Here is a 56,155-nt window from a genome sequence, read left to right on the forward strand (position 1 = left end):
TCACGGACGCGTTGTCGTGTTCAGCAATAACCAGGATCGCCATCTTCAGATCACCTTCGCTTCGTTCTTCAGTTTCTCGACGAGCTGCGCGACGTCCGCAACACGCACGCCGGCGCTGCGCTTCGGCGGCTCGGCGACCGAGAGGGTCGCCAGACGCGGCGCGACATCGACGCCGAGGTCCGCGGGCTTCACCGTATCCAGCGGCTTCTTCTTCGCCTTCATGATGTTGGGCAGCGTCGCGTAGCGCGGCTCATTGAGGCGCAGGTCGGTGGTGACCACGGCCGGCAGCTTCATCTCGAGGGTTTCGAGACCGCCGTCGATCTCGCGCATCACGGTCGCGATGCCATTGCCGAGGGTGACCTTCGACGCGAAGGTCGCCTGCGGCCAGCCCATCAGCGCCGCGAGCATCTGGCCGGTCTGGTTGGCGTCGTCGTCGATCGCCTGCTTGCCGCAGATCACGAGCTGGGGTTGCTCCTTCTCGCACAGCACCCTGAGGAGCTTCGCCACTGCCAGCGGCTGGAGCTCTACATCGGTTTCAACGAGGATGCCGCGGTCGGCACCGATCGCCATCGCCGCGCGCAGCGTCTCTTGGCAGGCGCCGACGCCGCATGAAACGGCCACGACTTCAGTCGCGACACCGGCTTCCTTCAGCCGCACCGCTTCTTCCACTGCAATCTCGTCGAACGGGTTCATCGACATCTTTACGTTCGCGATATCGACGCCGGTGCCGTCAGCCTTCACTCGCACCTTGACGTTGTAATCGACCACGCGCTTGACGGGTACCAAAATCTTCAAAGCCGCACTCCTTCTGTCTGATTGCCTTTTCGGCGGTTGCTCTTCGAGTGGGCATTATGTCATCGCAAAAGATGAATCGCACCTTGACCGCCGGACCAAAAAGTCGTTCCATACGCATCGGTATGGTGTGCATACGGTAGCGTATGGCCCACTAATAGTCAATACTATGCCGTATGGAGAATAACTTGACGAAAACACGGGTCCAGTTGGATCGCAACGCCTGGGTCCAGGCGGCCACCGAGGTCCTCGCGGAGGAAGGGATTTCGGGCCTTCGCGTGGAGGTGCTCGCGAAGCGCCTGAAGGTGACGAAGGGAAGCTTCTACTGGCATTTCCAGGACAGGCGCGACCTCCTGATCGCGGTTCTCCAAGTGTGGAAGGAAGGCCGGATCCGCGACATCGTCAAGCAGACCCGGGCCGAGCCGGGACGTGAGCTGCAGCAGATCTATCATGTGATCGACGTCTACAGTACCAGCCGCAGCCGCCGCGGCGCGATGATCGAACTCGCCGTCCGCGACTGGGCCCGGCGTGATTCGGACGCCGCTGCGATCGTCGCCGAGGTGGACGACTGGCGCCTGCGCTGCGCACGTGAACTGTTCCTCGCCTGCGGCGTGCCGATGGAAGAGGCATCGAGCCGTTGCATGTTGCTCTACGCCTATGTGTTCGGGATCTCGCTGATGATCTATGACAAGTTCGATAGCGACGTGGCGCGAGTCAAGCGCGATATTGCCGACCTCATCGCGCAGTCGGCCAGCATGAAGGTCACAAGCTAGTTTTTTTGCCGAAGACCTCTCCCGCGTTGCGCGTGGTCGCCGCAGCGACCTCGTCGAAAGGAATACCGCGAAGTCCGGCGAGGACTTCGCAGAAACGGGCGAGATTCGCAGGTTCGTTGCGTGCCCCCTGCCCCCACGCGGGGGGGATGTCTGGCGCGTCGGTCTCGAGCACGATCGCATCGAGCGGTAGCGTCGCCGCAAGCTCCCGGATGCGACGTGAGCCGTCGAAGGTCATTGCGCCGCCGAATCCCAGTTTGAATCCCATCGAGAGAAAGACGTCCGCCTGCTGACGACTGCCGTTGAAGGCGTGGGCGATGCCGCCCGCCACCTCGATGCGGCGGAGATGCTTGAGGATGTGATCGACCGCCCGGCGCAAGTGCAGGATGACCGGCAGGTCGAAGCGCCGTGCGAGCTTCAGTTGCGCAACGAAGAAGGCTTCCTGACGCGGAAGGTCGGGTTCGGGGATGAAGAGATCGAGACCGATCTCTCCGACCGCGATCGCGCCTCCTCGCTCAAGCCGCTGCTCGACGACGTCGATATCCTCATCGCGCGCCTTGCCAACATAGAGAGGATGGATCCCATATCCATGGCTTACGCCTGGATGCGTAGCCGTGAGCGCGGCGACGGCGTCGAAGTTCGCGACTTCGACGCCGGGGATGACGAACCGACCGACGCCTGAGGCACGGGCAGCGGCCAGGACGGCGTCGCGGTCGGCGTCGAATTCTGCAGCGTCGAGATGGATATGCGTATCGACGAGCATCTCGTTTCGCCGACAGCGATCAGCGGCTGCTCGTCAGCGGCCGCGCCACTCCGGCTTCCGCTTCGCGATGAAGGCGTCGATGCCCTCGGCGGCATCCTCGGACATCATGTTGCACGCCATCGTTTCGGCCGCCATCTGGTAGGCGGCTTCCATCCCCATTTCGAGCTGCCGGTAGAACATCTGCTTGCCCATCTGGACGGCGAGCGGCGATTTCGCACAGATCGATGCGGTGAGCTTTGCGATTTCGTCGTCGAGCTGGTCGAGTGGCACGACCCGGTTCACGAGTCCGCGACGCTGGGCCTCGGCGGCGTCGATGAAGTCGCCCGTGACGAGCATTTCGAAGGCTTCCTTGCGACCCATGTTGCGCGACAGGCCGACGCTAGGAGTGGCGCAGAAGAGGCCGACGTTGATGCCCGATACCGCGAAGCGTGCGACGTCGGCCGCGACGGCAAGGTCGCACATCGACACGAGCTGGCAGCCGGCGGCGGTCGCGATGCCGTGGACACGGGCAATCACGGGTTGTGGCAACTCCGTGAGCTTGACCATGAACTTGCCGCACAGGCGGAAGAGATCCTGCTGGAATTGCAGCGTGTGGTTGCCGCGCATCTCCTTGAGGTCATGGCCCGCGCAGAAGGCCTTGCCCTCCCCTGTCAGCACGACGACGCGAACGCTCGTATCCTTGGCGATCGCATCGACCTCGGCGATGAGCGCTTCCAGCATTTCGCGGGACAGCGAGTTGAATTGCGAGGGGCGATTGAGGGTCAGGTAGGCGACTCCGCCTTCGTCTTGGCGCAGCAGGATCGGTGCGTCGCTGGAGTGGGCCAGTGTGCTCATGCGGTAAGGTCTCCTAGTGTTGGTGGCCGATGGTCAATGACGCTTGATTGTGCCTCAAGCCGCGCATGGATATGAAGACCGTTGTCGTATGTGGCCCTATCTCGCGCAGGCGCGCTGAATCGCACCCCCGCCGTCCGGCGCTGAAGAGATCCCGGCCAGCCAACGTGTGAGTTCTTCGGCCAGCCGCCGGCTGGCTGCGCGATGCGCGATGACGCCGCCGCTCGCATCCGGGGTCGGAGCTGCTTCGGCGATCCGTAAGTCGCGGCGCGCAAGAACCGTGTCGCTGCGCGGTGCGAGCAGTTCGGCGCGGGCTGCGACGAGCGCCTGGCTGCTGTCGTGCGTCGCGTATACCTGCGTGAATTCGTCGAGATCGATGCGCAAGCGGCAGGCGGACCGTCCGTCCGGCGGGAGCATGCGTCTCAGCCCGACTTCCAGCAGTTCCGCGGGCGGCGAGGCCCAACGGCTTTCGGCGTAGGCCTGTCGCTGGGAGGGTTGGGCGTACTCCAGGCGGTATTGCATTGCGTTGCCTGCGAGCCAGGACGGTGCCCGGACCTCGATCGACGCCGGAACCGGTGTGCCCTGTAGGCTTACCGCATCGGGCAGGCCGAGGTCGTAGATTCCGGCCGCGGGCGAACGATGGCTGTTGAGGCTTCCGCAGGCGGCGAGACCAAGTGAAAGAGCAAGGCAGGTAAGGCAGCGGCGTGCCATGGAGTTCATCGTGCGATCGCGTTCCATCCGGTGACGATTCATTGGCTAGTGTTGTTATTCTGCGGCGGTGTGGCAAACCCCTTTTCACCCGGGCCGGGCGCTCTTGGCCCACGACCCAGCAGCAGCATCTGCGGCGTTCCTTCCACCTCCTGCACAAGGTGGCCGATTCGCTGCGAGGTCACCGCCAGATCCTTGAGCAAACTGTTGAGGCGCGGAACGGTGTCGTCGAGCACGCGGGTTTCGGCGGCGTCCGCCGTCTGGTCGAGGTGCTCTGCGATGCCTTGGAGGCGCACGAGCAGGCTGCGAAGCTCCCCGAGCGCGGGGGCCGCGCCGGCGCTCGCATGCTCCAGATTGTCGAGCGTCGCAGACAGTCGCCGGATGTTGTCGGGGCTCAACGCGGTGCGCACGGAAGCGAGCGCTTCCGGAGCCTGGGCAAAGGTGCGATCGACCCCGGCCGCCGCGGATTGCAGACGCTGGATGGTGTCCGTCAGGCGCCCGATGTTTTCGTCGTTGAACACCTGATTGATGCGGTCAGCGATGGTTTTCAAGCGGCGCATGGTATCCAGCGTGGAATCGGACAACTGGTCCATCAGTCCCGGTTCGAGCGGCAGGCGAGGTATTTCGTCACCCACGGCCGCAAGCGGCTCGGGATTTTCACCGCGGTCCTGCAACTGGACGTACGCCAAGCCCGTGACGCCCTGGTAGGCCAGGTTCGCCCGCGTGCCGCGGGTGAGCGGGATGTCGCTACGCATGCGGATTGTGACCAGGATCTTGCGCGGATCCTGGGGGTCGATCCGGATCTGCGACACCTTGCCGGCAGAGATCCCGCGGTAGCGGACCTGCGCTTCGATGTTGAGGCCCGTGACGTTGCCCGTGCTTTCAAGGATGTAGACGCGCTGTTGCGATTCGCGTCCGTCGGAAAACCACCACAGCGCGCCGAGCACGGCGGCGCCCAGGATCAGGACGAAAAGCCCGGCGGCGAGCGCGTGGGCACGATTTTCCATCAGGGATTGCCTCCGATGCCCGCGAGCGCCCGGCGGCCGTATGCGCCGCGGAAAAAACGCTCGATGAAGGGGTGATCGACTTTCACGGTTTCCTCGAGTGATGCGTAGCTGATGATGCGGCGGTCGGCGAGCACCGCGATCCGCGTTGCCAGCGCCGCGAGCGTGTCGAGGTCGTGCGTGACGAGCACGACGGTGAGCCCGAGCTGATTCTGCAACGAGCGGATCAGTTCGACAAAACTCGCGCTCAAATCGGGGTCGAGGCCGGCGGTCGGTTCGTCGAGCAGCAGCAGTTCCGGTTCGAGCGCAAGGGCCCGCGCGAGCGCCACGCGCTTGACCATGCCGCCGGACAACTCGGCCGGCATGCGACGCGCGGTGTCCGGCTCCAGTTCCACCATCGCGAGCTTGAGCGCGATGAGGTTATCGATTTCGGCACGGTTCGCAACCCGTAGTTCCTTGAGCGGGAAACCGATGTTTTCGGCGACTGTCATGGCCGAGAAGAGCGCGCCGTGCTGGAAGAGCACGCCGAAGCGTCGCCGGCGGGCCCGCTGTTCCTTCACGGTCCCCGAAAACAAGGGGGCACCGAAAACGGAGACGTCGCCCGCGGCCGGCCGCGTGAGCCCGATGACGTGACGCATCAGCGTCGTCTTGCCGGTTCCGGATCCGCCGACGAGTGCGACGACTTCGCCGCGCTGTATCGTGAGGTCGATGCCGTCATGAACGAGGTTCGGGCCGAAACGGGTGACGATCCCGCGCAACTCGATCACGGGGCGATCGCTCATCGCGGGACTCCGATGGTGCGGGTCGCGATCGCGAACAAGGCGTCGACGAGGATGACGATGGTGATCGACGAGACGACCGACGCGGTCGTGTTGGCGGAAAGGCTCTCCGTATTCGGACGAACGTGCAGCCCAAAGTGGCAGGCGACGAGCGCAATCAGCAGTCCGAACGCAGCGCCCTTGGCGAGTCCGATGTACAGGTTCGCGATTGGAACGACGGCCGGCAGGCGGTCGATGAAGAAATTGATGTCGAGGTCGAGCTGGAACCAGGCGGAAACCATGCCTCCGAGCAGCGCGACGGAGCTGGTCCATAAAACCAGCAAGGGCATCGCGAGGGTCAGCGCGACGACCTTGGGCAGCACGAGGCGCAGCGTGCGCGAAATCCCCATCGCGGTGAGCGCATCGACCTCCTCGGTGACGCGCATGACCCCGAGCTGCGCCGTCATCGCCGAACCGGAGCGCCCGGCGACCAGAATGGACACCAGCACCGGACCCAGTTCGCGCACGATGCCGAGGCCGAGGATGTTGACGATGTAGATGTCGGCGCCGAAGGCCCGCAGCTGCAAGGCCGAGAGGTAGGACAGCACGATGCCGATGAGGAAGCCGACCAGCGCCGTGACCGGTGTCGCTTTCAGGCCGACCTTGAAGATGTTCGCCGAAATCTCCAGCAGCGGCCACTCGCGCGGGTGACGCATCAGGTATCCGAGATCGAGGCAAAGCTGGCCGAGCAGGCGGATGAAGTTGAGGACGTGGTGTCCGAAGCCGAACAGGGTGAAACCGATGATGGCCACCGCGTCGCTGAGCGTAAAACCCGGTGGTCGGGGCAGTGGCTGGTCGGCGCTGTCAGCGACTCGCGCAATGACCGCCCTCAGTTCCTCAGCGATTTGAATCTGCGCGGGCCATCGCTTTCCCCAAGCACGCCATAGCAGCGCGGCGCCGAAGCTGTCCAGGCGTGTGATGTCGCCGAGGCACCACTCCGTGCCCTCCCCGGCTCCCGCCAAGCTTCGCCTGATCGCCGCGAGATGAGGACTCAGCGCGCGCAGCGTCCAGTCGCCCGAAAGCGACAATTCACGCGTGCCCGACGCGAGCGTATCAGCCTTGATCACCGGCCTGCGCATGGGCGGGGCTCAGGCGACGAGGATGCGGCCGGGTTCGCTGCGCAGCACCAGGCTGCGGCCGACCGAATGCCAATGTCGTTGCTCTTCCTCCAGTGCGGCGGCCGTGAGGGGAAGTTGCCTCAGCCAGCTGTCCTGTGCGGCTACGATGAAATTTCGACCGTCACGCAGGAGCTGGAGCGGCGGGATGCCACGTCCGTCGCGCGCTCGATGGACAATGACGGCGAGACGCAGGCATGCGATGAGCAGCCAGTCGGCACTTTCCGGGTCGAGAGCGGAAACCCGTTCCAGCTTGCCGCGATGCGCGAGGACGACGCGTGCCAACCGGCCCTGGTCCATGCGCGAGAAGCCGGGCATGTCTGCGTTGGCGAGAATGTAGGCGCTATGCTTGTGATAGCTCGAATGCGCGACCGAAATACCAATTTCGTGGAGCGTCGCCGCCCAGCGCAGGAACCGCAGGTCCTGATACGCAACGCTTTCCTCGTTTGCACTCTCCGGAACCAGCGACGTGAATAGATGGGCGGCGGTGTCGGCGACCTTCACCGCATGGCGTCGGTCGGCGCCATAACGCACGACGAACGCGGAGACCGTGGCGTCTCGCAGGTCATGGTGGTGATAGCGACCAAGCAGATCGTAGAGGACGCCGAGCCTCAACGCCCCTTCCGAAAAAACCATCCGCTCCAGCCCGAACTCGTCGAAGACTGCCGACATGATCGCGAAGCCGCCGAGCAGCACCGGTAAGCGGTCGCCGCGGAGTCCGGCGAGCGAGACGCGATCCAGGCTCCCTGCCCGCAGCAGAATGGTCCGCAGCCGCTCCAGTCCGCCGCGCGTGATGCCCTGCTCCGCCAGGCCGTTCTGCTCGAGGATCTCGACCAGCGCCTTCGCGGATCCGCTTGATCCGACCGCGACTTCCCAGCCGACTTCACGATAGGCATGCGAAATTGCCTGGATCTCCCGGCTTGCGGCCATCTCGGCCTCCTTCATCGAGCGCTTGTCGATGCGGCCGTTCGGGAAATACTGGAGGCTGTAGCTGACGCAGCCCATGTACAACGATTCCAGCACGATGGGCTCGAAGCTGCGGCCGATGATGAACTCGGTCGAACCGCCGCCGATGTCCACGACGAGTTGCTGGAGGTGGGGGTCGGGCAGCGTGTGGGCGACGCCGACATAGATCAGGCGAGCCTCTTCACGACCGGCGATGACTTCGATCGGGACGCCGAGAGCGGCTTCGGCCTGCACGAGGAACTTCGGCGCGTTCTTCGCGACACGGAGCGTGTTGGTCGCAACCGCGCGCACGGATTCGGGGCTGAATCCTCGCAGGCGTTCGTTGAAGCGCATCAACGCAGTCAGGGCCCGTTGCTGGGCAGCGGCGTCGAGGAATTTGTCGGGCGATAGCCCCGCCGCAAGGCGTACGGCTTCCTTGATTCCGTCGAGCGGATAGATCTGGTCATTGACGATCCGGCCCACTTGGAGGCGGAAGCTGTTGGAACCGAGGTCGATCGCTGCGATCAGCTCTTGCGTCATGGCGTGGAAACCGCAGTCGCGGAGATCAGGGTGGTGTGCATTCTAACATTCGCGACCTCCGGGGCGGGCGCCGGCGCGAAGATGGCGTCAAATGCCCGGTGCACAATGGAACGATTGCGCGTCCTTTCATCTAAGCGAAACACAAATGTCACATAATTAGGGCACAGGCCTGCACCGACCACGATCCGAACAATGCCAAGAATCAACCGTCAGCAACACTACCCCGCCGACCATTTCATCAATCGCGAGTTGTCCCTGCTGCAGTTCCAGCGTCGCGTCCTGGCTCAAGCGGCCGACCGCAGCGTGCCCTTGCTCGAACGGCTTCGCTTTCTGTGCATCGTGTCGAGCAACCTGGACGAATTCTTCGAAATCCGCGTATCGGGTATCAAGGAGCAGATCCGCCTCGGGAGCCGCATCGTCGGCATCGACGGTCTGACGCCCACGCAATTGCTCGACCGCGTCAGCAAGGAAGTGCATAACCTGATCGCGGAGCAGTACGAACTGCTCAATGATGACATCCTGCCGGCGCTCCAAGCCGAAGGAATCGTCTTCCTGCGCCGCAGCGTCTGGAACGAGCCGCAGCGCGCCTGGGTCAGGGATTACTTCCTGCGCGAGGTGATGCCGGTGCTGACGCCGATCGGGCTCGATCCGGCGCATCCCTTCCCGCGCGTCCTCAACAAGAGCCTGAACTTCGCCGTCGAGCTCGAGGGGCGCGACGCCTTCGGGCGCGACTCGGGCGCGGCGATCGTCCAGGCGCCCCGCGCACTGCCCCGTGTGATCCGGCTTCCCGCAGAGATCTGCGAACACGAGTACTCCTTCGTATTCCTGTCGTCGATCCTGCACTGCCACGTGGGCGAATTGTTCTCCGGCATGGAGGTGCTCGGCTGCTACCAGTTCCGGGTGACGCGAAACTCCGACTTATTCGTCGATGAGGAAGAGGTCAAGGACCTGCGCGTTTCGCTCAAGGGCGAATTGCAGCAGCGCCACTTCGGCGACGGCGTGCGGCTCGAAGTGGCGGACAACTGCTCCGACACGATGGCGAACTTCCTGCTGCAACACTTCCGCCTCACGGCAAAGGACCTTTACCGGATGCCGGGGATCGTCAATCTGGTACGCCTGAACCAGGTGCCGGACTGGGTGGCCCGACCCGACCTGAAGTACCTGCCGTTCGCCCCTCGCGTCCCCAAGTCGCTCGAAAAGCGGGTCGACATCTTCGACGCGATCCGCCGTCAGGACATCCTGCTGCACCATCCATTCCAGAGCTTCAGCCCGGTGATCGACATGCTGCGCGCCGCGGCCGACGATCCGGCGGTTCTGGCAGTGAAGATGACGGTCTATCGGACCGGCACCGACTCGGTGCTGATGGAACACCTCGTCCGTGCTGCCCAGAAAGGCAAGGAAGTGACGGTCGTACTCGAACTGATGGCGCGTTTCGACGAGGAAGCGAACATCACCTGGGCAAACCGCCTCGAAGAGGTGGGCGCACACGTCGTGTATGGCGTGTTCGGGTACAAGACGCACGCGAAGCTGCTGATGCTTGTTCGTCGCGAGGAGGATGGGTTGCGCCGTTACGTCCACCTCGGTACCGGCAACTACCATCCAGGAACTACGCGCTTCTACACCGACTTCGGCCTCCTGACCTGCAATGAGGAAATCGGCCAGGACATCGCGGAGGTGTTCAAGCAGCTGACGGGACTCGGCCAGGCGGGATCGCTGCGCCACCTGTGGCAGGCGCCATTTTCGCTGCAGCCCAATGTCGTCAATGCGATCAACGCGGAGGCGGAAATCGCGCGTGCAGGCGGGCGCGGCCAGATCATCGCGAAGATGAACGCCCTGCTCGAGCCCGAAACGATCGAGGCGCTATACACGGCCTCCCAGGCGGGCGTCGAGATTGAGCTGATCGTTCGCGGCCCGTGCGCGCTGCGACCGGGCGTGCCCGGCTTGTCGGAGAACATTCGGGTCAGGTCGATCGTCGGACGCTTCCTCGAACATCATCGGATCTTTTTCTTCCGCGCGAACGGGGAGGACCGGGTGTATCTCTCCAGCGCGGACTGGATGGATCGCAACTTCTTCGGCCGTATCGAAATTGCCTTCCCGGTGCTCGACCCGCGCCTAAAGCGCCGGGTGATCAAGGAAGGCCTGCGCGCGTATCTCGGCGACAACTGCCAGGCTTGGGAGATGCTCGAGGACGGGCGCTATCGCCGCAAGACGCCGCGCGGTGTGCATCGGGCGGCCCAAGCCATCCTCCTTTCGGATCTGGCCGGCGCCCACTAGAGGGACCATTCGCCGGGCGCCAGCGTGGCGTCCGGGCGCAGCGCTTATTTGCGCTGAACGTCGAAGATCCCCGGGACTTCCCGGATCAGGGTCATCGCCCGCTGCAACTGGGCGACACCGCCGACCTCCATCGTGAAGCGCATGAAGGCCGTGCCGCGCTTCGTCAGCGTATTCACTGCGATCACATTGAGCTTTTCGCGCGACAGCACTTCCGAAATGTCGCGCAGCAGCCCCTGGCGGTCGCTGGCCTGAACGGAGACGTCGACGGGGAAGACCGATTCGCGGCTATTCAGCGCCTTGTCGCCCCAATCGGCCTGGATCACCCGCTCCGGATGCTTTTGCACGAGGCGTTGGAAGTCGGGGCAGTCGACACGGTGAATCGACACGCCGCGCCCACGGGTGACGAAGCCTTCGATCGCATCGGGCGGCGCCGGCTTGCAGCAGCGGCCGAGCGAGGTCATCAGCTTGCCGACGCCGACGATCAGGACCTTGTCGTTCGAGTCCCCGGCGTGGCTGCGCCCAATGACGATTTCCGGTTCGGCCGCAGGCGCTTCGGCCGTTTCGGCGTCGCGCGACTCCCGTAGCGCATGCTGCACCGAGCGAGGTCCCACCTCGCCACGGCCTGCGGCCAGGAACATCGATTCGGCGTTCTTGAAGCCAAGCTTACCGGCCAGTTCATCGATGTTGGTCGCACGGGTCACGCGTTCGCGCTGCAGTTCGCGGTTGACGAAGCTGCGTCCCCGCGCCAGCAGTTCCTCTTCCTCGCGCTGCGAGAAATACTGCCGGATTTTGTTCCGCGCACGCGTCGTCGCGACGTAGGACTGCGCCACGTTGAGCCAGTCGCGCGACGGACCGCCCTCCTTCGCCACGTTGATCTCGACGGTCTGGCCGTTCTCGAGCACGGTGTTGAGTGGCACGAGATGCCCGTCGACCTTCGCACCCCGACAGCGATGGCCGAGATCGGTGTGCAGGCGATAGGCGAAGTCGACCGGCGTCGCGCCGCGCGGCAAGTCGACGACTTTTCCTTGCGGCGTGAGCACGTAGAGCGTGTCGTCGAGCGAAGCGCGTTTGAACTTTTCGACCCAGTCCGCGGAGTCCGTGACTTCGTCACGCCACGACAGCAGGTTGCGCAGCAGCGCGATCTTCTCGTCGTACTCGCTGCCGCCGTGACCCTTGCCTTCCTTGTAGCGCCAATGCGCGGCAACGCCCAACTCAGCGTGGCGGTGCATGTCGTAGGTGCGGATCTGCACTTCGAGCGCGCGTCCGTCTCCCGCGAGCACGGCGGTGTGCAGGGATTGGTAGTTGTTGCCTTTCGGATTGCTGATGTAGTCGTCGAATTCCTGCGCGATCGGCTGCCAGATCTGGTTCACGATGCCGAGCACGGTGTAGCAGTCGCGCACGTCCGCCACGAGCACGCGCAGCGCGCGGATGTCGTACACCTGCGAGAAGTCCAGGCGCTTCGCGCGCATCTTGTTGTAGATGCTGTAGATATGCTTCGGGCGACCAAAAACCTCGGCCTCGATGCCGACGGAGGCGATCTCGCGTTGAAGACGTTCGATCGCCGACTGGATGAAGCTTTCACGCTCCACCCGCCTTTCGTCGAGCATCTTCGCGATGCGCTTGTAGGTGTCGGGCTCGAGGAAGCGGAAGGAGAGATCCTCCAGCTCCCACTTGAGCTGCCACACGCCGAGGCGGTTCGCGAGCGGTGCGTAGATGTCCAGACTTTCGCGCGCGACATCGACGCGCACGTCGACGTTGTGTTCGGTGAAGTAGCGTAAGGTCTGGGTGCGCGACGCAAGCCGCAGCAGCACGACGCGGATGTCTTCGACCATCGCGAGCAGCATCTTGCGCAGCACTTCGGTCTGCGCGCGGATCTCGGGTGCAGTCGCCTTCGCGGTCATGCGCGTGAGGAGCCGCAGGCCGTTGAGGCGGCGCAGGCCGTCGACGAGATGGGCGACCGGCTCGCCGAAGCGTGTCGAGACGATGTCGATGGCGTCGTCGACGTAGTCGCCGATCGCGAACAGCAAGGCTGCCATGCGCGTCTCGGCGTCGAGGCGCAACGAGGCGGCAATCAGCGCCATGCCGATTGCGTGAGTCCAGACCGATTCGCCCGTGCCGAGGACGTGGTTTTCATAGACGCCTTCGGCCAATTCGAGGGCTTGTTCGACCAGCCGGCGTTCGTCAGCGCTCAGCCCGTCGGCAAGCAGGTCGATCGGCGGCGCGGCGTCGTTTTGTGAGATGGCATGAGTAACGGAAACCATCGTTGGATTATCCCATATCGGCGCAGCCCCGCGCCCCTCTCCAAACTGCAAGACCGTGTGCGATCATCGCCGCTCCAGCCCCCGCAACATTTCCTCCAAAAACAACAAATGAAGAACAGACTCTTCGGCAACCCCTACCTGCTCCTGCTCCTGACGGTCCTCTTCTGGTCCGGCAACATGGTCATCGGCCGCGGGCTTCGCGAAGCGGTTCCTCCGCTCGCTCTCGCTTTCTGGCGCTGGGCGATCGCATTGATGCTCGTGCTGCCCTTCGCCCTGCCCCATCTGAAGAGTCAGTGGCCGCAACTGAAGGCCGGTTGGCGGCCCGTCATCGTCCTCGGCCTGCTCGGCGTGGGCTGCTACAACACCTTCGCCTACATTGCATTGCAGTACACGACGGCAACCAGCGCGACACTGCTGAACTCCTTCGTCCCGATCGCCACGATGGCGCTCGCCTTCGTGCTGCTTGGGAAGCGCCTTAGCCGGCTGGAGGGGCTCGCGATCGTCGTCTCATTTGCAGGCGTCGCGATGATCGTCAGCCATGGCAGCCTTGATACGCTGCTCGGGCTGACGCTCAATCGCGGCGATCTGTGGATGCTCCTCGCGGTGCTGAGTTGGGGGATCTATACGGTAGGGCTGCAATGGCGTCCCCAAGGTATTCACCCGATGTTGCTGCTCGCCGCCTTCACCGCCGTCGGCCTGATGCCGCTGCTGCCGGCCTATCTGTGGGAGACGGCGACAGTACGCAGCGTTGACGTGTCTGTCCGGTCGCTGACGGGGATGCTCTATACGGGGATCTTCCCGGGTTTCCTGGGCTATGTTTTCTATAACGCTGCAGTCGCGGCCGTCGGGCCGAGTCGCAGTTCGCAATTCATTCACCTGATGCCGGTCTTTACGACGATTCTCGCGGCGATCTTTCTCGGCGAGCGTCCCTTCTGGTACCACATCGTCGGCATCGTGCTGGTGTTTGCCGGAATCTTTCTCGCGACGCGCAGACCGGCGGGTTGAGCGACATGTTCGAATTCGTGCGCAAATGGCGGCGTGACCGGCGGCTGGCTGGGGTGCAGATTTCGCCGGCGCTTTGGGAGCGGGTCGAGGCGCAACTCCCTTTCCTCGACTTCCTCGAACCAGCCGATCGGCAACGACTGCGGGAGCTCGCGCGCAGCTTCATCGCGGAAAAGGAGTTCCACGGCGCGCAGGGCATGACGTTGAGCGACGAAGCGATCCTCAGCATCGCGTTGCAGGCCTGCCTGCCGATCTTGCGCGCAGGGCTCGACGCCTACCGGGGCTGGGTCGGCGTGATCGTCTATCCGGGCGACTTCGTCATCCCTCGCCATGTCATGGACGAGGCCGGAGTCGTGCATGAGTACGACGACGAAGTTTTGGGGGAGGCGTGGGAAGGTGGCCCGGTCCTCGTGTCCTGGTACGACGAGGGAGAAGCGCCCGAGGGCGTGAACGTCGTGATCCACGAATTCGCGCACAAGCTGGACATGGAGAACGGCGACATCGACGGGATGCCGGTGCTCCCTCCCGGGATGTCCCGCAAGGCCTGGGCGAAGGCGTTTTCGGAGGCCTACGAGCGGTTCTGCGACGCGGTCGATGCGGATGAGGAGACGCTACTCGATCCCTACGGTTCCGAGCATCCGGCGGAGTTCTTCGCGGTCGCGTCGGAATCCTTCTTCGAAGCGCCGTGCGATCTGCAGGAGGAATTCCCGGAAGTCTACGTGCAGCTGCGCAAGTTCTACGGCGTCGATCCGGCCGCAGGCCAGCGCAGGCTGGATGAGGCGCAAGCGTGAGCGACCGGAAGCGGCTTCTCGTGGTCTATCACACGCAAAGCGGCAACACGGGCAAACTCGCCGACGCCGTCGTGCGCGGTGCTCGCCGCGCGGGCGAAACGGAAACCGTCGTCCGACGCGCTCTCGACGCGGGGGTCGAGGACCTCCTGGCCTGCGATGGACTCCTGCTCGGGACGCCCGAGAATTTCGGCTACATGTCCGGCGCCCTCAAGGACTTCTTCGATCGCACCTATTACCCCTGCGAGGGCAAGCTCGTCGGACTGCCGTTTGCGGTCTTCGTGAGCGCGGGTAACGACGGGCGCGGCGCGGTACGGGAGATCGGTCGGATTGCGAACGGCTACGGGTGGAAGCGCGTCGCCGATGAGATCATCGTCCGCGGCACGGTGACGGACGCCGGCTTGGCGCGTTGCGAGGAGTTGGGCGAAGCGATGGCGACCGGCGTCGCTCTCGGGATCTTCTGATCTTTCGATCTCTAACCGATGTCCCTACACTACTACAGGGACATTTTTGCATACGCATTTGGCTTAAGACGGCGTATGGGGCACTTCTTCGGCAGGCCGCCCAAATCGGGCCGACGATTCACTTTGCGCTCGCCAAAAGCACGGTCTAAGCTGGGATGACTGCCGCGTAACAAATTTTTCGCGCAGTGGGTTCTACTCAATTCCCGGAGGACGATTCATGGCGATTACCTGGATTCTGGTTGCCAATGCCAGCCTGGCGAAGCTCTACGCGAATTTAGGTCCCAACAAGGGGCTGACTCTGGTAAAGGAACTAATCCACCCTGAAAGCCGACAGAAAAACTCCGAACTCGTGACCGACCGTGCGGGCAGCATGCCCGGCGTCGGAAACGGCAGCGGAGCGAAAGTCCAGCAAACGATGCCCAAGGAGCATGAAGCGAAGATCTTTGCACAGGAAATCGCACAGGAGCTCTATCGCGGGCGAGCGACCAATGCGTTCGGACGGGCGATCGTATGCGCGCCGCCGTCATTTATGGGGATGCTGAATGCCGTCATGGACAGCCCGACGGCACAAATGATTACTGACCGTTTCGAGAAGGACTACACGAAGTCGCCTGAGCCGGTACTTCGCGACCACTTGGCGTCTTGCCTCTTCCTCTGACACGACAGGTTCTTCGAAGCGTCTCTCCTCAGGAGACGATGGGTCCGCGATGAGCGGCCCGAAGAGCGGCGGGGCGCTTGGCGCCCCGCCTTTTTTTTGCCTCCGCCGGTGTTGGCTCCGACGACGCCAGCTCAGTGACGCCAGTAGTGCTCGCCGAAATGCACGTGACGCGCCTCGGACATCATGCGCAGAAAGTCGTCGCGCCCCATTTCGATCACTTTCTCGTGATCGCCGGCTTCGAAATAGATCTCGTCCTGTTCCGTCAGGCTGTCGTCCATCACCACGGGCAATCCGTACAGACCTCCCAGGGGCGGGATGGCGCCGGGTTCGCAGTCGGCGAAGAGTTCGGCGAGTTCGGTTTCGGTCGCCAGACGCAGCGGGCGGTCCATCGCCTTGCTGAGCCAGCCCAGATGCACGTGCTGCGTCGATGGCAGAACGGCCATCAGGTAGCCCGCTTCGTCCAGAAGCACGACCGACTTTGCCAGGCTGCTGGCTGGCACGCGTGCGAGACGCGCCGTTTCCATGCTGTTATGGGAATGTGGGTGGGTGAGCACGTCGTAATTAAGACCGCGCTCCTCGATGTACTGCTCGACTTTGGATGCGATTGCCATGGCCGCTCTCCAGACTGAAGCGGGCGATTGGTCTAGTTTTCGCCCAAGTATGGGATTCCCGAATCCCCTGCCCCCTGCAGCGTCCCTCGCCGTCTACGACAATCCATTCTAGAACGTGGGCACCCGGATTGCCGGAGCTACCTGGCGATCCACGTCCTAAGCGGGACGTACTGCGCCCCTTCGTGGCTGCGCAGCGATTCGATCAGCGAGAAGCCTCGTACCCGCCAGTCGATGGGCGGCACGATCTCCTCCCGAGGCAGTTCGCCTTCGGCCTTGCGCAGCAAGGTGACATGCGGCGCGAACTTGCGCTGTTCGACGGGAAAATCGGCTTCGGCGAGCGCGGCATTCAGGCGCTCGACGAGGCTGGTCAACGGTTCCGGTGCCGAATCTGCGCCGGCCCAGATGATGCGGTTGTGGCGCCAGCCGGCGATTCGATCGATCCGCAGCGTAAACGCGGCGGGCGGTACGCGGTCCCCCACTGCCAGCAGTTGCGCCAGGCGCTCCGGCGGGACGTCGCCGATGAAGGCGAGCGTCAGGTGGATCGTGTCGCGGCGCATGCGGCGGCCCTTGCAGGCCGCGTGGGCGTCGGACGAGAGGCAGAACAGGCGGCTCGCCGTCGCTTCGTCGGGCCACAGCGCAAAGAAGACGCGCGCGGGGCTTGCGCGCGGAGCGTCAGGCGGCGCCATCGTCCTTGACAAGAAGGGCAACCACCTGCGCGGCGATGCCCTCTCCCCTGCCGGTGAAACCGAGCTTTTCCGTGGTCTTGCCCTTGATGTTGACGTCGCCGACTTCGATGCCGAGATCGGCGGCGATGTTGGCGACCATCGCCGGGGCGTGGGGAAGGATCTTCGGCGCTCGGCAGATCACGGTCGCGTCGATATTGACGGCGGCGAACCCGGCCGCGCGCACTGCGGCATAGGCTTCGCGCAGAAGCACTCGGCTGTCGGCGCCGGCGTGGGCGGGGTCGGTATCCGGAAAGAGCCGCCCGATGTCGCCGAGGCCGGCCGCGCCGAGCAGTGCGTCGGTCAGCGCGTGCAGCAGCACGTCGGCGTCGGAATGTCCGAGTAGGCCGCGCTCGTGCGGAATGGTGACGCCGCCGACGATCAGCGGACGCCCCGGGACGAGTGCGTGGACATCGAAGCCCTGGCCAATGCGGAATGGCACTTTCATCGCAAGTCAGCCTTCACGGTTGTTGAGGATCCACTCGGCGAGGTGCAGGTCGAGCGGGTAAGTGACTTTGAGGTTGGTCGCGTCGCCTTCGATCAGCTTGGGGTGCAAGCCCGCGGCCTCGATGGCGCTCGCTTCGTCGGTGACGTGGGTGGCGGCTTCCAGCGCCCGGCGCAGCATGACATAGCGGAACATCTGCGGCGTCTGCGCCTGCCACAGGCTGTCGCGCGGGACGGTTTCGAGCACGTGTCGCCCCGGGTCGGCCCGTTTCAGGGTATCGGCCACCGGGATCGCAAGCAGACCGCCGACCTCGTCGTGGGCAAGCGCGTGGATCAGCTTCTCGATATGCCAGCGGGCGAGGCAGGGTCGGGCGGCGTCGTGCACGAGCACCCAGTCCGTCTGTTCGGCCTCGCGGGCGATCGCGCGTAGGCCGCTCAGGACGCTGTCGGCCCGGGTCGCGCCGCCGCAAAACAGCGGCACCAGTTTCGGACCCAGCGCAGACCAGTCGTGGCGCCCCCATTCGGCGTCGCCCACGGATAGGACGACGAACACCTTGTCGATTTCGGGCGTCGCGCAGAGGACCTCCAGCGCGTGGCGAATGAGCGGCTTGCCGAGGAGTTCGAGGTACTGTTTGGGCTGGCCCCCGCCCATGCGGCTGCCGCTGCCAGCGGCCGGCACGATCGCATAATGTCTGGGATGAAAGTTCTGCATGGCGCGGATTCTAACCGCGCCGTCGCGGAATGCGGCGCTTTGGCAGCGTGAAAGACATGTTGTTCGGATCGAACATTGACTACACATCCGAAAGTAATAGAGTGTTTCAAAAAGAGCAGGAGGTTCCCTCAGCATGCCTTTCGCCAAACCCTTCGATCCGGCCCAAGTGGAGGCCTTCGGGATCGCGGTCGGAATCGGATTGCTGATGGGCCTGGAACGCGAGCGCGTCGCCTCGGCGCGGGCGGGCGTGCGGACCTTCGGCCTCGTCTCGCTACTGGGGGCGCTTGCGGCGATGCTCGGCGACGACATGGCGAGCGTGGCGCCCTTCGTATTGGGCATGGCCCTCGTCGGCCTCATGATCGTGGCGGCTTATCTGCAGCACCCCGATGCGGTCGATCCGGGGACCACCTCCGTAGCCGCCCTGCTCCTGTGCTATTCGCTCGGCGCCGCGGTGTGGATGGGGCATACGACCATCGCCGTCATGCTCGCGGTGGTGGCGACCATTCTGCTGTACTTCAAGACCCAGCTCCGCGGCATGGCGACACGGCTCGAAGCGCGCGAGTGGATCTCGATCTTCCAACTCGGTGTGCTGTCTTTGGTGATCCTGCCCATCCTGCCGAACCACACTTTCGATCCCTACGACGCGGTGAATCCGCGACAGGTCTGGTGGATGGTGGTGCTGATTTCCGGGTTGAGTCTCGCTGGCTACGGAACCTTGCGGCTGGTGGGGGCGCGTTATGGAACGGCGCTGGTCGGCATCGCGGGCGGGCTCGCCTCCAGCACCGCGACGACGCTGATCTACGCGCGCAACACCCGTGCGACTCCGGCCACCGCCCCGATGGCGGCACTCGTCATCGTGCTGGCCAACCTCGTGATGATGGTCCGCGTGGCACTGATTGCCGCCGTCGTCGCGCCCGCCATCCTCGTTACGCTGCTCGTCACCATCGCGCCGGCGTTGACACTGGGCGCTGCGAGCCTGTTTTGGTATTGGCGTGCGCAAACCATTTCCAAGACGCTCCTGCCGGAAACCCGCAATCCGACGGAACTCCGCGCGGCGCTTACGTTCGGAATGGTGTATGCGCTGGTGCTCTTTGTGTCTGCTTGGCTGCAGGAGATCGCCGGCACCCAAGGCTTTTTCGTGCTTGCCCTGGTGTCGGGCTTGACCGACCTCGACGCGATCGCGCTGTCCTCGATGCGGCTCTTCTCGCTCGGCAAACTGCAACTGGACGCTGCCGCGATCGGTATCGGTCTGGCGATGTTTGCGAATCTCGTGTTCAAGGCTGGGATCGCGATATCCGTTGGTGGGCGCAAGCTCGGCCTCCAGATCATGTGGGGCATGGGCGCTGTCGGCATCGGTCTGCTGGCCGGTATTGGGTGGCATGCGGTGCAAGCCTCAGGCCTATAATTAGCTGTCCCAGAGGGGGCACCATTCTCGCTTCAGACAAGCCATTCAGAAGGGGTGTTATGGCCACTGCTTCGATCCGGCCGGCTGCGGTTGCCGGCTATTTTTATCCGGACGATCCGCGCGTGCTGCAGATGCAGATCGCCGAGATGCTATCGACAGCCGTTCCGCTGGAGGCCGTCCACGCGCCGAAGGCGCTGATCGTGCCGCATGCCGGCTACGTCTATTCGGGGCCGGTCGCGGCCTCCGGCTACACGTGCGCGGCCGGGCTACGCCAGCAGGTTCGCAAGGTCGTGATGCTGGGCCCCGCCCATCGCGCGGCGGTTCGCGGCTTCGCCCTGCCCGCCTCGCAATCCTTCGCGACGCCTCTCGGCACGGTCAAGCTCGACCACGCGGACTGGCAGGCACTGCAGGCACGCCCGGACGTTGTCGTCGACGACCGTCCGCATGAGTTCGAACACTGTCTGGAGGTTCAGCTCCCGTTCCTGCAGACGGTCCTGGACGCCTTCGAAATCGTTCCGATACTCGTTGGAGGGGCTACGGGCGAACAGGTCGCGGATTTGCTCGGCCAATTGTGGGGAGGTCCCGAGACTTTGATCGTGATCAGTTCCGACCTCTCGCACTATCACGCCTATGATCAGGCTCGCAGCACCGACCGTCACGCGGTCGACGAGGTGCTGCGCATGCAGCCGGTGCTGGAGCACCAACAGGCCTGCGGCGCGACGCCGATCAACGGTCTGATCCGTGTCGCCGCCGCGCAGGGCCTCGAACCTCACCTGCTGGATCTGCGCAATTCCGGCGATACCGCCGGGGATCGCTCCCGCGTCGTCGGCTATGCCAGCATCGCTTTCACCGAGTCCGCCGCTCATGCCGCTGCCGCCCGACATTGAACTCGGCCCGATCCTGCTGACGCGTGCGCGGCAGGGCATCCTCCACGAGGTCGCGGGCCATCCGGCCCCGCAGGATGACGAGCGCCTCGCGGACCGGGCGGCGACCTTCGTCACGCTGACCCGGAACGGCGACCTGCGCGGGTGCATCGGCAGTGTGCGGGCGCAACGATCGCTCGCCGACGATGTCTTAGACAATGCGATCGGGGCTGCGACCCGCGACCCGCGTTTTCCTCGGGTCGAATCCAGGGAACTGGACACATTGCGCGTCGAAGTGTCGCTGCTGTCCGAGCCCCGTTTCCTCGAATTTGCCCACGAAGACGAGCTCGCGGCGCTTCTGCGACCCCACACCGACGGCCTGCTGCTGTTCGCGGGATGTCGCAGCGCTACGTTCCTGCCACAGGTGTGGGAGCAGCTCCCCGATCCGCAAATGTTCCTGGCAGCCTTGAAGCAGAAGGCCGGCCTTGCGCCCGACCGTCCCGCCAATAATCTGATGGCTGCCACCTATACCGTGCGCAAATGGAAGGAGCCGCCGTCATGAACCACCCCGGGCGCTATTGGCACAAGCTGGACGATGCCCGTATCCAGTGTGACCTGTGCCCACGATACTGCAAGTTGCACGCCGACCAGCGCGGCGCCTGTTTCGTGCGCATGCGCGAAGGCGATGCGATGGTCCTCACGACGTATGGCCGCAGTTCCGGCTTCTGCATCGATCCGATCGAGAAAAAGCCGCTCAACCATTTCTACCCAGGCACCAGCGTGCTCTCCTTCGGCACCGCGGGCTGCAACCTGGCGTGCAAGTTCTGCCAGAACTGGGACATCTCGAAGTCGCGCGACATGGATAGTCTGATGGACTCGGCCGCGCCCGACGAGATCGCGCGTACCGCTGCCGACTGGGGCTGCCGCAGCGTCGCCTTCACTTACAACGATCCCGTGATCTTTGCTGAATACGCGATCGACGCGGCGCAAGCCGCTCATGCCCACGGACTCAAGGCTGTCGCCGTCACGGCCGGCTACATTACCGAGGCGGCGCGAGCGGACTTCTACGCTCCGATGGACGCGGCGAACGTCGACCTGAAGGGCTTCACCGACGATTTCTACGTCCGCACCTGTGGCGCTCATCTTCAGCCTGTCCTCGACACGCTGAGCTGGCTGGTCCATGAAACCGATGTCTGGGTGGAAATCACGACGCTGCTGATCCCTGGCCTCAATGACTCGGACAAGGAGTTGAAGGAACTGACGCACTGGGTCGCAACCGAGCTGGGCACCGAAGTGCCCTTGCACTTCACGGCCTTCCATCCGGACTTCAAGCTCACCGACACCCCGCATACGCCGCCTGCCACGCTCACGCGAGCGCGTCGAATCGCGCTCGAACACGGGCTGAAATACGTCTATACCGGCAACGTTCATGACACCGACGGCGGTACCACGTTTTGCCCGGGCTGCGGCAAGGCGGTGATCAAACGCGACTGGTATGAGATCCTCGACTACGCCCTCGACGACGAAGGTGCATGCCGTGCCTGCGGTACTCGCTTGCCCGGCCGCTATGAGCACTTTTCCGCGCCCTTCGGCTCCCGGCGCATTCCGGTCAACATCCACCGGCAGCGGTCGCCGGAACACGGGTGACAATGTGAAACTGCGCACCACCGACATCAGCATCCCGTATGAGCAGCTCTGGCTCAACGGCGAACTCGCCCATTCGCCCGACGTCCGCGGACTGGTCGTGATCCTGCGTCCCGCAGGCAGCCCCTTTGGCCACTCCCGCGAACTGCAGGTCGCTCATGAACTGCAGGAAGCGGGCTTCGCGACCCTGCTGATCAATCTGCTGACCAGCTATGAAGAATCGCGCGATCCGGACGCGCGTTTCAACGTCCCGCAACTCGCGAACCGTGTCCTGGCGATCGGCGAATGGTGCCTCCACCAGCCCCCGCTCGCGGGTCTCGCTATCGGACTCGTCGCATCGAGCACTGCGAGCGGGGCTGCGATCCGCGCCGGCTGGAAGGCCCCCGAGCGATTCGCCGCAATCGTCTGCCGCGCTGGCCGCCCCGATCTCGCAGGACTGACGCCGCTCAACGCGCTGACCCTGCCGATTCGGATGGTCGTCGGCAGCGCCGACCCCCACATTGGGATGATCCGTCAGGCTTACGAGCATCTACGCGGTCAGCACGATTGGCAAACCGTGGATGGCGTCGGCGAGCAATTCGACGAAGCGGGCGCGCTGGAACGTTTTGCCGCCCTCACGGCCGAATGGCTAGCAGCCAAGCTCCCGATGCCCCAGCCGGACGCCACCGTCGGCGACGACCAGCTACCGGCGGGCGATCCGGACGCTTCGACGACCGCTGCTGCACTGCCGGGCGAAGACGCGGACGCCGATCGCCTATAATCCGCCCCCTTGAGCAACCCCTGAATCCGCGGTCCGCGCCGCGTCATGCCGATGTCCCGTGCACTCGATCCGCTGTTGCCGCAACTTGCGGCCCTTGCCTTTCCCAAGCCCGGCGTACGCCTCGACCTGCCGCCGCTCGCCGGCTCCGCCGACGCACTGGCCATCGCGCAACTCGCCTCGCGCGGCCGCACCGTGCTCCTCGTCACCGCGAATCCGCCCGACGCCCAGCGTCTCCAGGACGAGATCGCGTGGCTCGCCCCCGGCCTGCGTACTCACCTCCTGCCGGACTGGGAGACGCTCCCTTACGAGACCTTCTCGCCGCACCAGGACCTGATCTCCGAGCGCCTGGCGACGCTCTACGCCGTCGGCCGCGGCGAGGCGGACGTCGTGCTCGTGCCGGCCTCGACGGCGCTCTACCGGATGGCACCGCCCTCCTTCCTCGCGGCCTACACCTTCTTCGTGAAGCAGCGCGAAAAGCTCGATGTCGAGCAACTGCGCACGCAGATGGCGGTGGCGGGCTACACCCACGTGACCCAGGTCGTGAGCCCCGGCGAATTCTCGGTCCGCGGCGGCCTCGTGGACCTCTACCCGATGGGCGCGACGCTCCCCTTCCGCATCGACCTCTTCGACGACGAAGTCGAGAGCATCAAGACCTTCGACCCCGACAGCCAGCGCACCGTCTACCCGGTGCCGGAAATCCGCATGCTGCCCGCGCGCGAATTCCCGATGGACGACGTCGGCCGCACCCGCTTCCGCAGCCGCTTCCGCGAAACCTTCGAAGGCGATCCGTCGCGCGTGTCGCTCTACAAGGACGTCTCCAACGGCATCGCTCCGGCCGGCGTCGAATACTACCTGCCGCTCTTCTTCGAAGAAACCGCAACCCTCTTCGACTACCTGCCGAAGGACGCCGTGGTTGTCCTGCACCGCGACGTGCCTGCCGCGATCGAGGAATTCTGGCGCGACACGCGCTCGCGCCACGACTTCCTCAAGGGTGACCGTACCCGCCCCGTGCTGCCGCCGGACGCCCTCTTTCTCGGCCAGGAATCCTTCTACGAAGCGCTCAAGCACCACCCCCGCATTCACATCGGACCTGCGCAAGGCGAATCCGACGCCATCGCGCAGCCGCTGCCGCCGCTCGCCGTCGAACGCAAGGCGACCGATCCCCTGCATCTCCTGAAGGACTTCCTGGCCGGCGACTGGGTCCGCGCGGGCGGCCGCGTCCTCGTGTTGGCCGACGCACCGGGCCGGCGCGAGACGATGTCGGAATTCTTCACCGAATACGGACTCAAGCCCGCCGCAAGCGCGGACTTCGCCGGCTTCCTGGATTCGTCCGAGCCCCTCGCCCTCGGCGTGGGCCCGCTCGCCAACGGCTTCGCGCTGCCGGATGCGAAGATCGCGATCATCACCGAATCCGAGCTCTACGCCGCCACCGCCCGCACCCGCGCCCGACGCGACACGCGCAAGGCCGCGACGATGGAAGGCTGGCTGCGCGACCTCTCCGAGCTCAAGCCCGGCGATCCGGTCGTGCACGTCTCGCACGGCATCGGCCGCTACATCGGCCTGATCCACATGGACCTCGGCGAAGGCCAGACCGAGTTTCTGCACCTCGAATACGCCAACGGCGACAAGCTCTACGTCCCCGTCGCTCAGCTTCACGTCATCACCCGCTACGCCGGCGCAGACCCGGAAGGCATCGAACTGCATCGCCTCGGGTCCGGCCAATGGGAAAAGGCCAAGAAGAAGGCCGCGATGCAGGTGCGCGACACCGCGGCCGAACTCCTCGCGCTCTACGCCCAGCGCGCCGCCCGCCCCGGCCACCGCTTCGATTTCAAGCAGCACGATCTCGACGCGTTTGCCGAAGGCTTCGGCTTCGAGACCACCCCCGACCAGCAAGGCGCGATCGATGCCGTCATCGGCGACATGAAATCCGGCCGCCCGATGGACCGCCTCGTCTGCGGCGATGTCGGTTTCGGTAAGACCGAAGTCGCGCTGCGCGCCGCCTTCATTGCGGTCGCCGACGGCAAGCAGGTCGTCGTGCTCACGCCGACGACGCTGCTCGCCGAACAGCACTACCAGACCTTCGCCGACCGCTTCGCCGACTTTCCGATCCGCATCGCCGAGCTGTCGCGCTTCAAGAGCGCCAAGGAACAGACCGAAGCGCTCAAGCAGCTCGCGGAGGGCAAGGTCGACATCATCATCGGGACGCACCGCCTGCTGCAGAAGGACGTCCAGTTCAAGCGCCTCGGCCTCGTCATCATCGACGAGGAACATCGCTTCGGCGTGCGCCAGAAAGAGGCTCTCAAGTCCCTGCGCACCGAAATCGACATTCTCACGCTGACCGCGACGCCGATCCCACGCACCCTCGGCCTTGCGCTCGAAGGCCTGCGCGAGTTCTCGGTCATTGCTACCGCGCCGCAAAAGCGGCTCGCGATCAAGACCTTCGTGCAGCGCCACAGCAAGGGCATCGTGCGCGAAGCCGTACTGCGCGAATTCAAGCGCGGCGGCCAGGTATATTTCCTGCACAACGAAGTCGAGACGATCGAGAACGTCCGCAACGACCTCGCGGAGTTGCTCCCCGAAGCCCGCATCGTCGTCGGCCACGGCCAGCTGCCGGAACGCGAGCTCGAGCGCGTGATGCGCGACTTCACGCAACAGCGCGCCAACCTGCTGCTGTGCACGACGATCATCGAGACCGGCATCAACATCCCGACTGCCAACACGATCATCATCAACCGTGCAGACCGCTTCGGCCTCGCCCAGCTCCACCAGCTTCGTGGCCGTGTCGGCCGCAGCCATCACCAGGCCTACGCCTACCTGCTCACGGACGCCCATGCCAAGCCCACCGCGCTGGCTCAGAAGCGTCTCGAAGCGATCACGATGATGGAAGAGCTCGGCTCGGGCTTCTACCTCGCGATGCACGACCTCGAGATCCGCGGTGCCGGCGAAGTCCTGGGCGAGAACCAGTCCGGTGAAATCCAGCAGGTGGGCTTCAGCCTCTACACTGAGATGCTCAAGCGCGCCGTGCGCGACCTGCAGGCCGGCAAGGAGCCGGACCTCAGCCAGCCGCTCGAAGTCGTCTCCGAAATCAACCTGCACAGCCCGGCCCTATTGCCGAACGACTACTGCCCGGACGTCCAGGAACGGCTCACCCTCTACAAGCGTCTGGCCAACTGCGAATCCGACGACGACCTGCGCGCGCTGCAGGAAGAACTCATCGACCGCTTCGGCGAACTGCCGCAGCAGACGCAGGCCCTGATCGAATCGCACCGCCTGCGCCTCATCGTGAAGCCTTTCGGCGTTGCGAAACTCGACGCGAGCGAATCGCAGATCACGATCCAGTTCGGCCCCAACCCACCGATCGACCCGACCAAGGTCATCTTCCTGATCCAGAAGGACAAGAACACCAAGATGGCCGGCCCCGATCGGCTGATTCGGAAGGCCAACCAGCCCAACATCAAATTGCGCGTTCAGGGCGTGAAGGAATTACTGCTGTCTATCGGCTGCTGACCTAGGTGAAGATCAGGCCCGCGACATCGTCCGGAATGACGCTAGCCGCATGGCGATTGTCGCGGACGGTTATCACCGTCTGCGGCCCTACCTGATACGCGTAGGCCTTACCGGGACCGTGGTATCCTGAACCGCATGTTCCATGTGACTGCCCTGCGATCGAGCCTGAACTCATCGAGCGCCGCGAGGAGTTCGAAGAAGCGCGAGGGTTTATGGTGCTGACACTATGAAACACCCACTGTTCGAAGGCCTCGGAGACCACTACCCGATCCATCTGGAGGAGCGCTTCGACCGCATCCTCACGAAGATCGAGCAGCTGTGGGACACGCTCGAAATCCACGACTACTTCAGCGACCTGCTGATCGACAAGCGCGGCGGACGCCAGGGCTTCCCCCCCGACGTCCTCGCCGACATCATCCGACTTCGCGAATTTCGAGATCTCGAAACCTTCCGCCATGCCGAGCGCAAGGAGCAGGCAATCGCCGAACTGAACGATCGGGGCATCATCATCGATCGCACCAGTTTCATGCAGGCATTGCACGCCGGCGATCGCGAGGCGATCGATCTCTTCGTCCGTGCCGGATTCAACATCCATTTCGTCGACGAACAAGGCACGCCACCGCTGCTCTACGCACTCAAGAACGGTTACACGGTGATCGCGAAGATCCTTGTCGATGCAGGTGCCGATCCGAATGCCAGGGACAGGCTCGGGCTCACTCCCCTTCTCGTCGCGTGCGGCAAGCCGACCAGCGGTTACCGAGTTATCGCCGAGACACTGATCAAGCGCGGCGCGTTGGTCAATATGCGCGACCGTCTGGGCAATACGCCCTTGCTCCTGTCGCTGTCCGGCGGCGTAATGGATGTTGCGTGGCTGCTCATCGACCATGGAGCCGACGTTACCGCGATTACACGCAAGGGCGAGACGGCCCTTACGCTGGCCAAGAATGCCTCGACTCCGGAGGCGGCGGGCGTGATAGAGGCGATCACCGCCAAGGGCGTGAAGCGCTAGGAAAGACCGGAGCACCTGCCGGAACATGGCGGCGAACGCAGGGTCAATAAGGCTTGGTTGCCAGCCGAATAGCCAATCGTCTTTCAGGAGGTGAACAAGATGAACACCCCAACCGCCCCCAAGCGCGATCTTGAACTGATCCGCGTCATCGACGCGCCGGCCTCCAAACTCTTCAAGGCCTGGACCGATCCGGAGTTGATGAAGCAATGGTTCGCGCCGAAGCCCTGGACCGTGTCACACGCTGAAACGGACGTCCGGCCGGGCGGTGCCAGCCTGATCGTCATGCGCAGCCCCGAGGGGCAGGAGTTCCCGAACCGGGGCGTGTATCTGGAAGTGGTGGAAAACGAAAGGCTGGTGTTCACCGACGCCTACACGAGCGCCTGGGAACCCTCCGACAAGGCTTTCATGACCGTGATCCTGACTTTCGAGGATCTCGGCGGCAAGACCCGTTACCACGTCCGGGTAAAGCATTGGAGCGAGGAAGACCGCGAGGAGCACGAAGCAATGGGATTCCACGACGGCTGGGGTCAGTGCGCCGACCAACTGGCGGTCCTCGTCGCTAAGCTTTGATTAAAACAGGAAGGGCTGCTTGCCGATGGGCGCGCTCTGCCCGACCGCCTCGGCGGGGAATACCTTGCCTTGGCGTGGTCTAATCCAGACCGTCCGTCCCGCCGGCAGCTCAAGGCTCGCCGCCCGCTCCCGCGTCAGCTCCACTTCGATGATCTCGGCCTCGTGTTCAAGCTCGACGCGCACAAGCGGGCCGATCCGATGGACATGGCGCACGACCGCCTGCATGCCACCCGGGAGCGGCGACAAGTCGAGATCGATGTCGTGCGGTCTCACGAATGCGATCGACGCGTCGCCGCCCGCCTCCTCTTCGCGCTCGACCTCCGCCCAACAGCCGTGCTGCCGGCTATGGAAGACATTCACGTTGCCGAGAAACTGATAGACAAAGGGCGAAGCCGGCGTCGAATAGACCACGTCGGGCGAGCCGATCTGCTCGATGCGGCCGCGGTTCATGACGACGACGCGATCGGCCACTTCCAGCGCCTCTTCCTGATCGTGGGTCACGAACACCGAAGAGATGTGCATCTCGTCGTGCAGGCGACGCAACCAGCGGCGCAATTCCTTTCGCACCTTGGTATCGAGCGCGCCGAAGGGCTCGTCGAGCAGCAGTACCTTGGGCTCGACCGCCAGTGCTCGGGCCAGCGCGATCCGCTGCCGCTGTCCACCCGAGAGCTGGGACGGATAGCGATTGGCGAGCCAGTCGAGTTGCACGAGCTTGAGCAGACCCATCACCCGTTCGCGGATCTCCTCGTCCGACGGCCGCTCCTTGCGCGAGCGCACGCGCAGCCCGAAGGCCACGTTCTCGAACACCGACATATGGCGGAACAGCGCGTAGTGCTGAAAGACGAAGCCCACGCGCCGCTCGCGCACGTGCATGTGCGTCGCCTCCTCGCCGCCGAAGAGCACCTGCCCGCTGTCGGGCGTTTCCATGCCGGCGATGATCCGCAGCAGGGTCGTCTTGCCGCAACCCGATGGTCCCAGCAGCGCGACAAGTTCCCCGGTCGGGATATCGAGCGAGATGTCGTCGAGTGCGACGAAATTTCCAAAGCGCTTGTTGATATTGCGTACTTCGATGCTCATGAGTGTTCCGTGGCCGCAGCAGCAGGCGTATCGATACGTTCGGGTGGCAGGTCGGCGTTAAGCGCTTCGGTCTCGCGGCGCATACGCCACTCGACGACGGTCTTGGCGACGAGCGTCACCAGCCCAAGCAAGGCGAGCACCGACGCGGCAGCGAACGCGCCGATTTGGTTGTATTCGTTGTAGAGAATCTCCACGTGCAGCGGCAGCGTATTGGTTTCTCCACGCACGTGGCCGGAGACGACACTGACGGCGCCGAACTCGCCCATCGCCCGCGCGTTCGCGAGAATCACGCCGTACATCAGACCCCATTTGATGTTGGGCAGCGTCACGCGGAAGAACATCTGCCATCCGGATGCCCCGAGCGACACCGCGGCCTCTTCCTCCTCGCGCCCTTGCGCCTGCATCAGCGGGATCAGTTCGCGCGCGACGAAGGGAAAGGTGACGAAGAGCGTCGCGAGCGCCATGCCGGGCACCGCGAAAACGATCTTGATCTCGTGCGCGGCAAGCCAGGCACCGAAGTAGCCGTTGGCGCCGAACAGGATGATGAACATCAGGCCGGCGACCACCGGCGAAACGGCGAACGGCAGGTCGATCAGCGTGATCAGCAGGCTCTTGCCGCGGAACTCGAACTTGGCGATCGCCCAGGCGGCAGCGACGCCGAACGCGATGTTGAACGGCAAGGCAAGCGCGGCAAGGGTCAGCGTCAGCGCCATCGCAGAGCGCGACTCGCTGTCGCGTAGCGCATCCCAGTAGGCGGCGGCGCCCTGCGCGAAGGCCTCCCAGAAGACGGCGGCAAGCGGCAACACAAGGAAAAAGAACAGGAAGGCGAGCGCAATCGCGATGAGCAGCCGGCGCACCCAAGCCGGTTCGACCGTGGCACGACGCGCGGTCATGGCTGCCCCTCCAGGCGGGCGCCGGGCGCGAGCGCCTCGGGCGGTAGCTCGCCGCTCGCATGATGGCGGTTCGCCGCCCACCATTGCAGGAAATTGATCAGCAGAAGCATCACGAAGGAAATCACCAGCATGACCACTGCGAGCGTCGTCGCCCCCGCAAGATCGTACTGTTCGAGCTTGGAAATGATCAGCAAGGGTGTGATCTCGGAAATGAGCGGCATGTTGCCGGCGATGAAGATCACCGAACCGAATTCGCCGATGGCGCGCGAGAAGGCGAGCGTGAAGCCGGTCAGCCAGGCGGGGAAGATCCCCGGCAGCAGAACCCGGACGAAGGTCTGCAAGCGCGTCGCGCCGAGCGAGGCTGCGGCCTCCTCCACCTCGGCCTCGATATCCTCGATCACGGGCTGTACGGTCCGCACGACGAACGGCAGTGTCACGAAGACCAGCGCAACGACGATGCCGAGCGGAGTGAAGGCAACTTTGACGCCCATCTGGTCCAAATACTGACCAACCCAACCGGTCGGTGCGTACAAGGTCGCAAGCGTGATGCCCGCCACCGCGGTCGGCAGTGCAAAAGGCAGGTCGACCAGCGCATCGACGAAACGCTTCCCCGGGAAGGGATAGCGGACCAACACCCAGGCAACGATCAGCCCGAACACCGCGTTGATCGCGGCGGCGAGAAAGGAGGCTCCGAACGTGACGCGGTAGGACGCAAGGGCCCGATCGGTCGTCGCAATCGACCAGAAATCGGCCCACGACAATTTGCCGCTGGTCAGGATCATGCCGCCGAGCGGAATCAGCACCAGCAGCGACAGGTAGGTCAGCGTATAGCCGAGGCCGAGGCGGAAGCCGGGCAGGACTCCGTCCGGTTTGGCGGCAGCAGGAAGCATGGTGGGGAAATCGGTGGATGCAGCGAAATTTGCAGAAAAGCGAACGGCCCGCAACGCGGGCCGCCTCGCTCGATGACTGAATATTTTACTTTTGAACGTAGATCTGGTCGAAGCTTCCGCCGTCCTTGAAGTGTGCTGCAGTCGCCTTGGCCCATCCGCCGAACACCTCGTCAACAGTGAAGGTCTTGATCGCCGGGAATTGCGCCGAGTACTTCTTCAGGATCTCGGCATTGCGCGGCCGCAGGTAGTTTTGGGCCGCATTTTCCTGGCCTTCCTTGGACCACAGGTACTCGAGGTAGGCCTGAGCCACCTTGCGCGTCCCCTTCTTGTCGACGACCTTCTCGACGATGGCGACCGGAAATTCAGCGAGGACCGACAGGCTCGGATAGACCACTTCGAAGTTGCCGCGGCCGAATTCCCTGGCGATCAGCTCAGCCTCGGATTCGAAGGTGATCAGCACGTCGCCGATGTTCCGCTGCATGAAGGTCGTCGTCGCATCGCGGCCGCCTGATGGGAACAGCGGCGCGTTCTTCAGCACATGCGCGACGAAATCCGCCGCTGTCTTGTCGTTGCCGCCGGGCTGCTTCAGCGCGTAGCCCCATGCAGCGAGGTAGGAGTAGCGGCCGTTGCCGGTGTTCTTCGGATGGGGAACGATGACCTGCATGCCAGGCTTCGCGACGTCGCTCCAATCCTTGATGGCCTTCGGGTTTCCCTTGCGCACGATGAACACCATCGTCGAGGTGTAAGGCGAGGCATTATCCGGAAAACGCTTTGCATAGTCGGTCGCGACGAGTCCCTTTTGAGCCAGGAAATCGACGTCCGTGGCCTGGTTCATCGTCACGACGTCCGCTTCGAGTCCGTCCGCAACAGCGCGTGCCTGCTTCGACGATCCGCCGTGCGACTGGCGAATCTCGATCGTCTCGCCGGTCTTCTCCTTCCAGTACTTCTGGAACATCGGGTTGTAATCCTTGTAGACGTCGCGCGCGACGTCATAGGACACATTGAGCAGGTTCGACTCTGCATGCGCCCCGCTGGCGATGGCGAGTCCTGCGGCAAACAACAGGCTGGCGAGTTTCTTCATGGCTGTCCAATCGCTGATGGGTCACAGAATGAGGGCCCGACGATAGCCCATCGGGTCCACCAACACAACGCACCAGAATTCATTTCGTTATGGCTGTGCGCGCTATGGCGCGCTCTCCCGAGGCAAGTGTTATGCCCAGGCTATAATCCAAGTTTTTTCGAAACCCACCACCGAGACCTCATGCCTGATTCCCGACCCGCCTACCTGATCGGTCACATTACGGTCAAGGACGAGGCCAAGTGGGCCGTATACCGCGCCGGCGTGCCTTTAACACTCGAACCTTGGGGAGGCGAACTGGTTTTCCGCGGCCGACGCGCGGCAGTTCTCGGCGGACAACACGATGCCACCGATACCGTGGTCCTGCGCTTTCCTGATCTCGTCTCGCTTCAGAACTGGTTCAATTCCGCTGCATATCAGGCGCTGATTCCGGTCCGGGAACAAGCAGCCGATGTGGTGCTCGTCGCCTACGAGTCCTGAGAAAACGGCGTATTGACGCAAAAAGAAAGCGGCGCCGCTTCGAGCGGTGCCGCTTCGCGGCGTTTGTCCGCCCTGTGCTTACTGTTGCAGCACGCCTTCGATCGACAAGGCGATCTCGACGGAGTCGCCGACGACACGTGGCAGCCCGTACATCATCCCGAATTCGCTGCGCTTGATCGTCGCATTGGCTTCGAATCCGGCACGCGTATCGCCGCGCGGCCCCTTGCCCGCCCCGGTCACCTTCAGTGCGAAATCGATCGGCTTGGTGACGCCGTGGATCGTGAGATTACCCGACAGCACACCCTCGCCGTTCTTGTTCCAGCTTACGCGGGTCGATTCGAACGCCATGTTCGGAAACTGCGACGCATCGAAGAAGTCCGGGCTCTTCAGGTGATCTTCAAGCTTCTGATGCTTGGTGTTCACGCTGGTGACGGGAATCGTAGCGTTCACGAGGCTTTCGGACGGGCGCTGGCCGACGACGAACGCGCCCTTGATATCGTCGAAGCGCCCCGTGAAGCGGCTGACGCCGAGGTGGGAGATGAAGAACAGCGCGTGCGAGTGGGCGATGTCGATGACGTAGTTGCCGGGGACCGGCGCATCGATCGTCGTCTTCGCGACGTTGCGGGTCGTCGCCGTGTTTGCGGCGGCGGTGATCGGCTTGGTCGGCGTTTGCTGGCCGAACGCAGAGGCGGTTGCTACGCCGACGGCGAGTGCAAGCACGAGCGGGCGGGCATTGAAGCGCATGGCAAAAATTCCTTTGATGAAAATGGGGAAATCAACGTGAGCGCGCTTTGAGCCGGACGATCATCGCTTCCATCGTCACGCGCATCCGCTCCAGCGACGCAGCGAGCTTTTCGAAATCGCGAACGCCGCCCGCATCGAATTTCTTGCCGAGGTCACCCAGACTCATCTTGTCGGCCGATTCGATCAGCGACTGCAGGGGACGGGTGATGGAACCGGGAATCGTCAGCAGCAGCGCTGCGGCGAGGATGAGGCCGGCGAGAGCGAGCGCCGCATTCAGGTAGTCCACCACCTCGAAGTTCCCACGAATGCGCCGGTACGCGTCGGCCGATTCGTCGGCTCGGGCATGCGCCATGCGCGTCGCTCCTTCAATCAAGTCAGTGTTGAAACGATCGACCGTTTTGCGCAGTTCTTCATTGGCACGCACGGCCTTGTTGTAGGTCACGGCGCTACCGCTGCTCTGCCCCTGGTCGAGCATCTGAACGTCATAGCTGAAGCCTTCGGTGACGTGCGCGAACTGCTCGTGGTACTCGTCCAGGGCAGCCTTCCAACGATTGAACTCGCTGCTGTCGGCAGCCGAATAGACACCACGGCTGTTGCTGATCATCGCCTGCAACTGCGCCAGTAGCCGCGCGTGCGTCCCATTCCAGTCCTGCAGCACGTTATTGCGCCCTTCGACGTCGCCGGCGTAGATCAGGTAGTCCTTTTCCTGGCGGCGCAACTGCTGCGCCGATGCCAGCAATTCGGAAATTTCCGTCGAGGCGACGAAGTTGCGGTTTATTGCGGCATCGACGAGCGAATAGGTGCGCGAACCGTAGAAGAAACTGGTCGCGCCCTGCAACACGATGAACGCGAGCAGAACCGAAAAACCGAGGATCAGTTTATTGCGGATGGACATGGCGGAAACTCAGGAATGCAAGGTTGAAAGAAGTTCGTTCGCGATTTCCCGGATGATCCCCTCGCGGTCGATCGTCTCGGGCAGTTCCCGCTGGAGATGCGTCAGAAAGGCCATCACCTGTCGCGGCGTGGTCATGACGGCGTCCACGAGGCCAAGTTCGAACACAACGTCGTCGACGATGATCTCGGCCAGCACGCCGATCTCGCGCGCGAGACGCGCTGTCGTTCTTTCCTTCCAGTTCGTATAGGCAGACATCGTTGTCGTGGCATCTGTCAATGCATGAAAGGCGTGCATCGAATGCAGGGTGCCAAATTTGTCACAGAAAGTTACGGCGGATATTACATGCAGCTATGCCAGGATCGCAACTCGGCGTTCCTCGACCTGAGCACGCGCGCCTTGCCTCGGTACTACCGAAGCCGCATACCGCGTCTCTCGCGAACTCCCCCTCTTCTCGTCAGGTCGAAGAGTGACACTACGGAGTACTCAGGGTCGGTCTCATCTCCCCATCGGAGGGACACATGACGTATTGCGTTGCCATGCGTCTCGACGCAGGTCTGGTTTTTCTATCGGACTCCCGCACCTACGCCGGAGTCGACCACATCAATACGTTTCGGAAAATGCATTTCTTCGAGCGGCCGGGCGACCGGGTGCTGGTGCTGATGACGGCGGGGAATCTTTCCATCAGTCAGTCCGTGGTCAACACGCTGCGCGAACGCATCGAATGCAACGACAAAGGGCGGAATCTCTGGAAAGTGCCGTCGATGTTCGAAGCGGCGAAGCATGTCGGAGACTGCTTGAGGGAAGTCCACGCGCGCGACGCCGAATCGATGAAGGAGTTCGGCGTCGACTTTTCGGCGGGGCTTTTGCTGGGGGGGCAGATCAGGGGCGAAGAGCCGCGTCTATTCCAGATCTATGCGGCAGGCAACTTCACCGAGGCCACGAAGGAAACGCCCTATTTCCAGATCGGCGAGTCCAAGTATGGCAAACCGATCATCGTCCGCGTGATCACGCACCGCACCTCATTGGACGAGGCGGTGAAGTGCGCGCTGGTCTCCATGGATTCGAGCATTCGCTCGAACCTTTCGGTCGGTCTGCCGCTCGACCTGCTCACCTACGAGCGGGACAGTCTGCGGGTCGCTCACTACTGCATCCTCGGTGAGGACAACGCGTACTTTGCCCATATCCGCAAACTTTGGAGCACACGTTTGCGCGAGGCGTTTACCGAGCTGCCGGACCCCGACTGGAGCAACATGGATCAGACCGCTGAAGCGCTGCGGGAAAGCGACAATCGGTCGAGAACCCGCAGCGAGCGGCGGGAGACATAAATTCGGCGGGGAGACCGTCTCGAAACTCTGAGCGAACTCCCCGCCGGGACAGCCACGGCGCATTGCCGTGGCTCGCCCTAACTGCTCTTACTCGTCCTTGCTGCTCTTTCCGCGGCTCGACTCAGACGAAGTCGACTTGCCGCTTGACGAGCCGGACAGGCCGGAGAAACCGCCGGACGATGATCCGCTGCGGCTTTGCTCACTGCTGCTGCCGGAGGCGGAACGTTCGCTGCTGCTACTGCCGGAGCCGGAGCGCGATTGCGAGGACGACTGGGACTGCGACTCGACCCGAATGCGGTTCTCGATGTCCTGCACGCCCCAGCAGTCGTCGACGAGATCTTCGATGCGATGACGCATTTGACGGCTAGGCACCGTGCCTTCGAGCTCGACGCGTCCCTCCTTCACGTCGATGTTCACTTCGCTGACGTCGATGTCCTGTTCCTCGAGCAGACGCTCGCAGACCATTTCCCGGATGCGCTCGTCCGAGCGGGCATAGTTCTTCGGTCCTCTGCGGCTGCGCGACTGCTCGGAGCGGAAGCCCATCGATTGCGACGAGCCGCGATATCCGCCGTAGCCGCTCGACTGCGAGGTCTGGCCCCCCATCATTCCCTGCTGCGGCTGCTGCCCCCATTCCTGCTGGCCGGAACCCTGCTGCCCATACATGCGTTCATGCTGCTGGCCGTAGCCTTGCTGCGAAGAGCGTTGCCCGTAGCCTTGCTGGCCGAATCCCTGTTGCGGTTGCTGCTGGCCGTAGCCTTGCTGGCCAAAGCCTTGCTCGTGCTGCTGGCCGTACCCGCCCGACTGCCCGTAGCCACCTTGCTGTCCGAAGCCCCCCTGGCTGTAACCCTGTTGTCCGTAGGTTTGCTGCCCGAACCCTTGTTGCGGCTGCTGACTCCACCCCTGCTGGCCAGAGCCGGACTCGTGTTGCTGGCCGTAGCTTTGCTGGGGCTGATGCTGTCCATATTGTCCGTACCCGCCCTGCTGGCCGTAACCGCCTTGCTGCCCGTAGCTCTGTTGCGGCTGATGCTGGCCATATCCTTGCTGACCGAAGCCCTGCTGGGGTTGATGCTGGCCGGAGCCTTGTTGGCCGTAACCCTGCTGCGGCTGATAACGCCCGTAATCTTGCTGTCCAAAGCCTTGCTCGTGCTGCTGGCCATAGCCCTGCTGCGGCTGATGCTGGCCATAGCCTTGGCCGGAGCTCTGCTGAGGTTGCTGTTGACGCCATCCCTGTTGCTCGGATCCTTGCTGCGAATGTTGTCCTCGGCTTTGCTGGCCGTATTCATCCTGCTCGTAGCCCTGCTGGCCGTACTCCTGCTCACGCTGCGATCTCATGTCCATGTCTCCTCGTATGGCAACGACGAACGAGCCTTGCTCGTACCAGGAAAGCGGGGGCATCGACCTGCCCACCGTCGGTTTCCTCCCAATCCAACAGCAAGCGATGTGCCTTGCACCGAGCGTTGCCGACGCGATCCGATGCCGCAGGATCGCGCAAATTGCCAGGGAAAGACTTACAGGCGTTTGTAAGATGAGGATCGCGAAAGCGCGCAGGAGCGTCGATGGAAGGAGATTAGCGTTCGCACGCGACACTGCTCGCGCGCCGCATGTTCCATTCGGAGAACTCTTCGGCCGGCATTGGGTCAGCGACGTAGGATCCCTGCGCGACGTCGGTATGAAACGCCGCCAGTTCGTCCCAGATCGATTGCGTTTCCGTGCCTTCTGCTACCACCTCGAGGCCGATGTTATGCACCATGTCGATCGTCGACCGGACGATGATTGCTGCATCGGGATCGGCCTGCATGCCCAGCACGAAGGATTTGTCGATCTTGACGGCGTCGATCGGCAGCTTTTGCAGATAGCTCAGTGACGAATAGCCGGTACCGAAATCGTCCACATACAGACGGAATCCCATCTGCCGGATGCGCGACAGGATTTCGAGAGCGCCCACCGGGTCCTCCATCAGGGCGCTCTCGGTCAGCTCGAACTGTAGCCACTCGGCCGTCCCGCCCCATGTTGCGAGTAATCCGCCGAGCCGCTCCATCAGGTGCGGGTCCAGCAGGTTGCGCGCGGAGAGATTGACCGCAAGCGGCACTTCCAGGCCCGCCTCACGCCAGCTGTAGCATTGGGCCAGGGCGGCATTGATGACCCAGTAGGTCAAGCCGTTGATCAGACCGGTCCTTTCAGCCAACGGAATGAACCGATCGGGAAGAATCAGGCCGCGCTCGGGATGCATCCAGCGGACCAGGGCTTCGGCGCCACACACGCGACCGCTCGCCATGTCGGCCTTGGGCTGGCAATAGAGGCGGAGCTGATTCTCGGCGATCGCGCGGCGAAGATCCGCCATCAGCGTGAGCCGTTCGCGATTGGCCCGTTCGGAATCGGGCCGGAACACGGCGATACCGAGGCGATCGCGTTTGGCGACGAAGGCGGCGGCGTCGGATCGCATGATGAGCGAATCGGCCTCGATGCCGTGCCCGGGGAAAAGTGCGATGCCGATACTCGCCTGCACCTCGACGCGCACACCTTCCACATCGAAGGGGGCGTCGAGCGCGTGCATGATGGCGCGCGCCATTACGCCGGCCTGCTCGGCGTCCGCCGCAGGCAGCAGCATGGCGAAGACGTCGACTCCTATCCGCGCGACGAGCGCCGGCGAAGCGACGAGGCCGCTCAGGCGATTGGCCATCTGCGTAAGCAGCACGTCGCCGCTGCGGTACCCGAGGACTTCGTTGATGTCGCGAAAGCGATCGACGTTGAGCGTCACCAGGGCAAGCGGCTGACGTTCTCCCCTGGCACGGTCGATGGCACGTTCCAGGTGTTCGCGCAGTCGCGTCCGGTTCGGGAGCCCGGTCAGTTGATCGACGAAAGCCATGCTTTCGAGCCGCTTCTGGGCATCGCGGTGGCGGGCGCGCACGCGCAGGGTCGAAATGCCGAACGAGAGATCCTCCGCAAGCTCGGTGAGCACCGCGAGTTCGTCGTCGCCAAAGGCGTCCCGCTCGCCCGCGACGATATCGAGGTTGCCGATGACCTCGTCGTCGACGATCAGCGGGAAGGCGCTCACCGCGGCAAAGCCCATTTCGAGCGATTTTTCGCGGAAAGGCGCGAGCATCGGGTCGGTGGCGATGTCGAGGCGCACATAGGGCTTGCCGGTGCGGATGGCCATGCCCAGCGGCGTCTGTCCCGCCGGGGTGTCGGCCCAAGTGAAGTTCATCTTCTCGATCGCGCCCTCGACGACGCCGGCCTGGGCCATCGGAAAGATCGAACGATCGGCGTCGTGCTGGGCATAACCGACCCACGCGACACGGTAGCCGCCGACGTCGACGATGACCCGGCACATCTGCGCGAGGAGTTGCGCTTCTTCGGTGCATCGGACGAGTGCGCGGTTGCCCGCACTCAGCGTGCGCAAGGCTCGGTCGACGAGAAGGAGGCGTTGTTGCTGGCGCCGGAGTTCCACCAGCTCGGCGGGCCCGGCTCCGGCCTGCATCGAACCGTCCGAGGGCGGATCCGCGCTCGCTGCAGGTGAAGGCATGGGACCTCCGTTCGGAATGACGGCCATTTTCAGTATAGGCATGCTCCGCGGCCAGAGCTCTTCTCCCGCTTCTCAAAAAAGAGCTCGGGAAACCCTGGGTTTCCCGAGCCCGCAAGACTTCGGCAATCTCGGGGAGGAGTCGAGCAATGACCGCCGAAGAAAAGAAACGCTGTCGTTGATCGGCGCGATCAGCCCGCCCTGAATTGCGCCGAGATGCGCTCCATTACCGTGTGATGATTGGCGTGCGCGGCAAGGTTGTAGGCGGTCAGGTTTGCGGCGCGGATGAAGGCATGCTCGATCTTTCCGGCATCGACATCGACGTCGATGATGTTGATGCAGGCGGGATCCTGCTCGAAGGCCTTAAGGCCATGCAGGGAAGCCCCGACGACATGGCTCAGGATGATGCGGTTGACGGCGTCGTGGGCGACCACCAGCAAGTTCGCCCAGCCCTCGGTCTGCATGAAGTCGTGCCAGACCTCGAGCACGCGGCGCTGGAAGTCCTCCCAGGATTCGCCGCCGATGAAGCTTGCGCCCGGGTCGCCGGCCCGGTCGTAGGCGCGGGTGATGATCTCCTCGCGCCGTTCGAGAGGCACCGCGGCGAGGCGGCCGGCGCGGATCTCCTTCAGGCGCGGCTCCTCGCGGACCGCCAGCGCGCGTCCGTCGAGTACGAGATTCGCCGTGTGCGCCGTGCGCGGCATGCCGGAAATGATCGCGTCATCGAACGGCACGTCCCGCAGCAGCATGCCCGCCGCACGCGCCTGCTCGCACCCGCGCTCGGTGAGGGTCACGTGGCGCGGGTCGACGGGGCGTCCGTCAGCGTCGAAATACTCCACCTCGCCGTGGCGCATCAGATAGACCCGACGACGACGGTCGGTACCCGCCAGGCGGCTCATCAGCCCTGCCCTCCGAGGTACTTGGGGTTGCTTTCCATGAGCTTCACGCGGGCGGCGTCCAGCAGGTGCCGATGTGCGGCCTCGCGCCAGCTGCCTTCGTCGGCCCGGCCGGTCCGGATGGCGCTCGCCAGATCGCGATTCAGGCTCTTGAGCTGCCCGCGCAGCGCTTCGCCTCCCGCCGGCTCGCCCTGCGCGGTTCGGCTGAGCAGCGTCTCCAGTGCCTTGCACTCGTTGCGCGCGGCTTCCTCGCCGTTCTTCAACTGGCGCATCGCGATCGCCATGGCGTTGGCGATCATCAGCGCCGCATGTTTGCGCTCGGGCGGCAGCGCGGGAAGGACTTCCTCCCGCAGCAGGTTCCGCGCGGTTTCGAGCAGTTGCTCGCCGGTCGGTTCGTCGCGCATCAGTTCGCCTCCGTCATGGTCAGGATTTCGTATTCGAGCTCCGGCACGATGTGGCCGGTCAGCGCGAGCATCAGCGAGGTCTCCTCGCCCGAGAGGTGACGTTCGGCCTGCTGCAGGGCGATCGCAGCCCAGTTCAGATGCGCCATCACTTCCCAGTAGTGGATGTTCTCGTCTTCCAGGCGGCGCCCGGTGGCCTTCGCATAGCCACGATAGAAATCCTCGCGCGCGCCGATCCCTCCCGCCTCGCCGGGCTGGCCGAAGCGCCAGCAGCGGGCGCAGAACCAGCCGACGTCCTCGAGCGGATCGCCCCAGCCGGCGAACTCCCAGTCGAGGATCGCGGTGAGGCCGCTTTCGTCGACCATGTAGTTGCCGGTGCGGAAATCCCGGTGGCACAGCGCGACCTCGCCGCGCTCCGGCGCGTTCACTTCCAGCCAGCGAAGGCCCCATTCCAGCGCCGGCTGCGGGCTGCGGTGCGCGTCGAGGAAGCGGCGCAGGCGCGCGATGTTTTGCAGCGCGGGCGAGGAGCCCGGCGACGGCAGGAACGCGAGGTCGTCGCGGGGCGGGCGAATCGAGTGGATGCGCCCGAGTTCCGCGCCGAGCCGCTCCAGCAGCGCCCGGCGGTCGCCGCCGAGCTTCGCGTCGCGCACGACGACATGCGAGGCCGCGACGCCGCCGACGAAGCGCATCACGAAGAACTGCTTGCCGATCAGGCTCGCGTCGCGGCACAGCCACAGGGGCTCGGGCACCGTCACGCCGGCGGCGTGGGCGGCCTTGATGAGCGCGAACTCTTCCGCCCGGCAATGGCTTCCCGACACCCCGGACGGCGCGTCGGTGCGCACCACCAGCTTCAGTTCGGGGGCGAAGGCGCCGCCCGCGACCTCGGCCTGGATGAACCAGTTTTCCTGGATCGAGCCCCCCGAAAGGAGCTTCGCTTCCGCGATCGACACGCGGTCGGCCCCGGCCTCCCGCCGAATGAATGCTTCCAGCGCGCTGCGCATTTGTTCGTTCATTGTTTGTACACTCGTCCGTGGTTCCGAATCCCGATCGCCCGGCGCATCACACTTCGCGCTGGATGCCCTTGATGACCCGCTTGGCGATGCTCCAGCGGTGCACCTCGGACGGGCCGTCGTAGATGCGGAACGCGCGCATGTCGGCGAAGATGCGCGCGACGATGGCTTCACGCGTGACGCCCTGCCCGCCGAGGATCTGCACGCAGCGGTCGACGACGCGCCAGCAGGCTTCCGAGACGAGCACCTTGGACATGCTGGAGTCGTGGATCGCGAGATGGCCCTTGTCGAGCACCCACGCGGTATGCCAGATCGCGAGCCGCGCGGAGTGGATGTCCATCTCGTTGTCGGCGAGCATGAAGCCGACGCCCTCGTGGCTCCCAAGCGGCTTGCCGAAGGCATGGCGCCTGCGGGCGTAGTCGGTGGCGATGTCGTGCGCGCGGCGCGCGGCGCCGAGCCAGCGCATGCAGTGCGTCAGCCGCGCCGGCGACAGGCGCACCTGGGCGTACTTGAAGCCCTCGCCGAGCTCGCCGAGGATGTTCGCGGCGGGCACCCGCAGGTTGTCCAGGCGCACGACGCCGTGTCCGCCCGGGAAGCAGGTGTCGAGCGTGTCCATCGAGCGCTCGACGATGAAGCCCGGTACGTCGGTGTCGGACAGGAACATCGTGGCGCGCCCGTCCTCGAGCTTGGCCATGATGATCGCGAAGGCGGCACCGTCGGCACCGGTCGTGAACCACTTGCGCCCGTTGATGACATAGTCGTCGCCGTCGCGCTCCGCGGTGGTCTGCAGCATCGACGGGTCGGAGCCGGCGCCCGGCGTCGGCTCGGTCATGCAGAAGCAGGAGCGCACCTGGCCGGCGGCGAGCGGGCGCAGCCAGCGCTCCTTGTGCTCGGGGCGCGCGACGACCTCCATCAGGTGCATGTTGCCCTCGTCCGGCGCCGCAATGTTCAGCGCGACCGGCCCGAGCAGCGAGTAACCCGCCTCCTCGAAGAACACCGCCTTGGCGCGGTGATCGAGCCCCAGGCCGCCGAATTCCTTCGACACGTGCGCCGACAGCAATTCCGCCGCGCGCGCCTTTGCGATCAGCTCCGCGCGCAGTTCCTCGGACGGCCCGTGCGCGGTCTGACGCGGATCGCGCTCGAAGGGGATGATCTCCTCCGCGATAAAGCGGCGCACCTTCTGCTGCAGTGCCGACAGTTCTTCCGGCAAATCGAAGTTCATGCTGGTCTGACTCCTGCGAGATTGGGTCACTGATGGTTCAGGCGCTGTAGTCGAAGAAGCCGCGACCGCTCTTGCGCCCGAGGAAGCCGGCGTCGACCATCTCCTTGAGCAGCGGCGCGGGCCGGTATTTCGGATCGTTGAAGCCGGCGTGGAACATCTCCATCACCGACAGCATCGTGTCGAGCCCGATCAGGTCGGCGAGCGCGAGCGGACCGATCGGCTGGTTGCAGCCGAGCTTCATGCCCGCGTCGATCTCCTCGGCCGAGGCCAGGCCTTCCTGCAGCGCGAAGACGGCCTCGTTGATCATCGGGCACAGGATGCGATTCACGGCGAAGCCCGGGCTGTTCTTCGCGACGATCGCGGTCTTGCCGATCGCGGCGACGAAGCCGCGCGCGGCCTCCACGGTCGCCTGAGCGGAGCGCAGCCCCGGCACCACCTCGACCAGCGCCATCAGCGGCACGGGGTTGAAGAAGTGCATGCCGATGAAGCGCTCGGGGCGTTTCGTCGCCGCGGCGAGGCGCGTGACCGACATCGACGAGGTGTTGGTCGCGATCAGCACCTCCGGCCCGACGATCGCATCGACCTCGGCCAGAATCTTCAGCTTGAGCGCCTCGTTCTCGGTCGCGGCCTCGATGACGAGATCGGCCTGCACGAGATCGGCATAGCTTGTCGTGCCGTGGATCCGGTCGAGGTACTCGGCCTTTTGCGCGGCCGTGAGCTGCCCCTTCTTGATCAGGCGGTCGAGGCTCGCGGCGACCGTCGCGATCCCCTTGCCCACCGCGTCGGCCGAGATGTCGACCATGACGACGGACAGGCCCGCCGCCGCGCACACCTGGGCAATCCCGTTGCCCATCGTTCCCGCCCCAAGGACGCCCACCGTGGTGATACCCATGTCTTCCCCCCCTTACAGCCGCTCGAAGATCGCGGCGATACCCTGCCCGCCGCCGATGCACATCGTCACCAGCGCATAACGCCCGCCGCTGCGGTGCAGCTCGTAGATCGCCTTGGTTGTGATGATCGCGCCCGTCCCTCCCACGGGATGGCCGAGGGAGATGCCCGAACCGTTCGGATTGACGCGCCGCGGATCGAGCCCCAGCTCGCGCGTCACCGCGCAGGCCTGGGCCGCGAAGGCCTCGTTCGACTCGATGACGTCGAGGTCCTCGACCTTGAGGCCGGTGCGCTCGAGCACCAGGCGCGTGGCCGGCACCGGGCCGATGCCCATGTACAGCGGGTCGACGCCGGCGTGGGCGTATCCGACCAGGCGTGCAAGCGGCTTGAGTCCGAGCGCCGCGGCACGACCCGCCTCCGCCAGCACCACTGCGCCGGCGCCGTCGTTGAGGCCGGACGCGTTGCCCGCCGTAACGGTGCCGCCGTCCTTGCGGAAGGCCGGCTTCATCGCCGCGAGCGCATCGAGGGTAACGCCCGCGCGCACATGCTCGTCGGTGTCGAAGCGGACGATCCCGTTCTTCGTCTTTACGTCGACCGGAGCGATCTGCTCCTTGAAATAGCCCTCGACGATCGCGACCGATGCGCGGCGCTGGCTCTCGACCGCCAGCTCATCCTGCATCTGACGAGTGATGCCATAGCGCTCGGCGACGTTCTCGGCGGTGACGCCCATATGCACCGACTTCCACGGGTCGTGCAGGATGCCGTTCATGTAATCGACAAGGCGCGCATCGAGCATCCGCGCGCCCCAACGCAGGTTCGGCACCGTGTAGGGGCCACGCGTCATCGATTCCGCGCCGGCGCCGATCGCGAGGTCGCAATCGCCGAGGCGGATCGCCTGCGCCGCGGAGACGATGGCCTGCAGGCCGGACCCGCACAGGCGGTTGACGTTGAAGGCCGGCACGGTTTCGGGGATGCCCGAATCGATCGCGGCGACGCGGCTCAGGTAGGCGTCGCGCGGCTCGGTCGGGATGACGTTGCCCATCACGACGTGCCCGATCGCGTCCGGTGCCGCGCCCGAGCGCTGCAAGGCCGCCTTCACGGCAACGGTGGCTAGTTCCGTGAGCGGGACGTCCTTCAGAGTCCCGCCATACGTTCCGATGGGAGTCCGTGCAGCTCCCAGCACGACTACTTCACGCTGCGACATCGCTTTCAATGCCTCTCGTAAGGGTTATTCATGATTGCTATGGCCCGACCGGTCGGTCGGTCGGTCGAGTAAAATACTAATGCAAGGAAATGCGGACAACAAGTATTTTTTTGCGCCATCGACTGCCGATTCACGCATGAAAAAATGCCGTCCGGCGGGATCAGACCGCCGGACGGCTAAGCTTCGAGGCATGTTGCTTAGGAGAGGAGGAGCAGCCCTCGAAGTAAGACACCGGAAAAGCAAGCGAACGGACCCAGGACCACCACCGGCTTTCGCGTTGACACTCGACCGGCCGGTCGGTAGGATCGATTCGAATCATAGGTGACTCGATCCCGAATGACAAGCCCCGCCGCATTCACGCCCCTCCCCTCCATTCACGCTAAGGGAACCAACATGCCTCATCCCGTTCTGGCGAGCCCGGATCTGATCCGGTTCGAAGGCGACACCCCTCACCTCGTCGGCAGCCGCTGCGACGAATGCGGCGAGGTGTATTTCCCCGCCGCCGACAGCTGCACGCGATGCACCGCGACGCGCATGCGCCCGCAGGACCTCGGCCGCCGCGGCACGCTGTGGTCGTGGACGATCCAGGGCTTCTTGCCGAAGGCCCCCTACAACAGCGGCGAAACACCGGAGACCTTCCGGCCGTATGGCGTCGGCTACATCGAGATGGTCTGTGGCATCAAGGTCGAGTCGCGCCTGACCGTCGCCGACGAATCCGGGCTGACGATCGGCATGCCGCTCGAACTGACCCTGATCCCCTATCGCACGACCGGCGACGGCGAGGTATTCACCTTCGCCTTCGGCCCGGCCGCATCAGCCTGACGAGGAACACGCCCATGGCTCAAGACGTCGCCATCATCGGTATCGGCCTGCACCCCTTCGGCCGCCACGACACGCTCTCCGGTCGCGCGCAGGGCGCGATCGCGCTCCGTGCCGCCCTCAAGGACGCCGGCATCGGCTGGGAATCGGTCGGCATCGCCTACGGCGGCAGCCACGACGCCGGCAACGCCGACGCGCTGTGCAACGACCTCGGCCTCACCGGCCTGCCCTTCGTGAACGTCGCGAACGGCTGCGCCACCGGCGGTAGTGCGCTCGCGAGCGCCGTCGCGGCGATCCGCTCAGGCAGCGCCGAGTTTGCGGTCGCAGTGGGCTTCGACAAGCACCCGCGCGGCGCCTTCAATCCGCACCCGCGCGACTGGGGCCTGCCCGACTGGTACGGCGAGACGGGGTTGATGCTCACGACCCAGTTCTTCGCCCTCAAGACGCGCCGCTACCTGCACGAGCACGGCATCAGCGAGGACGCGTTGGTGCGCGTCGCGCAGCGTGCCTTCCGCAACGGTGCGCTCAACCCGAGCGCGTGGCGGCGGCGCGAGATGAGCTACGCGGAGATCGCCGAGTCGATGCCGGTGAACCTCCCGCTGCGGCAATACATGTTCTGCAACCCGGCCGAAGGCGGCGCCGCGCTGGTGCTATGCCCCGCCGAGATCGCGAAGCGCTACCACCCCAAGCCGATCATCGTGAAGGCGGCCGTCGTGCGCACCCGCCACCACGGCTCCTTCGAGGTCTTCAGTCCGGCGCTCTCGGCACAGCAGGCACCCGCGCCGACGGTGACTGCGTCGCGCGCCGCCTTCGAGCAGGCCGGCGTGGGCCCGCGCGACATCGACGTGATGCAGTTGCAGGACACCGACTCCGGCAGCGAGATCATCCACATGGCCGAAAACGGCTTCTGCGAACACGGCGAGCAGGAACGCTTGCTGCGCGACGGCGAAACCGAGATCGGCGGGCGGCTGCCGATCAACACCGACGGCGGCTGCCTCGCGAACGGCGAACCGATCGGGGCCTCGGGCCTGCGCCAGGTGATCGAGATCTGCACGCAGCTGCGCCAGGAAGCAGGCGCGCGCCAAGTGCCGGGCGACCCGCGCCTCGGCTACACCCACGTCTACGGCGCGCCGGGAGTCAGTGGCGTGACGATCCTGCAGCGGTAGGCGCGAAGTGCTCTGGCGCAAGCAGATGGCGGACGTCCCCTTCACAGGGACCTACCGGCGACAGATCGACCTCGCCGCGCTCGACGCGTCGACGGTCGTCGGCTGGCTGGAGGACGAGTCCCACCATTTCGGGCTCACCCTCGTCCATGACGGCGCGCACATCCGCGAACTGCGCATCGCCGCGGCGCGCTACCCGTGGTCGACCTGCGCCGAGGCCGACCGGCCGCTGCAGGCACTGGTCGGCAAGCCGCTCGTCGCGCGTGCCTCGCAACTCGGCACGCTGGCCGACGTGCGCCTGCAATGCACACATCTGTTCGACCTCGCGAGCCTGATGGTCGCCCACGCCCATGCGGGCCGAGGTCACCGGCGCTATCACGGCACCGTGGAACCGCTCGCGGCGCTGCACCCGGATGTCCCCGAGGGCTGGCTGCGCGCGGCGCTGCGCCGCGACGGCGTCGTGGTGTTGCAGTGGGATCTGCACGACGACCGCATCATGGCGCCGGCTGGCCACGCCGGGCGCACGATCTACCACGGCTTCCGCGACTGGACCGAGACCCTCGACGCGGAGGAGGCCGAGCAGGCGCTGGTGCTGCGCCGCGTGGCCTTCGTCTCGAACGGGCGGCGGATCGCGATCGAGCATCTCGGCTCGGCGGCCGAACTCGGCCAGGCGCCGGTGTGCCACTCCTTCCAGCCGGCGCAGCGCGAGCATGCGATCCCGATCCCGAACTCGCGCCGGCGCTACGACACGACGCCCGAGGAGATGCTCGGGCAGGTAAAGCGAAAGCCCTGACGGGTGCAAGAACAGGAGAGGGTTTGAAATGCAGAACTACACCGATTTCACCGACAAGGTCGTCCTCGTCACGGGCGCGAGTCGCGGACTGGGCCGCGCGATCGCGCTGGGCTTCGCCGAATGCGGCGCCGACATCGTCGCGACGAGCCGCTCCGCCGAAGGCTGCGCGGAGGTGGTCGCCGAAGTGCAGCGCATGGGGCGCCGCGCGGTCGCGATCGGCTGCCACGTCGGCAAATGGGACGAACTGCCGCGGCTCGTCGCCGGCGCGCTGGAGGCCTTCGGCCGCATCGACGTGCTGGTCAACAACGCCGGCATCGCACCGGTAGCCGACTCGTCCTCGGCGGTGACCGAGGAGCTTTTCGACAAGATCCTGGGCGTCAATCTGAAGGGTCCCTTCCGCCTCGCAGCCCTGGTCGCCGACCACATGCGCGCGGCCGGCGGCGGTTCGATCATCAACATCACTAGCACCGCGGCGGTCCGGCCCGAGCCGGTGTATCCGGTCTACGCCGCCGCGAAGGGCGCGCTCAACATCATCACGCGCTCCCAGGCGATGGAGTTCGGGCCCACGGTGCGCGTCAACGCGATCATGGCCGGCCCGTTCTGGACGGACATCTCACGCAGCTGGCGCGAGGACTACGACCGCAACGCGCCGTCGGCCGTGAAGCGCATCGGCCGGCCGGAGGAGATCGTCTCGAGCGCCCTCTACCTTGCCAGCGCACGATCGAGCTACACCACCGGCGCGATCATCCAGGTCGACGGCGGGATGCTGTAACCGTCATGCCGCCTACTCCTCCACGCGGTATCGGGACAGGATCGCCAGCGAGAGCAGGCCGACGAGCACATAGGCGCCCGCGACCGGACGAATGGTGCCGTCGAAGAGGAAGCCGACGACGAAACTGATCGGCGCCGCGATCATCGTCGACACGAAGCCGAATAGGGACGCGGCGGTCCCGGCGATGCTCCCCAGCGGATTCATGACCGTCGCGGTCAGATTCGGCAGCAGCAGTCCGAACGCAAACATGCCGCAGGCCTGCAGCAGCATGAACGCCGGCAGGGACGCCTGGCCGGCCACGGCGAGCGCAAATGCCACAGCATTCGCGGCGACGAGCGCCCACAGCGCGTAACGGATCAGCCGCCGGCTGCCATACCGGCGCACCAGGCGTGCGTTGGCAAACGACGCGACTGCGGTGGTCAGCGACACCAGCCCCAGCAGCGGCGTGAAACTCATGCCGGCGCCGTAGGCGATCTGGAAGATTCCCTGCGCCGACGACAGGTAGCCCAGCTGCGCCCCGACTACGAGGCCGAAGACCGGTATGCCCGCCGCGGCCGCCGGCGTCCTTGCGACCGTCCGGCAGGCAGCGACGAGCGAGGCCGGGGAAACCGAGCGTCGCCCGCCGGGCGCCCGCGACTCGTCCAGACGCAAGCACGCCCACGCCAGCGTCGCCACGCCGACTCCCGCCGTGGCCGCGACCAGCCAGCGCCAGGAGCCGACCATCAGCACCAACTGGCCCAACATGGGCGCGACGACGGGCTCGAACAATAGGCCGGCCATCGCAAGCGACATCACGTGGGCGAGTTGCACGCCGGCATGGCGGTCGCGGGCGATCGAAAAGGTCACGACGCGCACGCCGCCGGCGCCGAAGCCCTGCAGCAAGCGCCCGGCGAGCAGCGCCTGGAAGGTCGGCGCCAGCGCGGCCATGACGCTGCCGCAGATGAAAAGTAGCACCCCCGCGAGAAACAGCGGCCGTCTGCCGTAACGGTCGCTGAGCGGACCGAACAGCAGCTGCGCCGGCCCGACGCCGAGCAGCAGAACGGCGACCACCGCCTGACCAAGATTGGCGTGCGCCAAGCTGAACTCGTCACCGATCGCGTGCAGTGCCGGCAGCATCAGGTCGACGGCCACCGCGCCGACCATCAGCCCGACGGCGATGAAGCCCACGAATTCCGCCGCCCCCATGACCGGCGCGGCCGGACCGACGGCACCCACGGTCAGCACGCCATCGGCGACGTCCTCAGCCGAGCTATCGGCCATGGAATTGCGGCTTGCGCCGGGCGACAAACGCCGCCACCGCCTCCGCGAAATCCTGCGACGCCGCACCCGCGAGAAAGGCCTGACGTTCTGCGTCGAGCTGCGTGGCGAGATCGCTTTCGAGCGACGCATTGAAGAGCCGCTTCGTGCGCCCGAACGCCCCGGTCGCCTGCGCGGCGAGGCGTTGCGCGAGCGCCATCGACTCCTCGTCCAGCGCGGCGTCGGCCACGACCTTCGTCACCAGCCCGAGCGCCAGCGCGCTCGCGGCATCGATGCGCTCGTCGAGCAGCGCGATCTCCATCGCCTTGCGCACCCCCACGAGCCGCGGCAACGTGTGGCTGCCGCCGCCGTCGGGCGAGGCCGCGAGCTGACAATAGGCGAGCTTGCAGTTCGTCGTGTCGCTCGCGACGACGAGATCGCACGCGCACATCAGCGAAAAGCCGAATCCTGCCACCGCGCCGCGCACCGCGCCGATCACGGGCTTGCCCATCGTGCGCAGTCGGCTCACCGCATCGCTGACGTCGGAGATCAGCGCGCCGAGGCGTGCGTCGCGCTCCGCCGCAGGCAATTCCAGCCACTCCGCGAAGCAGCGGATGTCCCCGCCGGCCATGAAGTGCGGCCCGGCACCGGTGACGATCACGCAGCGCACCGCCGGATCCTCCCCCACCTCCGCAGCGACGCGGGAAAACTCGCTCGCCATGTCCGGGTCGATCGCATTCAGCGCCTCGGGCGCGTTGAGCACCACGCGCGCGACCGCGCCCTGCCGTTCGACGATCACTTTCGCCGTCATCGCCGCGCCCTCACAGCGTATTGACCGTATGGCCGCCATCGACCACCAGCACCGATCCGGTCATATAGGACGAGGCCTCGGACGCGAGCAGCAGCAACGGCCCGGTGAGTTCGCCGCCGCGGCCCAGGCGCCGCAGCGGGATGCGTTTGATCAGCGCCTTGCCGGCATCGCTGCCGAAGAAGTCCGCGTTCAGCGGCGTCTCGACGTAGCCCGGCGCGAGCGCATTGACGCGGATACCGTAGCGCGCGAGTTCCAGCGCCATCGCCTTCGTAAGCTGGATGAGCGCCGCCTTCGACGCCGAATACGCCGGCAGCTGCTGGGCGACTCGCAGGCCCAGGATCGACGAGATGTTGATGATGCTGCCCGCCTTGCCGGCGTCCTTCATCGCGCGCGCGACACGCTGCGCAACACGCCAGGAGCCATTGAGGTTCACGTCGATGATGCCGTTCCAGTCCTGCTCTTCCACGTCGAGGAGTGGCTTGGTCTGCGTGACGCCGGCGTTGTTCACGAGGATGTCCGGCACGCCGACCGTGGCGACGATACTCGCCAGCGCGTCGTCCACGCTCTCGGCCCGCGTCACGTCCATCGCGACGGCATGCGTGCGGATGCCCTCCTCCCCGAAGCGCGCGGCCACTTCCCGCCCCTGCTCGATGCGCCGCCCGGCAAGGACGACCGTCGCGCCGGCGCGGCCGAGGTCGTGTGCAAAATCGAGCCCGAGCCCGCCGAAGGCGCCGGTCACGAGGGCGATCCGGCCCGAGATGTCGAACAGCGCGGCCGGCGCCGCAGCACGTGTATCGGTCATGCGTGCATCTCCTCGGGTTGCGCATGGGATGTGGCCGCGAGGAAGCGCGAGAAGTGTTCGTCGCGACTTCCGAACAGGGCGGCATTGACCATCAGCCGGCGGAAATAGTGGCTCACGTCGAGCTCCTCGGTAATGCCGAGGCCACCGTGCATCTGCACCGCCTCGTTCGCGACATGGCGTGCCGCCGTGCAGACATAGGCCTTGGCACCGCTGACGATGCGCCCGCGTTCGGCTGCCGGCAGCGACAATGCGTCCTGCGCCGCACGCGTCAGGGCGGCGATCTCCTCCTGCAGCAGGAACATGTCGACCGCGCGGTGCTGAAGCGCCTGGTTGGTGCCGATCGCGCGGCCGAACTGCTTGCGGATCTTCAGATATTCGCAGGTCGTCGTGACCAGCGCCCGCACGACGCCCAGCGCTTCGGCGCAGCAGGCAACGGTCGCGTGGTCGAGCACGTCGGCGATCGCCGCCGCGGCAGGCGTGCCGTCGTCCGGATCGAGGCGCTCGGCTGGCACCCCGGCGAAGTGCAGGTTCGCCGCACCGCGGCCATCGACGAGGCGGTAGCGCCGCGTCTCGATCTCCACCGAACGCGCATCGACGAGGAACAGGCGCTTGCCGCCACCGTGATCAGCATCCGCCGCCGACACGATCAGGCGATCCGCGATGTCGCCGTGCAGCACCGCGATCTTGTGGCCGCTGATGCGCCCGCCGCGCACTTGGCAAGCTGTCCCGCCGGCCGGCTCCGCATCGGCGAACGCGAGCTTCAGCGTACCGTCCGCGAGCTGCGGCAGCAGCGCGTCCTGCTGCGCCGCGCTGCCCTGGCTGCGCAGCAGGCCGGTGCCGATCAGCGCGCTCGCGAGGATCGGTTCCATCAGCAGGCGCGTGCCCACGACTTCCATCAGCGCGCCGACCGCGAGCGGATCGGCATCGAGGCCGCCGTGCGCCTCCGGCAGGCGCAGCGCGAGCCAGCCGAGTTCCGCATAGTCGCGCCACGCCGTTTCGCTGACACCCGCCGGATCGGCGAGCACCGCGTGGCGCTGCAGAAAACTGTAATTGTCGGCCGCATAGCGCGAGGCGCTGTCACGCAGCATCCCGGCCGTTTCGAGGTCCATGTTCATAGCCCCAGTACTCCCTTCGCGACGATGTTGCGCTGGATCTCCGACGCGCCGCCGAAGATCGTCGCGGCGCGGTTGTAGAAGTGATCCTTGACGATGCCGCCCGCGTCCTCGGGCCCCAGCGGCGGCGCGCTCGCGGCGTGCAGTGCGGCGGCGTCCCACGCGATACCGGCCGGGCCCAGGAGGTCGATCGCGGCCTCGGCGATGTCCTGGTAGAGCTCCGTGCCGCGCAGCTTGATCAGCGAGGCCTCGCCACCGTGGTCGGTACCGCGCATCATCGACTCGACGGCCTGGTAGGACGCGACCTCGAGCGCCAGCAAGCGCAGCTCCAGCTCACCGATGCGCGCGGCAGTTCGCTCCGGCGAAATCTGCGGCTGCTCGCGTGCGAGCGCCTTCAGCCGCGCCAGCGCGTGGCAGGCCATGCCGAGCAGCGCGCCGGCGGTGCGCTCGTTCTTCAGCAGGTACTTGGCGTAGGTCCAGCCCTCGCCTTCGGCGCCGACGAGGTTCTCGGCCGGCACGCGGACGTTTTCGAGCCACACCTCGTTCACATGCACGTAGCCGTCCATGGTCGGGATCGGCTTCACCGTCACGCCGGGGCTCTTCATGTCGATCAGCAGGAAGGAGATCGACTTCTGCGCCTGCTCTCCGCGCGCGGTCTTGACCAGGCAGAACAGCCAGTCCGCCCATTGCGCGTAGGTCGTCCACACTTTCTGGCCGTTCACGACGTAGTGGTCGCCCTCCCGGATCGCTTCGGTGCGCAGCGCGGCGAGATCGGAGCCCGCTCCCGGTTCGGAATAGCCCTGCGCCCAGAAGTCCTCGGTCGTCGCGATGCGCGGCAGGAAGCGGCGCTTCTGTTCCTCGCTGCCGAAGGCGTAGATCACCGGCCCGACGTACTTCACGCCGAAGGGGATCACCCACGGGCAGCCCAGTCGCGCGAGTTCGTCCTCGAAGGTAAAGCGCTCGAGCAGCGACCAGCCCTGCCCGCCGTGTTCCTTCGGCCAGTGCCCGATCGCCCAGCCCTGGTCATTGAGCAGGCGCATCCAGCGCACGTAGTCGTCCTTGTCGAGCACCTGATGCAGGCGCGACTTCCTTTTCAGGTCCTCAGGCATCACGCGGGCGTAGAACTGGCGGATGTCCGCCCTCAGTCGTCCGGCCTTGTCGCGGGCTTCGCTTAGCGTTTCTGTCATAGGGCTTCCTGCACGTGGATCGTCGGTGGGTTTGTCCGAAGTTCGGTATCTCCGGAAGCGGGCTTCAGCTCGCCCCGCCCTCGCACGCGAATCGCCATGCCGCGCTCGCGAGGGGGCGGATGTTGGCGGCGATCTCGGCGGCATTCGCCGACGCCGCATTGCCGCCCTGCAGCCGGTGCGCAATCCCCTGCAGGATCGCCGCCGTGCGAAACAGGTTGAAGGCGCGATAAAAAGGGTGGTTCGCATCGACCGCGAAGCCGGTGCGCTCGCAGTAACGCGCGATGTAGCGCTCCAGCGTCGGGATGCCGAGCGCCGCCAGATCGGCATCTGCGAGCGTGCCGCGCGCATCCACGCCAGGCGGGCGGTACCACTCCATCGCGTGGTACATCAGATCCCCCAGCGGATGCCCCAGCGTTGACAGCTCCCAATCCACGACGCCCACCACGCGCGGCTCGGTCGGATGGATCAGCAGGTTGTGGAAGGAATAGTCGCCGTGGATGATCGACGACAGGCCGTCGTCGGCCGGCAGCGCAGCAGGCAGCCACGCGATCAGCTTGTCCATCTCGGGGATGTCCTGCGTCCGCGACTGGTCGTACTGCTTCGACCAGCGCGCGATCTGGCGCGAGAAGTAATTGCCCGGCCTGCCGAAGTCGGACAGTCCGAGCGCCGCGAAATCGACCGTGTGAAGCCGCGCCAGCGTCTCGTTGACCGAGTCGAACACCGCGGCGCGCTCGGCGGGATCGAGGTCGGGCATCCGGCAATTCCAGAAGATGCGGCCCGGCACGTGGCGCATCACGTAGAACATGCTGCCCAGCACCTCGCGGTCTTCGCACAGCACGAAGGGCGCCGGCACCGGAAAGCCGGGCACCTGCGACAGCGCCTGGATCACGCGGAACTCGCGGTCGACCGCATGCGCGGACTTCAGCAACACACCGGGCGGCTGACGTCGCAGCACGAAGTTCTGCGAAGGCGTTTCGAGCAGGTAAGTCAGGTTCGACTGTCCCCCCTGGAATTGCCGGACGGTCAGCGGCCCGCGAAACCCCGGCAGGTGCTCGCGGAGGTAGTCGCACAGCCGCTCCTCGTCGATGCGGGCGACTTGGTGGATCTCCCCCACCTCGCCGATGTACGCCTTGGGTTCATCAGCGGTATCCGCCCCTTCGGCGCCCGCCGTCTCCCTCGTCAAGCTGCTCGTCATTTCACCCATGGCATTCATTTATCCGATTGTTGTGTCGTGCGCGCCGTGGGCGCCATCACGTGCATCTCCGCAGGATTCCGTGGAACCCGGCATTCGTCCGGTTTCCGCGCCGCACTCCCGTCCGTCCATACGGTCGATTGCCGGGCAATATTGAGCCCTGGTGCGTTCTTACCCGACGGTTGAACGGACGATACTCGACCGACCGGTCGGCTGTCAACGTGAAAAATCCGTAAAACCCCGGCGTGCCGCCGGAAACAACTTTCCCATTGACACTCGACCGCCCGGTCGGTAGGCTTAAACGGAAGCGGTCGGAAACGGTGCAAACGCGCGCTGTCGACCGCGTCCGCAAGAGCGTCGGGCAAAGGCCCGGCCGGCAGCGCACACTTGACGACGCATCACAATTCTCTTGGAGACCGAAGGTGAGAGACAGGAACGCATTGTTCAACTCGGAGCTGCTGACGGAGCTCGCGCCCTTCACGATCTCGGGCTACGACCTCTTCCGCGAGGTCATCGAGACGGATGGCGCCGTGCCAGCGAAACTGAAAGGCCTGTTCGCCGCCGCAGCCGCGTGCAACCGCCGCTACCCAGCGCTCGCCCGCAAGGAGCTCGACCGCGCGGCACGTCTCGGCCTGACCCGCAACGAGGCCGCCAGCGCGCTGATACTGCTAAGCAGCCTGCGCGGCGAAGGCGCGGCGCTCTCTTTCGACGCCATGATCCGCGAGGTCTATCCGCCCTCGGCTCACCAAGGGCATCCGGCGCCGCATCAGCCGGAACTGGTCCGCGCCGCCCCGGGCGAGGCCGAAGCCAATTTCAAGGCTTACTTCGGCACCGTCCCGCCCGCGTTGGCGACGCTGCTGCGTCTCGCCCCGAAAGGCGCCGACGGCTACTTCCTGATGCGCAAGGGCACGATCGACTGCAACCAGCTCGACCGCAAGGCCGCCGAACTGATGCTGATCGCGGTGCTCGCCTCCGACTACAGCCCCCAGGCAGCGACGCACATCCGCGCCGCCCGCGCGGTCGGCGCGACCGACGAGGAAATGGCCGAGGCCATCCTGTGCGCCGTTCCTTCCGCGGGCATCGCCGCGTGGATGGCGGCCGGCGTCCTGATCGAGGCCCAGTAATGGCGGCGACCGCCAATCGCCGGTGGCTGCTGCGCCGCCGTCCCGAAGGACGGGTCGGGCGCGACGATCTGGAACTCGCCACCGCATCACGGCCGGCGCCCGCCGACGGCGAGGTTCTGGTCCGCATCAAGCTTCTCTGCATGGACCCGACGATCCGCAACTTCATGGATGCCGATGCCGGCTACGGCGTGCCCGTCGCGTTGGGCGACGCGATCCGCGGCATGATCGTCGGTGAGGTCGTCGAATCGCGCGATCCGACTCATGCCGTCGGTAACCTGGTGTGGGGCTTCGGCGAGTGGAGCGACTACGTCGCACGCCCGGCTGCGCAATTCTTCGCGCTGCCGACGCGTTTCGGCCACCCCCTGCCCGCCTACACCCACGTCCTCGGCACCATCGGCCTGACTGCGCATTACGGACTGCATGACGTCGCCCGCATCCAGCCCGGCGACACGGTGCTCGTGAGCGGCGCCGCCGGCGCGGTCGGTTCGCTCGTCGGACAGATGGCGCGCATCGCGGGCGCCTCACGCATCGTCGGCATCGCCGGCGGCGCGGACAAGTGCCGCCGTGCGATCGAACGCTACGGCTACGACCATTGCGTCGACTACAAGGACGACACGCATCTCGATGCCGCGCTCGGCGCGGCC

General features: G+C 65.2%; 56 protein-coding genes (1 of these 56 cut by a window edge). 22 read left to right on the top strand and 34 right to left on the bottom strand.

The features are described from left to right. Positions 1-45: 45 nt before the first annotated feature. On the bottom strand, positions 46-795 hold the full coding sequence (locus VJ673_RS12930) for an electron transfer flavoprotein subunit beta/FixA family protein (protein ID WP_324126521.1): 750 nt from the start codon (positions 793-795) through the stop codon (positions 46-48). Between the two features lie 173 nt (positions 796-968). Between VJ673_RS12930 and VJ673_RS12935 the strand changes: the two genes are divergently transcribed. Beyond that, complete coding sequence (locus VJ673_RS12935) at positions 969-1,565, top strand: TetR/AcrR family transcriptional regulator (protein ID WP_324126522.1); 597 nt, start codon at positions 969-971, stop codon at positions 1,563-1,565. Here the strand turns inward: VJ673_RS12935 and VJ673_RS12940 are convergent. The 7 genes from VJ673_RS12940 to ppx form a co-directional block, all read right to left on the bottom strand. Next, positions 1,555-2,325 carry a TatD family hydrolase gene (locus VJ673_RS12940; RefSeq protein ID WP_324126523.1) on the bottom strand — a complete coding sequence of 257 codons (771 nt, stop codon included), beginning with the start codon at positions 2,323-2,325 and terminating at the stop codon, positions 1,555-1,557. The two genes, VJ673_RS12935 and VJ673_RS12940, sit on opposite strands and share 11 nt — an antisense overlap. A gap of 33 nt (positions 2,326-2,358) precedes the next feature. Then, entirely contained in the window at positions 2,359-3,159 is an 801-nt protein-coding gene (locus VJ673_RS12945; RefSeq protein WP_324126524.1) for an enoyl-CoA hydratase, read from the bottom strand. 96 nt (positions 3,160-3,255) lie between these two features. Next, complete coding sequence (locus tag VJ673_RS12950) at positions 3,256-3,876, bottom strand: ABC-type transport auxiliary lipoprotein family protein (protein ID WP_324126525.1); 621 nt, start codon at positions 3,874-3,876, stop codon at positions 3,256-3,258. A 29-nt stretch (positions 3,877-3,905) separates the two neighbouring features. Further along, the gene (locus VJ673_RS12955; protein ID WP_324126526.1) at positions 3,906-4,871 is read right to left on the bottom strand and encodes an MlaD family protein; all 966 of its coding nucleotides are present in this window, start codon (positions 4,869-4,871) and stop codon (positions 3,906-3,908) included. Further along, positions 4,871-5,650 carry an ABC transporter ATP-binding protein gene (locus VJ673_RS12960; RefSeq protein ID WP_324126527.1) on the bottom strand — a complete coding sequence of 260 codons (780 nt, stop codon included), beginning with the start codon at positions 5,648-5,650 and terminating at the stop codon, positions 4,871-4,873. The genes VJ673_RS12955 and VJ673_RS12960 overlap by 1 nt, the downstream gene beginning before the upstream one ends. After that, complete coding sequence (locus tag VJ673_RS12965; protein WP_324126528.1) at positions 5,647-6,765, bottom strand: ABC transporter permease; 1,119 nt, start codon at positions 6,763-6,765, stop codon at positions 5,647-5,649. The genes VJ673_RS12960 and VJ673_RS12965 overlap by 4 nt, the downstream gene beginning before the upstream one ends. Before the next feature lie 9 nt (positions 6,766-6,774). Continuing rightward, entirely contained in the window at positions 6,775-8,286 is a 1,512-nt protein-coding gene (gene ppx, locus VJ673_RS12970; RefSeq protein WP_324126529.1) for an exopolyphosphatase, read from the bottom strand. A gap of 192 nt (positions 8,287-8,478) precedes the next feature. On the opposite strand from ppx, the gene ppk1 reads away from it, so the two are divergent. Beyond that, complete coding sequence (gene ppk1 / locus VJ673_RS12975; RefSeq protein ID WP_324126530.1) at positions 8,479-10,560, top strand: polyphosphate kinase 1; 2,082 nt, start codon at positions 8,479-8,481, stop codon at positions 10,558-10,560. Positions 10,561-10,604: 44 nt separating this feature from the next. On the opposite strand, the gene VJ673_RS12980 is transcribed toward ppk1, so the two are convergent. Continuing rightward, the gene (locus VJ673_RS12980) at positions 10,605-12,821 is read right to left on the bottom strand and encodes a RelA/SpoT family protein (protein ID WP_324126531.1); all 2,217 of its coding nucleotides are present in this window, start codon (positions 12,819-12,821) and stop codon (positions 10,605-10,607) included. 108 nt (positions 12,822-12,929) lie between these two features. Here VJ673_RS12980 and VJ673_RS12985 point away from each other — a divergent pair, with 108 nt between their 5' ends. From VJ673_RS12985 to VJ673_RS13000, 4 genes are all read left to right on the top strand, one after another. Beyond that, positions 12,930-13,826, top strand: a complete 897-nt coding sequence (locus VJ673_RS12985; RefSeq protein ID WP_324126532.1) for a DMT family transporter — start codon at positions 12,930-12,932, stop codon at positions 13,824-13,826. Between the two features lie 5 nt (positions 13,827-13,831). Then, the gene (locus VJ673_RS12990; protein WP_324126533.1) at positions 13,832-14,614 is read left to right on the top strand and encodes a M90 family metallopeptidase; all 783 of its coding nucleotides are present in this window, start codon (positions 13,832-13,834) and stop codon (positions 14,612-14,614) included. Continuing rightward, on the top strand, positions 14,611-15,075 hold the full coding sequence (locus VJ673_RS12995) for a flavodoxin family protein (RefSeq protein WP_324126534.1): 465 nt from the start codon (positions 14,611-14,613) through the stop codon (positions 15,073-15,075). The genes VJ673_RS12990 and VJ673_RS12995 overlap by 4 nt, the downstream gene beginning before the upstream one ends. 217 nt (positions 15,076-15,292) lie before the next feature. Then, entirely contained in the window at positions 15,293-15,733 is a 441-nt protein-coding gene (locus tag VJ673_RS13000) for a host attachment protein (RefSeq protein ID WP_324126535.1), read from the top strand. Positions 15,734-15,864: 131 nt separating this feature from the next. Here VJ673_RS13000 and VJ673_RS13005 read toward each other — a convergent pair whose 3' ends face one another. From VJ673_RS13005 to ispD, 4 genes are all read right to left on the bottom strand, one after another. Then, entirely contained in the window at positions 15,865-16,344 is a 480-nt protein-coding gene (locus VJ673_RS13005; protein ID WP_324126536.1) for an aminoacyl-tRNA deacylase, read from the bottom strand. A 137-nt stretch (positions 16,345-16,481) separates the two neighbouring features. After that, on the bottom strand, positions 16,482-17,042 hold the full coding sequence (gene thpR / locus VJ673_RS13010; protein ID WP_324126537.1) for an RNA 2',3'-cyclic phosphodiesterase: 561 nt from the start codon (positions 17,040-17,042) through the stop codon (positions 16,482-16,484). Beyond that, positions 17,017-17,514, bottom strand: a complete 498-nt coding sequence (gene ispF / locus VJ673_RS13015; protein ID WP_324126538.1) for a 2-C-methyl-D-erythritol 2,4-cyclodiphosphate synthase — start codon at positions 17,512-17,514, stop codon at positions 17,017-17,019. The genes thpR and ispF overlap by 26 nt, the downstream gene beginning before the upstream one ends. A gap of 6 nt (positions 17,515-17,520) precedes the next feature. Further along, positions 17,521-18,222: a 2-C-methyl-D-erythritol 4-phosphate cytidylyltransferase gene (ispD, locus tag VJ673_RS13020; protein WP_324126539.1), complete on the bottom strand. Its 702-nt coding sequence runs from the start codon at positions 18,220-18,222 to the stop codon at positions 17,521-17,523. 133 nt (positions 18,223-18,355) lie between these two features. Between ispD and VJ673_RS13025 the strand changes: the two genes are divergently transcribed. The 8 genes from VJ673_RS13025 (at position 18,356) to VJ673_RS13060 (ending at position 27,980) form a co-directional block, all read left to right on the top strand. Beyond that, positions 18,356-19,627, top strand: coding sequence for an MgtC/SapB family protein (locus VJ673_RS13025; protein ID WP_324126540.1), 1,272 nt, complete (start codon positions 18,356-18,358; stop codon positions 19,625-19,627). A gap of 59 nt (positions 19,628-19,686) precedes the next feature. Then, positions 19,687-20,514 (top strand): AmmeMemoRadiSam system protein B, encoded by an 828-nt coding sequence (gene amrB, locus VJ673_RS13030; protein ID WP_324126541.1) that lies wholly within the window; start codon positions 19,687-19,689, stop codon positions 20,512-20,514. Further along, positions 20,492-21,052, top strand: coding sequence for an AmmeMemoRadiSam system protein A (gene amrA / locus VJ673_RS13035; protein WP_324126542.1), 561 nt, complete (start codon positions 20,492-20,494; stop codon positions 21,050-21,052). The genes amrB and amrA overlap by 23 nt, the downstream gene beginning before the upstream one ends. After that, complete coding sequence (amrS, locus tag VJ673_RS13040) at positions 21,049-22,137, top strand: AmmeMemoRadiSam system radical SAM enzyme (RefSeq protein WP_324126543.1); 1,089 nt, start codon at positions 21,049-21,051, stop codon at positions 22,135-22,137. The genes amrA and amrS overlap by 4 nt, the downstream gene beginning before the upstream one ends. 4 nt (positions 22,138-22,141) lie before the next feature. Beyond that, positions 22,142-22,894: an alpha/beta fold hydrolase gene (locus VJ673_RS13045; RefSeq protein ID WP_324126544.1), complete on the top strand. Its 753-nt coding sequence runs from the start codon at positions 22,142-22,144 to the stop codon at positions 22,892-22,894. A gap of 51 nt (positions 22,895-22,945) precedes the next feature. After that, positions 22,946-26,401 carry a transcription-repair coupling factor gene (gene mfd / locus VJ673_RS13050; protein WP_324126545.1) on the top strand — a complete coding sequence of 1,152 codons (3,456 nt, stop codon included), beginning with the start codon at positions 22,946-22,948 and terminating at the stop codon, positions 26,399-26,401. 226 nt (positions 26,402-26,627) lie between these two features. Continuing rightward, positions 26,628-27,410, top strand: a complete 783-nt coding sequence (locus tag VJ673_RS13055; protein WP_324126546.1) for an ankyrin repeat domain-containing protein — start codon at positions 26,628-26,630, stop codon at positions 27,408-27,410. Positions 27,411-27,509: 99 nt separating this feature from the next. After that, positions 27,510-27,980: an SRPBCC family protein gene (locus tag VJ673_RS13060; RefSeq protein WP_324126547.1), complete on the top strand. Its 471-nt coding sequence runs from the start codon at positions 27,510-27,512 to the stop codon at positions 27,978-27,980. Here VJ673_RS13060 and VJ673_RS13065 read toward each other — a convergent pair whose 3' ends face one another. The 4 genes from VJ673_RS13065 to VJ673_RS13080 all read right to left on the bottom strand — a co-directional run bounded on the left by VJ673_RS13065 (position 27,981) and on the right by VJ673_RS13080 (position 31,921). After that, on the bottom strand, positions 27,981-29,057 hold the full coding sequence (locus VJ673_RS13065; protein ID WP_324126548.1) for a sulfate/molybdate ABC transporter ATP-binding protein: 1,077 nt from the start codon (positions 29,055-29,057) through the stop codon (positions 27,981-27,983). It abuts the gene before it with no gap. After that, a complete protein-coding gene (gene cysW, locus VJ673_RS13070) occupies positions 29,054-29,950 on the bottom strand; it encodes a sulfate ABC transporter permease subunit CysW (RefSeq protein ID WP_324126549.1) in 897 nt (298 codons plus the stop codon). Before cysW ends, VJ673_RS13065 begins: the two co-directional genes overlap by 4 nt. Further along, positions 29,947-30,840: a sulfate ABC transporter permease subunit CysT gene (cysT, locus tag VJ673_RS13075; RefSeq protein WP_324126550.1), complete on the bottom strand. Its 894-nt coding sequence runs from the start codon at positions 30,838-30,840 to the stop codon at positions 29,947-29,949. Before cysT ends, cysW begins: the two co-directional genes overlap by 4 nt. Positions 30,841-30,925: 85 nt before the next feature. Further along, positions 30,926-31,921: a sulfate ABC transporter substrate-binding protein gene (locus tag VJ673_RS13080; protein ID WP_324126551.1), complete on the bottom strand. Its 996-nt coding sequence runs from the start codon at positions 31,919-31,921 to the stop codon at positions 30,926-30,928. A gap of 180 nt (positions 31,922-32,101) precedes the next feature. Between VJ673_RS13080 and VJ673_RS13085 the strand changes: the two genes are divergently transcribed. Beyond that, positions 32,102-32,398, top strand: coding sequence for a DUF1330 domain-containing protein (locus VJ673_RS13085; RefSeq protein ID WP_324126552.1), 297 nt, complete (start codon positions 32,102-32,104; stop codon positions 32,396-32,398). A 78-nt stretch (positions 32,399-32,476) separates the two neighbouring features. Here VJ673_RS13085 and VJ673_RS13090 read toward each other — a convergent pair whose 3' ends face one another. Genes VJ673_RS13090 through VJ673_RS13100 form a run of 3 tightly spaced genes read right to left on the bottom strand, consistent with a single transcriptional unit; the run spans position 32,477 to position 34,292 of the window. Further along, positions 32,477-33,142: a YceI family protein gene (locus VJ673_RS13090; protein ID WP_324126553.1), complete on the bottom strand. Its 666-nt coding sequence runs from the start codon at positions 33,140-33,142 to the stop codon at positions 32,477-32,479. A gap of 31 nt (positions 33,143-33,173) precedes the next feature. Continuing rightward, the gene (locus VJ673_RS13095) at positions 33,174-34,037 is read right to left on the bottom strand and encodes an MCP four helix bundle domain-containing protein (RefSeq protein ID WP_324126554.1); all 864 of its coding nucleotides are present in this window, start codon (positions 34,035-34,037) and stop codon (positions 33,174-33,176) included. Positions 34,038-34,046: 9 nt separating this feature from the next. Next, entirely contained in the window at positions 34,047-34,292 is a 246-nt protein-coding gene (locus VJ673_RS13100) for a DUF8082 domain-containing protein (RefSeq protein ID WP_324126555.1), read from the bottom strand. Between the two features lie 263 nt (positions 34,293-34,555). Between VJ673_RS13100 and VJ673_RS13105 the strand changes: the two genes are divergently transcribed. Next, positions 34,556-35,362, top strand: coding sequence for a proteasome-type protease (locus VJ673_RS13105; protein WP_324126556.1), 807 nt, complete (start codon positions 34,556-34,558; stop codon positions 35,360-35,362). Positions 35,363-35,449: 87 nt separating this feature from the next. On the opposite strand, the gene VJ673_RS13110 is transcribed toward VJ673_RS13105, so the two are convergent. The 8 genes from VJ673_RS13110 to VJ673_RS13145 all read right to left on the bottom strand — a co-directional run bounded on the left by VJ673_RS13110 (position 35,450) and on the right by VJ673_RS13145 (position 44,500). After that, complete coding sequence (locus VJ673_RS13110) at positions 35,450-36,694, bottom strand: BON domain-containing protein (RefSeq protein ID WP_324126557.1); 1,245 nt, start codon at positions 36,692-36,694, stop codon at positions 35,450-35,452. Positions 36,695-36,929: 235 nt separating this feature from the next. Continuing rightward, positions 36,930-38,885: a putative bifunctional diguanylate cyclase/phosphodiesterase gene (locus VJ673_RS13115; RefSeq protein ID WP_324126558.1), complete on the bottom strand. Its 1,956-nt coding sequence runs from the start codon at positions 38,883-38,885 to the stop codon at positions 36,930-36,932. Positions 38,886-39,073: 188 nt separating this feature from the next. Beyond that, on the bottom strand, positions 39,074-39,778 hold the full coding sequence (locus tag VJ673_RS13120) for a histidine phosphatase family protein (RefSeq protein WP_324126559.1): 705 nt from the start codon (positions 39,776-39,778) through the stop codon (positions 39,074-39,076). Continuing rightward, positions 39,778-40,179 (bottom strand): DUF6285 domain-containing protein, encoded by a 402-nt coding sequence (locus VJ673_RS13125; protein WP_324126560.1) that lies wholly within the window; start codon positions 40,177-40,179, stop codon positions 39,778-39,780. The genes VJ673_RS13120 and VJ673_RS13125 overlap by 1 nt, the downstream gene beginning before the upstream one ends. After that, complete coding sequence (locus VJ673_RS13130; RefSeq protein ID WP_324126561.1) at positions 40,179-41,189, bottom strand: phosphotransferase family protein; 1,011 nt, start codon at positions 41,187-41,189, stop codon at positions 40,179-40,181. The genes VJ673_RS13125 and VJ673_RS13130 overlap by 1 nt, the downstream gene beginning before the upstream one ends. 46 nt (positions 41,190-41,235) lie before the next feature. Then, a complete protein-coding gene (locus tag VJ673_RS13135) occupies positions 41,236-42,408 on the bottom strand; it encodes an acyl-CoA dehydrogenase family protein (RefSeq protein WP_324126562.1) in 1,173 nt (390 codons plus the stop codon). Positions 42,409-42,445: 37 nt separating this feature from the next. After that, positions 42,446-43,300, bottom strand: coding sequence for a 3-hydroxybutyryl-CoA dehydrogenase (locus tag VJ673_RS13140; RefSeq protein ID WP_324126563.1), 855 nt, complete (start codon positions 43,298-43,300; stop codon positions 42,446-42,448). A 12-nt stretch (positions 43,301-43,312) separates the two neighbouring features. Further along, a complete protein-coding gene (locus VJ673_RS13145) occupies positions 43,313-44,500 on the bottom strand; it encodes an acetyl-CoA C-acyltransferase family protein (RefSeq protein ID WP_324126578.1) in 1,188 nt (395 codons plus the stop codon). Between the two features lie 393 nt (positions 44,501-44,893). On the opposite strand from VJ673_RS13145, the gene VJ673_RS13150 reads away from it, so the two are divergent. From VJ673_RS13150 to VJ673_RS13165, 4 genes are read left to right on the top strand one after another with little or no spacing between them, the layout of a single operon-like run. Beyond that, positions 44,894-45,322 carry a Zn-ribbon domain-containing OB-fold protein gene (locus VJ673_RS13150; RefSeq protein WP_324126564.1) on the top strand — a complete coding sequence of 143 codons (429 nt, stop codon included), beginning with the start codon at positions 44,894-44,896 and terminating at the stop codon, positions 45,320-45,322. Between the two features lie 14 nt (positions 45,323-45,336). Further along, entirely contained in the window at positions 45,337-46,485 is a 1,149-nt protein-coding gene (locus VJ673_RS13155) for a thiolase family protein (RefSeq protein WP_324126565.1), read from the top strand. A gap of 7 nt (positions 46,486-46,492) precedes the next feature. Next, on the top strand, positions 46,493-47,275 hold the full coding sequence (locus VJ673_RS13160) for a DUF2889 domain-containing protein (RefSeq protein WP_324126566.1): 783 nt from the start codon (positions 46,493-46,495) through the stop codon (positions 47,273-47,275). Positions 47,276-47,303: 28 nt separating this feature from the next. Then, positions 47,304-48,047 (top strand): SDR family NAD(P)-dependent oxidoreductase, encoded by a 744-nt coding sequence (locus VJ673_RS13165; protein WP_324126567.1) that lies wholly within the window; start codon positions 47,304-47,306, stop codon positions 48,045-48,047. Between the two features lie 12 nt (positions 48,048-48,059). Here VJ673_RS13165 and VJ673_RS13170 read toward each other — a convergent pair whose 3' ends face one another. From VJ673_RS13170 to VJ673_RS13195, 6 genes are all read right to left on the bottom strand, one after another. Continuing rightward, a complete protein-coding gene (locus VJ673_RS13170; RefSeq protein ID WP_324126568.1) occupies positions 48,060-49,307 on the bottom strand; it encodes a multidrug effflux MFS transporter in 1,248 nt (415 codons plus the stop codon). Then, positions 49,297-50,094 (bottom strand): enoyl-CoA hydratase/isomerase family protein, encoded by a 798-nt coding sequence (locus VJ673_RS13175; protein WP_324126569.1) that lies wholly within the window; start codon positions 50,092-50,094, stop codon positions 49,297-49,299. The genes VJ673_RS13170 and VJ673_RS13175 overlap by 11 nt, the downstream gene beginning before the upstream one ends. Positions 50,095-50,104: 10 nt before the next feature. Then, positions 50,105-50,896 (bottom strand): SDR family NAD(P)-dependent oxidoreductase, encoded by a 792-nt coding sequence (locus tag VJ673_RS13180; protein WP_324126570.1) that lies wholly within the window; start codon positions 50,894-50,896, stop codon positions 50,105-50,107. Next, positions 50,893-52,005, bottom strand: a complete 1,113-nt coding sequence (locus tag VJ673_RS13185) for an acyl-CoA dehydrogenase family protein (RefSeq protein WP_324126571.1) — start codon at positions 52,003-52,005, stop codon at positions 50,893-50,895. Before VJ673_RS13185 ends, VJ673_RS13180 begins: the two co-directional genes overlap by 4 nt. Positions 52,006-52,007: 2 nt before the next feature. Beyond that, positions 52,008-53,195 carry an acyl-CoA dehydrogenase family protein gene (locus VJ673_RS13190; RefSeq protein WP_324126572.1) on the bottom strand — a complete coding sequence of 396 codons (1,188 nt, stop codon included), beginning with the start codon at positions 53,193-53,195 and terminating at the stop codon, positions 52,008-52,010. A 64-nt stretch (positions 53,196-53,259) separates the two neighbouring features. Then, positions 53,260-54,399 (bottom strand): phosphotransferase family protein, encoded by a 1,140-nt coding sequence (locus VJ673_RS13195; RefSeq protein WP_324126573.1) that lies wholly within the window; start codon positions 54,397-54,399, stop codon positions 53,260-53,262. 410 nt (positions 54,400-54,809) lie between these two features. Between VJ673_RS13195 and VJ673_RS13200 the strand changes: the two genes are divergently transcribed. Together VJ673_RS13200 and VJ673_RS13205 are read left to right on the top strand one after the other, a co-directional pair. Beyond that, positions 54,810-55,511, top strand: coding sequence for a carboxymuconolactone decarboxylase family protein (locus VJ673_RS13200; protein WP_324126574.1), 702 nt, complete (start codon positions 54,810-54,812; stop codon positions 55,509-55,511). Continuing rightward, positions 55,511-56,155, top strand: partial view of an NADP-dependent oxidoreductase gene (locus VJ673_RS13205; protein WP_324126575.1) — the 5' portion only. The gene runs 396 nt beyond the window's last position; only the first 645 of its 1,041 coding nucleotides appear in the window; the start codon lies at positions 55,511-55,513; the stop codon falls past the right edge of the window. The genes VJ673_RS13200 and VJ673_RS13205 overlap by 1 nt, the downstream gene beginning before the upstream one ends.

Source organism: Aromatoleum sp. (assembly GCF_035254505.1).
Taxonomy (GTDB): Bacteria; Pseudomonadota; Gammaproteobacteria; order Burkholderiales; family Rhodocyclaceae; genus Aromatoleum.

Coding starts and splice junctions, on each gene's coding strand:
- VJ673_RS12935 (WP_324126522.1), top strand. CDS start 969: ATGGAGAATAACTTGACGAAAACACGGGTCCAGTTGGATCGCAACGCC.
- VJ673_RS12940 (WP_324126523.1), bottom strand. CDS start 2,325: ATGCTCGTCGATACGCATATCCATCTCGACGCTGCAGAATTCGACGCC.
- VJ673_RS12945 (WP_324126524.1), bottom strand. CDS start 3,159: ATGAGCACACTGGCCCACTCCAGCGACGCACCGATCCTGCTGCGCCAA.
- VJ673_RS12950 (WP_324126525.1), bottom strand. CDS start 3,876: ATGAACTCCATGGCACGCCGCTGCCTTACCTGCCTTGCTCTTTCACTT.
- VJ673_RS12955 (WP_324126526.1), bottom strand. CDS start 4,871: ATGGAAAATCGTGCCCACGCGCTCGCCGCCGGGCTTTTCGTCCTGATC.
- VJ673_RS12960 (WP_324126527.1), bottom strand. CDS start 5,650: ATGAGCGATCGCCCCGTGATCGAGTTGCGCGGGATCGTCACCCGTTTC.
- VJ673_RS12965 (WP_324126528.1), bottom strand. CDS start 6,765: ATGCGCAGGCCGGTGATCAAGGCTGATACGCTCGCGTCGGGCACGCGT.
- ppx (WP_324126529.1), bottom strand. CDS start 8,286: ATGACGCAAGAGCTGATCGCAGCGATCGACCTCGGTTCCAACAGCTTC.
- ppk1 (WP_324126530.1), top strand. CDS start 8,479: ATGCCAAGAATCAACCGTCAGCAACACTACCCCGCCGACCATTTCATC.
- VJ673_RS12980 (WP_324126531.1), bottom strand. CDS start 12,821: ATGGTTTCCGTTACTCATGCCATCTCACAAAACGACGCCGCGCCGCCG.
- VJ673_RS12985 (WP_324126532.1), top strand. CDS start 12,930: ATGAAGAACAGACTCTTCGGCAACCCCTACCTGCTCCTGCTCCTGACG.
- VJ673_RS12990 (WP_324126533.1), top strand. CDS start 13,832: ATGTTCGAATTCGTGCGCAAATGGCGGCGTGACCGGCGGCTGGCTGGG.
- VJ673_RS13000 (WP_324126535.1), top strand. CDS start 15,293: ATGGCGATTACCTGGATTCTGGTTGCCAATGCCAGCCTGGCGAAGCTC.
- VJ673_RS13005 (WP_324126536.1), bottom strand. CDS start 16,344: ATGGCAATCGCATCCAAAGTCGAGCAGTACATCGAGGAGCGCGGTCTT.
- ispF (WP_324126538.1), bottom strand. CDS start 17,514: ATGAAAGTGCCATTCCGCATTGGCCAGGGCTTCGATGTCCACGCACTC.
- ispD (WP_324126539.1), bottom strand. CDS start 18,222: ATGCAGAACTTTCATCCCAGACATTATGCGATCGTGCCGGCCGCTGGC.
- VJ673_RS13025 (WP_324126540.1), top strand. CDS start 18,356: ATGCCTTTCGCCAAACCCTTCGATCCGGCCCAAGTGGAGGCCTTCGGG.
- amrB (WP_324126541.1), top strand. CDS start 19,687: ATGGCCACTGCTTCGATCCGGCCGGCTGCGGTTGCCGGCTATTTTTAT.
- amrA (WP_324126542.1), top strand. CDS start 20,492: ATGCCGCTGCCGCCCGACATTGAACTCGGCCCGATCCTGCTGACGCGT.
- amrS (WP_324126543.1), top strand. CDS start 21,049: ATGAACCACCCCGGGCGCTATTGGCACAAGCTGGACGATGCCCGTATC.
- mfd (WP_324126545.1), top strand. CDS start 22,946: ATGTCCCGTGCACTCGATCCGCTGTTGCCGCAACTTGCGGCCCTTGCC.
- VJ673_RS13055 (WP_324126546.1), top strand. CDS start 26,628: ATGAAACACCCACTGTTCGAAGGCCTCGGAGACCACTACCCGATCCAT.
- VJ673_RS13060 (WP_324126547.1), top strand. CDS start 27,510: ATGAACACCCCAACCGCCCCCAAGCGCGATCTTGAACTGATCCGCGTC.
- VJ673_RS13065 (WP_324126548.1), bottom strand. CDS start 29,057: ATGAGCATCGAAGTACGCAATATCAACAAGCGCTTTGGAAATTTCGTC.
- cysW (WP_324126549.1), bottom strand. CDS start 29,950: ATGACCGCGCGTCGTGCCACGGTCGAACCGGCTTGGGTGCGCCGGCTG.
- cysT (WP_324126550.1), bottom strand. CDS start 30,840: ATGCTTCCTGCTGCCGCCAAACCGGACGGAGTCCTGCCCGGCTTCCGC.
- VJ673_RS13080 (WP_324126551.1), bottom strand. CDS start 31,921: ATGAAGAAACTCGCCAGCCTGTTGTTTGCCGCAGGACTCGCCATCGCC.
- VJ673_RS13085 (WP_324126552.1), top strand. CDS start 32,102: ATGCCTGATTCCCGACCCGCCTACCTGATCGGTCACATTACGGTCAAG.
- VJ673_RS13090 (WP_324126553.1), bottom strand. CDS start 33,142: ATGCGCTTCAATGCCCGCCCGCTCGTGCTTGCACTCGCCGTCGGCGTA.
- VJ673_RS13095 (WP_324126554.1), bottom strand. CDS start 34,037: ATGTCCATCCGCAATAAACTGATCCTCGGTTTTTCGGTTCTGCTCGCG.
- VJ673_RS13100 (WP_324126555.1), bottom strand. CDS start 34,292: ATGTCTGCCTATACGAACTGGAAGGAAAGAACGACAGCGCGTCTCGCG.
- VJ673_RS13105 (WP_324126556.1), top strand. CDS start 34,556: ATGACGTATTGCGTTGCCATGCGTCTCGACGCAGGTCTGGTTTTTCTA.
- VJ673_RS13110 (WP_324126557.1), bottom strand. CDS start 36,694: ATGAGATCGCAGCGTGAGCAGGAGTACGGCCAGCAGGGCTACGAGCAG.
- VJ673_RS13115 (WP_324126558.1), bottom strand. CDS start 38,885: ATGCCTTCACCTGCAGCGAGCGCGGATCCGCCCTCGGACGGTTCGATG.
- VJ673_RS13120 (WP_324126559.1), bottom strand. CDS start 39,778: ATGAGCCGCCTGGCGGGTACCGACCGTCGTCGTCGGGTCTATCTGATG.
- VJ673_RS13125 (WP_324126560.1), bottom strand. CDS start 40,179: ATGCGCGACGAACCGACCGGCGAGCAACTGCTCGAAACCGCGCGGAAC.
- VJ673_RS13130 (WP_324126561.1), bottom strand. CDS start 41,189: ATGAACGAACAAATGCGCAGCGCGCTGGAAGCATTCATTCGGCGGGAG.
- VJ673_RS13135 (WP_324126562.1), bottom strand. CDS start 42,408: ATGAACTTCGATTTGCCGGAAGAACTGTCGGCACTGCAGCAGAAGGTG.
- VJ673_RS13140 (WP_324126563.1), bottom strand. CDS start 43,300: ATGGGTATCACCACGGTGGGCGTCCTTGGGGCGGGAACGATGGGCAAC.
- VJ673_RS13145 (WP_324126578.1), bottom strand. CDS start 44,500: ATGTCGCAGCGTGAAGTAGTCGTGCTGGGAGCTGCACGGACTCCCATC.
- VJ673_RS13150 (WP_324126564.1), top strand. CDS start 44,894: ATGCCTCATCCCGTTCTGGCGAGCCCGGATCTGATCCGGTTCGAAGGC.
- VJ673_RS13155 (WP_324126565.1), top strand. CDS start 45,337: ATGGCTCAAGACGTCGCCATCATCGGTATCGGCCTGCACCCCTTCGGC.
- VJ673_RS13165 (WP_324126567.1), top strand. CDS start 47,304: ATGCAGAACTACACCGATTTCACCGACAAGGTCGTCCTCGTCACGGGC.
- VJ673_RS13170 (WP_324126568.1), bottom strand. CDS start 49,307: ATGGCCGATAGCTCGGCTGAGGACGTCGCCGATGGCGTGCTGACCGTG.
- VJ673_RS13175 (WP_324126569.1), bottom strand. CDS start 50,094: ATGACGGCGAAAGTGATCGTCGAACGGCAGGGCGCGGTCGCGCGCGTG.
- VJ673_RS13180 (WP_324126570.1), bottom strand. CDS start 50,896: ATGACCGATACACGTGCTGCGGCGCCGGCCGCGCTGTTCGACATCTCG.
- VJ673_RS13185 (WP_324126571.1), bottom strand. CDS start 52,005: ATGGACCTCGAAACGGCCGGGATGCTGCGTGACAGCGCCTCGCGCTAT.
- VJ673_RS13190 (WP_324126572.1), bottom strand. CDS start 53,195: ATGACAGAAACGCTAAGCGAAGCCCGCGACAAGGCCGGACGACTGAGG.
- VJ673_RS13195 (WP_324126573.1), bottom strand. CDS start 54,399: ATGGGTGAAATGACGAGCAGCTTGACGAGGGAGACGGCGGGCGCCGAA.